This is a genomic window from Mucilaginibacter sp. P25, assembly GCF_050859465.1.
Lineage (GTDB): Bacteria > Bacteroidota > Bacteroidia > Sphingobacteriales > Sphingobacteriaceae > Mucilaginibacter > Mucilaginibacter gossypii.
In genome coordinates this window covers 57672-113624 of the sequence record NZ_CP193937.1, presented here as the reverse complement: position 1 = coordinate 113624, position 55953 = coordinate 57672, and the positions used below count along the sequence as shown (strand labels likewise).

Here is a 55953-nt window from a genome sequence, read left to right as displayed (position 1 = left end):
AAATAATATGTTGCTTACGGCAAGACCAGTAAAGGCCATTATGGGTACAACATAAATAAACACGTTATCGCGCTGCCCAGTAGTGGTTTTGTTAGTTATCATGAAAGTTACTGCGGCAAACATAATTTGTCCGGCTATCAGAGCGAGGTGGATTATTGATATAGTTTTCAGGAAGGTATTGGGGCTTTGAACTACCGGCTGTTTATTGATCATGTTAAGGTTGGTTATCTTGAGGCAATATAAATAATAGAAATGATTTGAAGGTTATTTGCAATGGAATAATATCAATTGAAGAATTGTACTTTTTGAATCATATAAGTCATATAGCACCCCGATAATGGCATTTTTGCCCCTCTTCGCCAGGCCATATTAGGCTTAACTTTATCTTAAACAAAATCAAACTATCATGGCAACTAAAGAAATTGTACAGCATGTTATCGACGCGTTTGATAATAATGACGTTGAAAAGATCCTAAGTTTTTTTGCCGATGACGTAAAATGGACTATGAAAGGCTCATCCGTAACTATTATGAACGGGAAGAATGAAGTGGAGCAATTTTTAGGCGGAATGGAAGATGTAAAAATGGTTTCATCAACCAAAGATCATATTGTAGTAGAGGGTAATACAGCTGCTGTTGACGGTCTTGTTCAATGCAAAGACAAAGATGGCAAAGACATGGCTATGTACTATGCCGATTTTTATGAGCTGGAAAATGATAAGGTGAAAAGGGTTACTTCGTACATTGTTGATAAAAAGGAATAGATTTTTTTGAGGCGAAAGGGAAAAGGTTAAAGGAGAAAGGTTTTAACCGTTGCTATCTAAACTTCTTCGAGCGTCAGCAGGTTATCGATACCGGCCCTGTCAATTAGAGATTGGAGATGTTTTTTGCCACCGTTTTCGGGTTTTACTACGGTAAGATAGGTTTTGCCTCTTTCGGTGCTTACATAAAAAGCCTGGCTGTTGACTTCGATACGGGCTATGGCTTCGGCAACGGAAATCACTACCCTTGGCCGGTCTAATGATTCATAATAACCGATGTGGGTTATTTGCTCGTGTGTGCTTGATGCTTTGGGTTTGTCAATACAGTTTACCTGGTAGCTTGCCATAAAATATTAGTGTGGTATGGGTAAAGATAGGGTTTAATAAGTAATAAGAAGGTTAGAAGAAAGTCATTAAAAGCGTTATGCTTGGGGTGTCAGCGTGCGTCTTTCGAAGGTCACATGCGAAAAGATTAAAATTGGGTGTCATGGGTAGCCTGTCGAAGCATGGTGGGCAAGGCCTCTGCGCACGAGTCTTCGACAGGCTCAGACTGACAGCCCTTCCTTTGTTATATCGCCTTCAACGTTCACCCTGTTTCAAACTCAGGATGACGGTTTATTTTAAAAACCTTACTTTTGCCCCTCACCAATCCCGGTAAATTGTACTCAAAAGAACAGGCAACTCAACTAAAACAGGCGTTCTGGACAGCGTTTGGGCAATACCTCAAGCCCCAGCTTTCGGCCGATGGCCTGCGCACTAACTGGGTTAACTATAAAACAGGTATCAAGTATCTGTATTTTAAAATGGAGGCTGATAAAAAATCTGCTTTTATAGCCATTGAAATGAACCATCCCGATGCTGATATCCAGCAATTGATGTTTGATCAGTTTGTTGAGCTAAAGAATGTCCTGAGCAGCCAGCTTGAGGAGGAATGGGACTGGGATTTGCATACTACCGATGAGTATGGTAAAACAGTGAGCCGCGTTATTAAAACCCTACCCCATGTAAGCGTATTTAAGCAGGAAGACTGGCCTGCATTGATTTCTTTTTTAAACCCCGCATCATTGCGCTTGATGAGTTTTGGAGCGTAGCGCAGTATAGTTTTGATTTGTTTAGATAAAGTATGAAATAGAGCGGAGAGGAAAACTTACGAAGTTTTCAAAACTTCGTAAGTTTAAAATCCTCAAGCAGAAAATCTCAGGCCATATGAGCCACATCATCGCCGGCCGTTAAAAAGCAATGGTTAACCGTGTCAATAACGTCGCTCAGGTTAAAAGGCTTGGCAATAAAAGCATCGGAGCCATAATTGCCTAAGGATTCCAGCACACGCGGATAAGCCGATACCATCACCACCGGGATGTGCGCAGTCGCAGGGTTGGTTTTTAGCATATGGCAAAGTTCACCACCGTTTATACCGAATAAAATGTAATCCAAAATCACAAGGTCGGCATTGGCTGATAGCGCCGCCTTGCATATGTCATCAGTATAATTCAGTACCTCAACTTCATAGTGCTCCATTTCCAGAGCATCTTTCATCACTTCCAAAATATCCTCGCTATCATCAAGGATCAAGATCTTTTTCGACATAATTAATAATTGGTAAAGAAGATAACACGGGGAGCGTTTCTTTTGTTTTCAAAGTTATATCCAATTATTGTAACAATCAAGTAACAACCTGTAGCTCTAAGATATAGTTATTATTTACAGCTTCAGGTTATCTACGAGGTTATGAACAGATGCCAAAATGATATCCAAATTTGCAGGAGAATCTGTCACTTTTGAGATCATGATACCGCCCTCAATAAGCGCTATCATGCTTAAGGCCGTTTCTGTAGTATTAATATCAGGCTTCAGTTCCCCTGCTTCAATGCCTGCCTTAATGAGGTTTTCAATACCCGTTTTCCAGCGGATCACTGCCCTGGCAGCTTTATCTTTCAATAATGGGTTAGTATCGTCGGCATCAACAGCGGTATTCAGGATAGGGCAACCACCGGGAATAAAATCACCCCGGGTAAAACTGTGGTATACCTGGGCATAAACCAATAATTTATCATGATAGCTGGTGGCCCGCTGAATCCGTTCCTGGATCTGCTTGCGCACCTTGCCCGAGTTGTATTCAAATACTTCGGCAGCTACTTCTTCCTTGTTTTTAAAATTACCGTAAATACTGCCTTTGGTTAGTCCGGTAGCTTCGGTAAGGTCGGAAAGGGATGTGCCGGCATACCCCTTTTATTGAACACGGGTGAGGTACGCTCAATAATGAATTGACGTGTACGTTCGGCTTTTGACAATTCGTTTTCCATATTACAAATATACCAATTGGTATTTAATTAGTGGTCATTTATGATAACAACAGCCCGGGCTTGTTTTTTACGGTTGATAACAAGGAATAAGAGCGGCATAGCCAGTAAAAATATCAAACCCGAAAGTAGGTAGGCATCCAGGTAACTTAATAAAAATGATTGCCTGTTAATGGTATTATCAATAACCGCAATGGCCTTTTTATGAGCGTCAAATGATGAAAAACCCCGGCTGCTGAAATAGTTGCTAAGCTTGGCGATCCTTGCTGTAGTTTGATCATTGAAAATATTGATATTGGATAACAGGTCATTGCGGTGTAATCCGAAACGTTGGGCTACATATGTATTAATTACGGCGATACCAAATGAACCACCTAACTGCCGCATCATATTATTTAAAGCAGTTCCCTGTGGAATGTCTTTAGGTTCGAGCCCCGATACTGCTAAAGCGGTAAGGGGTACGGTTAATAAGGCAATACCCATGGCACGGTAAATTAGTGGGCCAACCAAATCACCAGGCGCTGCCTCCAGATTCATGTGCGACATTTGCCAGGTAAAGCTGATGAAGATAACGAACCCCGCAGTAATGATGATCAACGGAGATACACCTTTTTTTAACAATGTGGCCGAAAATAACAAGCCCACAATGGCCAGTACCGCGCCTGGCAACAGAATAAGCCCCGTAATAGTTGGCGGGAACAGGAGCACTCTTTGGGCAAGCACAGGTGTGAGGAATACAGACGTAAACAAGCCAAACCCGGTTACAAATGTCAGTATAGCCGCTACAGCGAGCGACTTGCTTCTCAGTACCCGTAGATCAATAACCGGGTTAGGGGTTGTAAGCTCCCACCAAATGAAAGTACTAAGACTTATAATGGCTATTATAGTAAGCACTATAATGTAACCGGCGGCAAACCAGTCGTCAGTTTCACCGCGTTCTAATACAGTTTGAAGCGAGCCGATGCCTATAATCAGCAGAAGGATGCCCCACCAGTCCACACTTTTTACTTTGGCTTTGATCTCCGGTTCGGTAACCAGCAATAAACTTGATATGGTTACAGCAATACCGATTGGGATGTTGATGTAAAAGATCCATGGCCAGCTATAATTTTCGGTAATGAACCCACCCAGGGTAGGGCCGATGGTTGGACCTAGAAATACACCTACGCCAAATAGCGCGCTGGCTATACCTACGCGGTCTTTACCATAAACTTCAAACACAATGGCTTGAGATACTGATAACAGCGCGCCACCGCCAATGCCCTGTAAAAAGCGAAAAGCAACCAGTGTCCATATGTTTGACGATAGTCCACACATGGCCGAAAAGAAAGTAAACGCGATGATTGAACCGATATAATAATTACGACGGCCAAGCTTGGTGGTTAAAAAGCTGGTCATCGGGATTACGATGATATTCGCTATAGCGTAGGCGGTTATCACCCAGGAAGTATCTTCGAGCGTGGCGCCAAGGTTACCGCTCATATGCGAAAGGGCAACATTTACTATTGAGGTATCTATCAGTTCCATAATAGCGGCTGCTATAACGGTAATGATTAGGATGCTTTTTTCATTGAAGTATGAGTTAGAAACTAATAATTGTCATAAAAAATACCAATCGGTATTTTTTATGACAAAAAAACTAAACCAGAAATTATCTCTGGTGCAGAGCTTTTAAAGCTTCGGCTGGGTTTGACAGGAACAGACGGTAGAATGGTTCGGTACCACCAACGCGGATCTCAAAGTTGTCGGTTTCAAAGCCTGCTACAAATTCATCAGCAACCTGCGACGCCGGGATACCGTTATGTCCGCCAATTTCTGCCGAAAATTCGGTATCGACCAATGGAGGCATTAGCTCAAATACTTTAATGTTAGTGTCTTCTAAAGCAGCTCTCAATGAAATGGTGTAAGAGTGCAGAGCGGCTTTAGTTGCTGAGTAGGTAGCAGTTTGTTTGCCAGGCAAAAAGGCAACTATTGATGATACGTTTACGATAGCCGCTTCGCTTTGCTGCTGTAAAACCGGAAGCAGTTTTTCGTTAAGGCGGATTACTGAAATATAGTTGGTAAACATTTCAGTTTGTGCGTTTTCAAAAACGTTGGGCGTAGTAAGCAGATCGTTAATTGAAGCTGCACCGGCGTTATTGATCACCACATTTAGCTGAGGGAAATCTTTTTTCACTTTTGCGGTTAGTGCCTCTACATCATCTGCATTTGAGATATCGGCCTTAATAGCGGTTACATTTTGTAATTGGGCGGCTGCTTTGTCCAAGCGATCCTGGTTGCGGCCTATAATAATTACGTGGTTATTTTTAGCTGATAGTTGTTTAGCTATTTCAAAACCTATTCCGGCGCTGCCGCCGGTTATCAATACTGTATTTTGTGAAATTTTCATGTTGTTGAGTGTCATTTAGTTTTGACAGTACAAAAATATACCAATCGGTATATTTTTGTATCATTCATTTGTCATTGTTGTAAATTGTTGATTTTTAGGAATAGAAGAAATTTGCACTCATTTGTAACGAGCAGAAAAAATGTCATAGCGAGGAGGAACGACAGAAGCAATCGCATGCTATACAGGGCGGATATGCTTTCGTGCGATTGCCGCGCTGCGCTCGCAATGGCATGAACTTTTAAGTGGTTTTTACGAAAGTATAAAAACCGATAAACTCCTTGGCCCATGCGCACCAATCACTAATGACTGCTCAATATCCGCTGTTTTTGAAGGGCCGGAGATAAACGAGCCATAGCCATAATCAGCATCGACAATTACCTTGTAAGCTTGCGCCATGGTAGGTACAAAATCATCTTTACCGATCACTACCGCCAGATGCTGGGCAATAAATGGCAACACCCGGCTACCCATATCCTTTTCAGTAAGCCAGAGGGCCCCGTTTTCGGCAACACCAAGTTTAGTACTAAGTACGGTTAGCTCCACATCGGCAAAGTTGTGGCCGTCTTCGTGTTTCACGTTTTCTGCATAAATGTAATCGCTCCGTTCGTTAAGGGCAGATATGATTTTTACACCGGGTTTAAATTCATTGTTGATGATGGTTTTGATCTCATCAAAGCCGCTAACCTCATAAACAAAGCTGCCGCCTGCTGTAGCTATGGTTTTGTATTTTGACACAAGGTCTGTTCTAACATCGGTTAAGGTATTCAGCACTTCCATATCAGGCAGCGGGTTTGCTGCCGGCTGATTAAATTTTACAGCGGCTAATATCTTTTCGCGACTCATTAGTTTTTTGCTCCTTTCCTTTTGGCATACCATTCGCCAAACGATTCATCGGGTGCTTTTGGCATTTCGCGTTGGTTGTACCAGGGATTTAATTTATTATTTACCGCAAATGGGGCATATTTAAACACCAGTCGACCGGTTTTTCCCCCATACGGTATAAAGTTGGTGAGGCCAATGTTAAAGCCATAGCCTTCATAGCCATAGTTTTGGCTTTGGGCGAATAGCCTTCCTTAACAATTACCTGCCGCCATTTATACAGCTGGTCATGAATATCTATTTTAACCGGGCACACATTGCTGCACGAACCGCAAAGAGTAGAAGCAAAGGGCAGGTCGGCATATTTTTTCATGTCGAGGTTAGGGGCGAGGATTGAGCCTATCGGCCCTGCGACAGCAGTATGGTAGCTGTGCCCGCCGCTTTTGCGGTAAACGGGACAAGTGTTCATACAAGCCCCGCACCGGATACATTTTAATGAATTGCGAAACTCCTCGCGACCCAACTGAATGCTGCGCCCGTTATCAACAATAACAATATGAATTTCGGTACCATCCTGTGGTTTGCTGAAATGGCTTGAGTAAGTAGTAATTGGCTGGCCGGTAGCGCTGCGGGTAAGCAGGCGCAGAAACACACCAAGATGCTTCCTTTCGGGGATGATCTTTTCAATACCCATCGACGCAATATGGATCTCAGCCAGGTGCGCCCCCATGTCGGCGTTACCCTCGTTGGTACAAATCACAAACTCGCCGGTTTCTGCCACGGCAAAATTAACCCCCGTAAGCGCCGCGCGACGGGTTAAAAACACCTCGCGTAAATGTTGACGGGCAGTTTCAGTCAATATTTTAGGGTCTGATTCACCTTTGGCCGAACCTAAATGCTCGTGGAAAATATCGCCTATTTCTTCTTTCTTTTTATGGATACATGGCAGTACGATATGACTTGGCGGTTCATTGGCCAACTGTACGATGCGCTCTCCGAGATCGGAGTCAATTACGTCGATGCCCTGTTCTTTCAGGTATTCATTTAAATGGCATTCCTCGGTAAGCATCGACTTGCTTTTAACCATTTTAGTAATGCCCCTTTGCTCGAGCAGGTTGTGTACAATCTGGTTATGTTCAGCCGCGTCTGCAGCCCAGTGTACTATGATGCCATTTTTAATGGCGTTAGCCTCAAACTGTTCCAGGTAGGTGCTCAGGTTTGAGAGTACGTTAAATTTTATTTGTGATGCCGTTTCGCGCAGCAGTTCCCATTCGGGGAGTTTATGAGCGGCAATGTCCCGTTTGGCACGTACCCACCACAGGGTTTCGTCGTGCCAGTTTACACGTGGCTCGTCGCGGTTAAATTCGGCAGCTAAATGCGGGTGATCTTTGGTAGTTGCGGTGCTCATTACATGCTGTGGTTTAAAATTTCGGCTACGTGAATTACTTTAACATCGCTGTTTTGACGGCGCAGGATGCCTTCGAGGTGCATCAGGCACGAAAGATCGGCCGAGGTGATGTACTGTGCCCCGTGCGATATGTGATCGGCCACACGGTCTTTCCCCATTTTGGCCGACACTGCCTCCTCGACTACACAAAACGTTCCTCCAAAACCGCAGCAATCATCCTGGCGGCTAAGTGGTACCAGTTCCAGTCCATTCACCAGATCCAGTAACTGGGCCGGTTTGCTGAATGGTTCGGCAACAAGCTCACTCATTTGGGCTATGCGTAAACCACGCAAACCATGGCAGCTCTGGTGTAAACCAACCTTGTAAGGGAAACTGGCCGAAAGTTGTTTTACTTTTAAAACATCAACCAAAAACTCAGTAAGCTCATAAACTTTTTTGCGGATCTCGGTAGCCTGTTCTTCTTTCCCATCGGCATATAAATGCTCTTTGATATGCAGGGTGCAACTCCCCGAAGGGCAAACGATATAATCGTATCCCGAAAAATTATCGACAAATAAATTATTGCAGCCACTGGTTAAATGCTCATAGCCCGAATTGGCCATAGGCTGTCCGCAGCAGGTTTGATTTTTAGGGTAGTGGACTTCACAGCCAAGTTTCTCCAGTAACTCCAGCGTGGCAATAGCCGCTTTGGGGTAAAACTGGTCAACATAGCAAGGAACAAACAAGGCAACTCTCATCGTTTACACGTTTACTTTATTGGTTAAAGCAATATTAACGTTTATAATTTGCACAACTATCCTTTGGTATCCTGCCGGCAAATTAAACGGTTATATACTAACATCGAAAGTACAGCTAAGTGTGATACGAGTTTTCAATTTTATTTGCAAAATGCTGACGTTTATTTGCAAGTTGTCTGAACCTGGATTTGGGGGATTTTTTGGAAGACAGGATTTTTGAATGTGGAGTGAATTGAAAGGGCGCAATTAAAATCCAATAAATCTCTTAATCCTAAAAATCCCGGTTCAGAATTTAGGGCGTTGCATTCGGCCAGGCTTTCCGCTCATACTGCGCAGGCTTTAGTCACAGGCGGGTATCCGCTGCAATCCTTAACGCGAAATTTGTTTTCAATTATAAATTCGTTGCTAAACGCTCCCCCTTTAGGGGGCTGGGGAGCTACTGCACATATGCCAGCTTCACATCCCTATAAGCCGGTTTCTGCAATTGTTTTTTTAAACCTTTAAAACTTTCGGTAGGGCCTTGTGCGGCAAACATGTTAATAAGCCATGCAGGTACAGATCCTCCGGGATCAAGGTGCAGGGTGTACACAATACTTACATGGGAGCTATCAACAGGAGTAATAATCCACTTGCCGGTTGAATTTTCCACCCTTACAATGCCATCTTTCGCGGGTACCATGTTTGAGATAACCGGAGCGTCAATAGTGACAACTTTGGTTTTAGGGTCCTGTGTAACCTTTAAATGCGCTACGAAATCGCGGTTATGCACCGGCCATGGTATGTTTACTTCCGAGTAATAATAAATATCTGATGGCGACACCTGCTTAATAATGGTAGCCGATTTGGTGTGATAAACCCACTCGCTGCAGGTTTTAATATCCATAAGCACAGCTACCAACTGAGCAGCAGTGGCATTAAATGTGCATTCTACTTTAATGGCTTTGATTTTTGAATCGGGGATGTGGCGGGTATAAACCCTGATGCCTTCCTTATCGGTGTTTAATGACCATGGCTCTTCAGGGCCTGCCATGGCAAATTTGGCAACAAATAATAAAAATACGATAGTAAGTATCCTGCGCATGGTGTATCAGTGATTGTAAATAAGGTGTGACAAATTTATATACAAAAACAGGCCGGGGTTGCCCCGGCCTGTCAGTAAATGGTCATTTGATATGCGCAGATATTAAAATATGAAAATACTATGGCATTTGCGGTGATATTATTTTACCTCGAACACATAGCTGCCCGCATTTATTTTATACAACGCAGGGTTGTTGATTGCTTTGCCCGCAAGATAAACTTTACCAGCCGGGAAGCTAATTGTTGCACTTGAGTTTGCAGGCACGCTTACTTTATAAGTTACACTGTTACCGGTGCGTTGCCACGATGAAACAATGTTACCATAAGGCCCTTTATGGGTAGCCGTAAATTCATTTAGGTTTGGTACAAAATGAGGCTGAAGCAATACATTTTTAAAGCCGGGATGTTCAGGATCAGGGTGGATACCTGCAATACCTTTGTACAGCCATGCGCCGATTTCGCCAAACATGATGTGGTTAAGGGAGATATCGGATTTGGCATCTATTTGCCAGTTTTCATATAGTGTGGTAGCGCCGTTAACCATCCACCATCCCCATGATGGGAAGGTTTCCTGTGATGCTATTTTGTAAGCCACATCCGGGTAACCATTATCGCTTAGCGCACTTAAAATGGCTTTAGCACCTAATATCCCCACATCCAGATGGAAATTATCAGCTTCAACACGTTTGGCCAGGTTAGCTGCAACTTTGCTTTTCATGTTTTCGGGCACAACACCCCAGTAAAGCGGCACGCTTAGTTCTGTTTGCAAGCCGTTGCCGTAAAAGCCAGTTGTAGTATCTAAATATTTAGCATTGATGGCGTTCCTGATCTTATTGGCCAATGCCGAATATTTTACATAATCGGCTTGCTTGCCTAATATTTTAGCTGCTTTGGTCAATATACTTGCATCGGTATAGTAATAAACAGATGAAGTAAGTTCAACAGGCGAAACAGACTTTACCGGTACCCAATCGCCAAGGCCCCAGGTGGTAAGCCCGGTTGGGTAAAGCTCATCAATATGGTTCACGTATTTTTCAATGGCTGTATAGTTATCGGCCAGTAGTTTGCTATCGCCATAAAACAAATAAATATTATATGGGATGATGGCGATGGTACTGGTCCAGTCGGGCCCGTTACCCCATTCATAGCCCCAGCCACCGGTTGGGATAATGGACGGCAATACACCGTTTGGCTGCTGTTCGTCGCGATGATCGGCCAGCCATTTTTCGTAAACAGTTATTCCGTCAAAGTTGTACAAACCTGTCTCGCTGGCAATATGGGCATCGCCTGTCCAGCCGTTTTTTTCGCGTTGAGGACAATCAGTAGGATAGCCGAACAAGTTGCTGAGGTAGCTATTGTTGGTAGCCGTCCAGATTTGGTTAATGGTTTGGTTTGATGCTTTCACTGTACCAATGGGTTCCACATCGCTGTGCATAAAAAATGCCTTGATGTTTTCTTTGCTAATCTGGATAGGTTTACTGCTGCTTACCTCAATATATTGAAATCCCTTGTAATTAAAGCGGGGTGAAAATGTTTCTTCGCCCTTGCCGCCTAAAATGAAAATATCGGTCTGGAATGGATCTTTATCATCAGTTGGACGATAATGCAGATCGATGTTGGATTGATCAACATGCCCGTTTTTATTCAACCTTTCAGCATGTTTAAGACGGATCACTGTGCCCGAATCACCTTTAACAGTGATTTGGCTTACGCCCGAAATATTTCGGCCCATATCAAACACCCAAATATCGCTGTCAATTTTGGTAACGCTTTTGGTACTGATGGTATCAACCGCATGGATAGGCTGCATAGCCTGCGATACAATGTTCATGGACGGGGCCGAACGGTTAATGACTGGCTTCCATTTGCTGTCGTCAAAGTTGGCGGTGTTCCAACCCGGTTGTTCCAGCCTGCCATCGTAATGCTCGGCGGTATAAATGCTGTTAAAAACAATTGGACTAAGTGAAGTTTTCCAGTCGGTGCCGGATTTTATGGTTTCAACTGTGCCATCGGTATAGGTTATGCGTAGGTCCATGCAAAACGCCGGGCGAGCACGCCATGGCGCCTGGTGAAAAAACCAAACCGCAGTACTTTGGTGATTGTACCAACCATTACCTAACAACACACCCACAGCATTTTTGCCGCTTTGCAACTGAGCTGTAACATCGTACGAAACGTAGAGTGTGCGCCTGTCGAACCGGGTATACATAGGATCGAGGCGGTGGTTACCGATCTTTTTACCGTTGATATAAAGTTCATGCAGACCGGCAACCGCGATATAAGCCCTTGCTGAGCGGATTGGTTTAGCTACCTTAAATGTATTGCGAAAATAGGGGGCGGGATTTACTGCTATCCCTTTATTATCGCTGATCCATGAGCCTTTCCAGTTTTGCATGCCCATCATACCGGTTTCAAAACTATTTATAGCTGATGGGGCAAGTTTTTTACCTGCCCGGTCCCAAAGCTGGACCTTCCAGAAATACTTAGTAAAAGGTTTTAGTTGTTGACCACTATAAATAATAAGATTATTTGATGAAGCAATTTTGGATGTAGCCCATGCGCTGCCGTTGCTTGCTGAAACAGCAGCCGAATCAGTACCTACATAAAGCTGGTAGGCACTCTGAGCTGCCCCCTGGGCTTTATCATTCATCAACCAGGTTAAACGGGGATGGGCATTGTCGATCCCGATCGGGTTTACAAGATATTCCGATTTAAGACCTGCAGCCCCAGGCGTTTGGGCATGTGTTACCGAATAAAAGCAAAATGATAAGGCAATGCTAAGCAATGGCTTACATAAAGGGTGTTTCATGTGGTTAAGATAGCGGTTTGTACGTTATTGGCAAATGACTATGATATATTGTCACAATCAACAATATTAACCGGATAGATTGGGATTGGCATCCTGAACTGTCTGAACCGGGATTCTGACCGTTGATTTTTTTGATTACATTGATTTCGCTGATTTTTTGTCTGAACTCGAATTTATTGAATTAAGGTATTAACAGAATGATTAGCAAATTCAAAAAAATCATTAATTCAATAAATTCGAGTTCAGACAATCTGCGTTGCGCTTGTATCCACAAATTCCCCTAATCCAGGTTCAGACAAAAAATCCTACTAATCCTTAAATCCCATAAATCATGGTTCAGATAATTTATACATTTGCACCATGAGCAAGCTATGGCAAAAAACTACCAACGTTAACGAGCTGGTTGAAAACTTTACTGTTGGTCGCGACCGCGAATTTGATGAGCAAATGGCTGCGTTTGATGTTTTGGGGTCACTGGCCCATACCCGTATGCTGCAAAGCGTTGGGCTGATGGACAGCACCGACCTTGAGCTTGTTCAACGCGAGTTGAAAAATATTTACGCCGATATTGCCAAAGGCGGTTTCCGTATTGACGAGCATGTGGAAGATGTACACTCACAGGTTGAGTTGCTGCTTACCCAGCGTATTGGCGATGCCGGTAAAAAGATCCACAGCGGCCGTTCACGTAACGACCAGGTTTTGGTCGACCTAAAGCTTTTCTTCCGTCACCAGTTGCAGGAAGTTGTTGAAAGCACCGAAACCTTGTTCCGCCAGCTTATTGAATTGAGTGAAAAACATAAAGATGTTTTATTGCCGGGTTATACCCACCTGCAGGTGGCCATGCCATCATCATTTGGCTTATGGTTTGGCGCCTATGCCGAAAGCCTGGTTGATGACCTTGAACTGGTTTTGGCTGCTTACCGCATTACCAATAAAAATCCGCTGGGTTCGGCTGCCGGTTATGGCTCGTCGTTTCCGCTTAATCGTACTTTAACTACACAGCTTTTAGGTTTTGATAACCTGAATTACAATGTTGTTTACGCACAAATGGGCCGTGGTAAAACCGAGCGGATCATAGCACAGGCCATATCAACCATTGCGGCTACGCTGGCTAAAATGGCAATGGATCAAACGCTGTACTTGAGCCAGAATTTTTCATTTGTAAGCTATCCTGATGCATTAACTACCGGCAGCAGCATCATGCCTCACAAAAAAACCCTGATGTTTGGGAAATTATGCGCGGCAAATGTAATCGTCTGCAAGCGCTGCCTACCGATGTAGCCATGATGACCACCAACTTGCCATCGGGTTACCATCGCGAACTACAGCTATTAAAAGAATTACTGTTCCCTGCCTTTGCCGACCTGAAGCACTGCCTGCAAATGGCAACTTTCATGCTGCAAAATATCACTGTTAAAACGAATATTTTGGATGATGCCAAATACGCTTACCTGTTTAGTGTAGAGGAAGTGAACCGTTTAACGCTGAGCGGTACACCATTCCGCGATGCTTATAAACAGATTGGTTTGGCTATTGAAGCAGGCAATTTTAACCCTGATAAAACGGTGAACCATACTCATGAGGGTAGCATCGGTAATTTGGGCAATGAGCAGATCTCGGCTTCGTTTAATAAACTGATCGATAATTTTGATTTCGGAAAAGTAGAGCAGGCAATAAAAGGATTGGTTAAGTAGTTATCTTAGTATCAGGAATTTTTTAAACACCCTGATACTAAACCAATGAAAAAACCTTATTACATCATCCTGCTGATGCTTATCAGCCTGTTTTCCTGTAAACATGATAATACCGTAATTATTAAAGGCGATATAAAAGGCCTTAAAAGTAAATGGGTATATTACAAACCCGCTTATTCATTTTTTAGTAAAGCCACAGACTCTGCCAAAGTTGCTGATGGAAAGTTCGAAATTAGATTTAAACGGGATACCCCTTTTTTGCTGATCTTGTTCAGTTAAATTATCTCGACGAAAAAGGAAAACAGCAATTTATAGATGTTGCCAATCCGTATGAGCCTTCAAAAAATCATTCCAGGTATACTTTTTTTGTTATAAGTTCGGGAATAACCACAATAACCGGAGACCTCTCAAAAACTGAAGGAGCGATCTTAAAAGGTGGGCCACGATCCGAGTCGTTTTTGAAGAATATAACGCTGCCTTATATCCGTATAAGTAAAGATGGTATTAGGAGAACCGCGCAGGCAGAAAGGATAAAAAAATTATCAGTCAGAATCCCGACTCTTATTGGAGTTTACTTGCGTTGCATGGTTTTAGATTTTACTTAGATCATTCCCAATTGAAAGAATTATTCAACTCTTTTGGCGATGAAGCAAAAGCATCGTACTATGGGAAAAAACTGAAACGGTTTATTGATAATCAGCCTGCAGATAAAAATCAGTTTGCTAATAGCGTTTTCAATGATGCTGATGAAAAGCCGGTGAACCTGGTGGATAATACAAAAAAGTTAAATATGGTGATATTCTGGGCAAGCTGGTGCGGCCCATGTCGCCAGGAAATCCCTTCCTTAAAGCGGATAGCAGCCCAATTTAATAAAGATGATATCAGATTTGTTAGCGTATCAATAGATGCAAAGAAAGAGAACTGGTTACCAGTTATGAAAGCTGAAGATATGCCCTGGCAGCAACTCATCATACCTCAGCAGGTGTTTTCTAAAGCACAGGCACAGTACAATTTGGGGTTCATACCACAGGTATACCTGGTTAATAATAAAAATATAGTAGTAAAAAAATTGATGGTTTTGACAATGGCAACGAAGAACGCGTTAAAACTTTTATAGCCGATTATCTTGCGAAAAATTGATATTTGCCTGGTTTTTGTGATAAGATTATTGTCGATCTATTCAATCGGTGAAATCATATCAATCAAAAAAATCAAAAAATAAAATCAGCGAAATCAACGTAATCAAATAAATCAACGGTCATGAATGGACAAAACAGAAGCGATATATACCCCGGCCTTGAGGTTGACATCATACTAAAAAAAGACCAGCGTACAGGTACGCTGACCAGGGGTTTCGTAAAACGGCTGTTAACCAGCGCGGCGTATCATTCACGCGGTATCAAAGTACAACTGGATGACGGGCAGGTAGGCCGTGTGGCCTGGATTGTTGAGGAAGACGATTTTTAGTATCTTCATTTAATCTACATCAAACATTATAATATTTATGGTGTAGCTTAAATTGTATGCCTCAAAAAACAAAAACCAAAGTCTTTTTTAGTCTTGATGCTCATCACCGCCTCCTGATCTCGTTAGGGGCCGCAGCAATAACACTGTTTTTCTCCTGGGCTCATTTTTCGGTGCCAACGGTTGCTTTGGTAACCTGGATAGCATTTGGTTTATGCATCATTATTATGGATTGGATCATTATTCTGACGGCCAACCCCGCCGAAATCCGTAAAATAGCCAGTATCGAAGACTCAAGCCGCACGCTGATATTTTTGTTTGTGATAGTATCATCAATGATGAGTTTGCTGGCAATAGTATTTCTATTGTTATCCACAAAAAACCAATCGGATGCGGTTGTGACGGCGCGGGTTTTATTGGCCATGGCATCGGTTATTGTTTCATGGTGGCTGGTACACACTATATTCGCCTTGCGTTATGCCCATATGTATTATACTACAGATCCCGATGATGATAAAAAACTCAAACATCTCGGCGGTCTTGAATTTCCGGGTGATGAAAAAGAGCCGGATTACCTCGATTTTGTATATTTCTCATTTGTTGTAGGCATGACGTTCCAGGTATCTGATGTGGAGATTTCCGCCCGGTCTATCCGCAGGCTGGCCTGGCTGCACGGGTTGATTTCTTTTGCATTTAATACAGCTATTGTCGCCTTGAGTATTAATGTGATATCGGGGATGATATCGAAATAAGGGTAAATAAATAAAAATAGGGTGTCATGCTGAGCTTGTCGAAGCATGGCGGATGGGGCCTCTGCGCGCGACCCTTCGACAAGCTCAGGGTGGCAGGGTTCTCTCCGTACATGATAATCTACCACCCCAATGTAACATTTAACTATCTGCGTCTCCCGCACCTTTCAAAGTAGTTAAATATTTTGTTATTTGTAATGCCTTTATTTAAACAGTTATGCACAGAAGAAATTTCCTCAAAACCGGTTCATTAGTCGGGTTAACGATATCTACTTTAGTAGCGGCATCCTGCAATCAGCCATCTGCCGAAAATAAAGCTGATGAAACTGCCGCTGCCGATAACAGTAAGGACGATATATTTGAACTGAGCGAAATAACCATTACCGATCTGCAGCAAAAAATGCAGAGCAAGCAGTTTACTGCAAGGCTGATTACTGAGCTGTACCTGAAACGCATTGATCAGATAGATAAAAAAGGAATTATGCTTAACTCGGTTATCGAGCTTAATAAAGATGCCCTGAACATGGCCGATGCTATGGACAGAGAGCGGGAAAAGGGTAAAGTGCGGGGACTCCTGCATGGTATACCGGTGCTGATCAAGGATAATATTAACACCGGCGATAATATGCATACCACAGCGGGTTCATTGGCATTAGCCGATAATTTTGCTAAACAGGACGCCTTCATTGTACATAAGCTCCGCGAGGCGGGAGCGGTGATATTGGGCAAGACCAATTTAAGCGAGTGGGCAAACTTTCGTTCAACGCATTCAACCAGTGCCTGGAGCAGCAGGGGAGGGCAAACCAAATGTCCTTATATTTTAGACAGGAACCCCAGCGGTTCAAGTGCCGGTACCGGAACCGCCGTCGCAGCCAATCTTTGCGTTATTGGCATCGGTACCGAAACCAATGGCTCGATAGTTTCACCGGCATCGGTTAACGGGTTAGTAGGCATCAAGCCTACTGTGGGCTTGTGGAGCCGGTCGGGTATAATCCCCATTTCCAAAACGCAGGACACGGCCGGACCAATGGCGCGTACAGTTAAGGACGCCGCCATATTACTCGGAGCGCTTACCGGTATTGATACGCTCGACCTGGCAACACTTGGTAGTAAAGGCAGGATCGAGGCGGATTATACCAAATTTTTAGACGCTAATGGTTTACAGGGTAAGCGCCTGGGGATTGAGAAATCTGCGCTTAATGATAACCCAACCGTTGTGGCATTATTACAGGATGCCATCAAAACCCTGAAAAGTAAAGGTGCCGAAGTGGTGGAGATAGAATTAAACAAGGAGCTGAAAACCATAGGCAAAAATGAATTTACCGTGCTGCTTTATGAATTTAAAGACGGCCTTAATCAATACTTTGGCAACGCCAACAGCAAAATAAAAACCTTGGCCGATGTAATTGCCTTTAACAAGCAAAATGAGGTTAAAGCAATGCCTTTCTTTAAACAGGAAACGATGGAGTTAGCTCAAGCCAAAGGTGACCTGAACAGTAAGGAGTATCTTGACGCAGTTAAGCAAACCAATACAGGTACCCGTAAAGTTATTGACGATATGCTGGCCAAATATAAACTTGATGCCATCATAGGTACCACTAATGGCCCGGCTGTATGTATCGACCTGGTAAATGGCGACTATGATAATGGTTTTAGCTTTTCAGGTCCTGCAGCTATGGCGGGGTATCCGCATATTACAGTGCCCATGGGGTTGGCCCATGGCCTGCCGGTTGGGTTATCGTTTTTTAGTACAGCCTACAAAGAGGGCGACATCATAAAATTGGGATATGCTTATGAGCAGGCATCTAAAAAGCGGGTAGCACCGCTGTTTAAGCCCGATCTGTTTGCTTAATTTTGTATGATGGAAGCAACGCTTACTGTTCCGAAAAAGATACTGGCCCGTCAGCATGAAATTACCGCCGACTATCTGAAGGCCATTGACAAACACCTTGAGGATGTGCTGAACAACCGCGTATTGGACATGTACGAGATCCGTGATTTTGCTGATGAAATGCATATCCATCCTACCCATTTGAGCAATACTATTAAACTCACCACAGGCAAACATCCCTGTTCCTTTTTCGAGGAAAAAATCATGGGGATTGCCAAAACCATGCTGCAGGAAAACAAGGTCAGTGTAGCCGAAATAGCTAACCGGCTTACTTTTGATCCATCAAACTTTACCAAGTTTTTTAAGCGTTTTGAGGGAATTACACCAAAACAGTATCGTGAACAATGGTTGGTAAGGAACCTTGATTTATAGGATTGGAGGATTACAGGATAAATAGTTAAAGAGTTATGCCGTTTGCAGACAATTCCCAGCGTGATAATATTAAAAATATATTTTTGCAATGCTGCGCGGGGGCCGCGTTAGTGATAGGAGCGGATACCGGCCAAGTGGCTAAGGCTTGCGTAGTATGAGCGGATAGCACGGGCCGCAGGCAACGCCAATATTTAAAAAAACGATCAAAAAAATATACTTAATAAATCAGTAACTTATAATCACGTCATTATAAGGAACGTAGCAACCGCACGGAAGCATGGCCACTCTGTAAAGTATGCGATTGCCGCGCTACGCTCGCAATGACACATCTTCTTTATTCTACAATAACTTTTTAGACAGGAGATAAAGCCGGCTAATAACAAATGTTAACATATAAAGTACCAGGCAGGACGTATTAACGCCTGTTATTATCCCTGAAATTTTGAGTGCGCACGGCAATTTGTTCCAAAGTAAGTTCGCCGTATTTTTTAGCGCGATCGGCCCATTCGGGGGCGTTGTCAACCAGGTTATCGATAATTGATTTACCGTCGGGTCCTTTTTTGGTTACGTAATTTATTCCGTAAGCAACTGCAGCACCTATCGCAAGAGTTTTGATAAAGCCCATAATTTATTTTTCTTTTCTGATATATGACAATGATAATGCCAGTTTGTTACTTCGCCCAATAAAAGCTTCTATATTTGAAGTACTTAAACACCATAACCGCCATATGTTTTTTATTTTTTCAAAAGTTCTTTCGTTTTTAATGAATTTGCTTCTATGGGTATTCGCATTTTTATTGATCGCCCTTTTTTCAAAGAACGTAAAACGTAAACGGAAATTTTTGCTTGCAGGTATTATTGTGCTTTATATTTTCTCTAATTCATTGTTACTTAACCTGGTTAGCTGGTGTTGGGATATCAGGGAGATTACTGTACCAGCCGATAAAAAGTATACCTGTGCTATAGTGCTGGGTGGTTTTAGCTCGGATGATGGCAATGGCGGCGGTTTCTTTAACTCTGCTGCCGATAGGTTTATCCAGGGTGTTCGTTTGCAAAAAACAGGTAAAGTCAGCCATCTTCTTATCACAGGAGGAAACGGGCTTTTGAGGCCATCGGGTTTTAGGGAGGCTGATTGGGTAAGGGAGCAACTCAGGGAAATGCAGGTTGCGGACAGTTGCGTACTAAGCGAACCGAAATCTCGGAATACCATTGAAAATGCCGCTTTTTCAAAAGAACTCTTGCAGCAGCATAAACTTAAAGCACCATATTTACTGGTTACCTCGGCATTTCATATGCGCCGTTCCCTGATGATATTTAAAAAACAGGGAGTTGACGTGGTTGCATACCCCTGCAATTTTTCCAGCCGCAGGTTTTCGGTATCTGCCGATGATTTCCTACCTAATGCAGGTGCTTTAGCAGGTTGGGGGACCTATATAAAAGAAGCCATCGGCTATGTGGTAACTCGTTATTTTAAGTGATCAGCCTTGTTTAAGATGCCCTATATTTGGGGTAAAACCAGGCTCCCGGCGGTTATGTTTATTCCAATTGGCTATATCCACCATTCCGGGCGGCGTTTGATAATGATTTGGGTTGGCGCCGCATCTTACAATAAATTTACCTTTAGCCTGTGCAATTACAGGCCTGCTGCCGCAGATAATGCAAGGCTCGCAAAAGATGGATACCTGAATTTTAATGGGTTCGCTCATAATTAAACTAAGGTGCTATCTATCGCGTGAAAATTCAATACCAAGTAGTTGGTATTTTTAGCGGTATATTACCGTTGTTCTTTAACAGGCTGGTGCATCATCAATTGTTCAATATCCTTTGCAATATCCCCGGGCTGCATGGCAAATTGAAGATATAAAAACCGCTCTCCCGGTACCACTACATCGGTGCCGTTGTCCTTTATTTCTATGTTAAGTTTGCGATAGGTAAAATAAGGTTTGGGCCCCCTGATGGCTGTTAGTACGGCGGTTCTCGTCCCAACTGTTTCGGCCGGTTGTGTTGTTGTCTTTGGTAAGCGCTATCTGGAAGGCGTCTTTTACCGGGCTATTTTTTATTGATATATTGTTGATCAGGCGGATTCCGGTCAGGATTTTTTCACCTATTTCAAAACCGCTAAGGGTAATAGGTGTAGGCCAGTCTTTAAATACTTTTTGCGCAGAGGCTGCGTCCACATTTACATTGTATTCGCTAAAGGTTTTACCGTCGGTACCTATTCCCGTAGCCATGGATACCAGTTGTTTTACTTTCTTTTTCACCAGTTGTTCTCCATCCAGTTTGCTGTATTTATCAGCTCCCGACCGGAGCAGATCGGCCAGGTTGGTGAAAAATCCTACCGAAATAATAGTTACGCTGCCATCGGCTTGCTTTGCCAGCACCTTGCGGTAAAGTGCTACCGCTTCAACTGCCTGGCTGTTTGATTTTATGTTATGCGGATATTTGGCAATAATAGCCTGGGCCCATTGCTGTGCACAGTCTTTATTGGGTTTGTCTTTTTTACAATACCTATGGGGATATTGGGCTTGCCAAAATAGGTGTTGATCACACTTATGGTTGGTGCGGTAGTTTCGAAGGCATTGCAGGATATGGTTGCTAATATTTTGGCCTCACCCTTATCTGCAAAGGCATACAGCATAGCCATCGCACCAACATCGTCATAATCTCCGGCGATATCCGTGTCGAAAATAACAGGGACAGGGCTGTGTTTTTGCGCTTTGACAAAGTTGAGGTTAAAAATAAATGCCAGGATGAGTAATGCTGATTTGAATTTCATTGTATGCTATAAAATAAAAGGTAGTTAGGCCCGAAAAAGATGTATCGGCAAATAAATGGTTTATGAATAACCGGTAAATAAATCTCGCATTATTTAATTACTTTGGCAAGTATTAATTTATAACGAACGACGCTAATCAAATGACTTATTGCCTGGGAATTAAAGTTAAAGAGGGCTTATTGGCCATTGCCGATACCCGTATAACTTCGGGGACGGATACCACTGTAAAAAAGAAGATCACTATAGAACAAAAGGATCATTTTTCGCTGTTTATCATGACCAGCGGTTTGCGCTCGGTGCGTGATAAGGCCGTGATATATTTTAATGAATTATTGGAGACAGCCGAGTTTAATAAGATGTACAAGGCTGTGAATGCATTTGGCGAACAGGTAAAGCGTGCAGCACAAGAAGATAAAGTGTCGCTTGATGCCGCCGGGTTACGATTTGACCTGAATACCATTATTGGCGGACAATTGCGCGATGACGATGAACACAAGCTTTTTTTGCTATATCCCGAAGGGAATTGGGTGGAATTAGGGCAAGGGGCGCCATACGTGGTTATCGGTAATTCGGGGCATGGTAAAGCTATCCTTAATCGCATCCTTAATGAAGATTCGAGCCTGAAACTGGCGCTTAAAACAGGTTTTCTTTCCTTCGATTCAACAAGGGTAAGCTCGAACAATGTCGATTTTCCGATAGATGTGGCTGTTTATAAAAAGGATAGTTTCAATATTGTTGAGCAGCGTTATAACAAACAGGACCTTGAACATATCTCAATCCAATGGGCCGAGGAACTGAAACTGGCACTTGACCATATTTCGGAGGATTGGATGGATGCCACATTTAACAAATTAGAAGAATTAAAAACAGGAAGCTGATAACATGAAGTTCGATGTGTTTACCCAAATGGAATATGTAGTACGGTCGCCGGGCACATTGATTTTAAACATACACGCATTACGCAGCCCAAATCAAACGGTAATAAGTGAAGAATTTGGCCTGGAACCCTATATCAAGTTTGAAGAACTGCAAACTCTGCAGGGCGAAAATCGTTTGGTGCGCTTTGATGTAAGTGCCGATACGCCCAATGTTAAAGTTACCTACAAAGCTACGGTTGATAATTGTTATGAAATAACCGATTTCGGTAATTTACAGGAAACCCACGTTTCTGAGCTGCCCTCGCCGGTGCTGCCATATTTAAATCCAAGCCGCTATTGTCAGTCGGACAAATTATACCGCCTTGCACATAATATGTTCGGGCATGTTACCAACCCTTTTGAGCAGGTGGTTGAATTGACCAACTGGATCAATAAAAACGTACAATATTTAAGCGGATCAACCAATTCACAAACATCAGCTTTTGATACCGTTACCGAACAGGCCGGCGTTTGCCGCGATTTTGCACACTTAGGCATAGCCCTTTGCCGTGCGCTTACCATACCTGCCCGCTATTTTACAGGTTATGCCTATCACCTTAAGCCAGCCGATTTCCACGCCTGCTTTGAGGCTTATCTTGGTGGTAAGTGGATACTGTTTGATGCAACACGGCTGGTACCTTTAAACGGCCTTATTAAAATAGCTACCGGCCATGATGCTGCCGACTCGGCCATAGCCAATATTTTTGGCGATGTTACTTTTACCACCATGCAGGTAAGTTGTGAACTTGCCGAAGACGGTTTTGTGCCCTTTTATTATATTGATGGGGAATTTAAGGGATTGTCATATTTGTAGCTTAGCCTGACCTTAACCCCTATGAAAAAGATATTTTTACAAGTCTCCCTTTCCCGGGGGAGATTTAGAGGGGGCTTATCGTCTCCGCTTTTTTACCGGTACTTTTTTGTTTTCTCTTATAGCATAGATCCAGTTAATCGCCAGTACTGCTACACAGATCAGTAACCCGAAAAACTCACGCACTTCTTCAATCCAGGGCTTTTCGGCTTTCATGGTTTGCACAAGACTTTCGGCATGATGGAACTTAAACCAGTCGATCAGGCCGTTGTTATCAAATATCTTATAAATGGCATAACCTGTAAAAATGATTATGCCGGTTGCATAGCCAATGGGGTAAAATTCTTTTTTGCTGCCAGGTAGCAAAACCAGGCACAATAAAGGTAAATGGGCATCCAAAGGTAAGGATCTGGATCGTTATACTGTAAACCTGCAAATGTGACAAAAAGTACAACCCATATGATATTGAAGATCTTCATAAGTAAAAAGCAATTGCAATAATTTATACTGGTTATGGTGCTTAATATACAGGTTAAGCAATGTTAAATATATGAAAATATGTTTCAGTACTTAAATAAGGAAATAACAATTATTGGTACCCAGTACCGCCCAATGCATTATCAAAATTATATCCGCCTTAACATTAATTAAATATTGCTCAAACATTTTTTAACCTAATTCACTTCATCCTTTATAACTTTCGTAGCTGTATCTTTTAAATTGTTAGTGTATATGACTTTAACGCTTTACCATTTTACCAGAAAATACTCCGGAAGGTTAAGGATTATACTGCCGCTTTTACTGTTCATACTTTTCTGCAGCCAGCAAGTAGGGGCCCAGGTTAATATTTTTGACCTGCGTAAGCAAAAAGATACCATAACACGATTTTCAGATCCGCCGGTAAAACAGAAACGTTTTGGAAGGGCTGCTTTAGAGCTTGGCCTCGCCGAGATTGCGCCCTGGACATATGATCGCTATATAGTCAACGTTGATTACGCCCGGATTTCCTGGAAAACAACAGGTCATAACCTGAACCCGGGCAGTTGGACCTGGGACAATGATCCGTTTCAAACCAACCAGTTTGGACATCCATATCACGGCAGCATGTTTTACAGCGCCTTCAGGAGTAATGGTTATAGTTTTTGGCAATCAGTACCGGCTACTATGGTGGGCAGTTACCTGTGGGAAACATTTGCCGAAAACCAGGCACCCGCCCCTAACGATTTTATCAACACCAGCTTTGGCGGCATAGTATTGGGCGAAATGACCTATCGACTATCAAATAAGATTATTAATAACCACCGCCGCGGTTTTAAACGGCAAGCCAGTGAGGTGCTGGGTTTTTTGGTTAACCCGATGAATGGCCTTAACCGCATTATTGATGGAAAATGGGGAAAGGTTGTTGGGCCGGCAAATAGGTCGCAGGATGATTCATCAAAAGTGAGTGCAGAATTTGATCTGGGCGCGCGTAAGTTTAACAGCGGCAACCAGGGACTGTTGACCCACGGACGGTTTGGTTGGTTTGGCAGGGCGAAGCTGCTTTACGGCGCTTCAAACGAAAATTTGCACACACCTTTCAGCAATATTTCCATCACAGCCGAGTTTGGGAAAGACGATAGCAGTGCGGTTAATGTGATCAGTGTTTATGGATCTCTTGCAGGATGGGACGTTTCGTTATCGGATAGCGTGGAGAACCTGATCATCATATCAGCTAATTATGATTACATACGCAATGCTGCGTTCTTTTACGGAGGGCAAAGCGTAAAGGCTAATCTACTATCTGAATTTAAATTATTGAATGGCTTTAAAGTGAATACCGCGGTGGGTGCGGGGCTTATCATTTTAGGAGCCGCTCCCGATCCCTACCTGTATAGAGGGCGCAATTATGATTACGGCTCGGGTTTTGCCATAAACGGCAGAGCTGGTTTTAATATAGGTAACAGATTTTATTATAGCATTAATTATCGCGGTAGCTGGCTCATGACTATTAATGGTAATAAGTCGCATTATTTTTTACATACCATAACCAATGAGATAAGTTACCGCGTGTTAAAAGATCTCTCGATAAGTGCCGAACCCGGATATTTCAGGCTGGAAGGAAACTATAAAAATCACCCGGATGTAGACAAAACTTACCCGTACCTGCGGATCTCAACAAGGTACAGAGTTAACCTGTAAGCTAAAAAAAAGGATTGGAAAAATTTGATGTCGCGGGCAGATTCGAACTGCCGTTTAGGGTATTGCGGACCCCCACCTATCCTCTCGGTCACGCGACTTGAAAACCATAAAAATTCACTTAATCAGATCGGTTGTGGGGTGTAGATATAATTATCTCTCTCCCGTTTTGCACAGGAGCAGGAATTAGCACCTTTTACATTATGCGGATGTACAGGTTGCTAAGACGTCTTTGGGCCTTTCCCTCAGTCTTTCTTGATAAGTTATTAAAAGAACACTTTGTCGTTGTTGACAATGCAAATATAACAATAAATTATATAATTCCTATAGTTTTAGTAGTTTAATTGATATTTATTTCTTTTCCGTTCATTTTGAGGTAGATAAATTTATTAATGCTGTCTCAGTCCATACTTTCTGGGAGTTTTCCGATAGAAATATTTTGAAAAAAAACTGAAATGGTCACCATTTAATCTGAAGTAGTCACCATAATTTTCATTCCTAACTATTGCACCTTTGTATTGTTAAAACATTAAAAAAACATCACAATGGGAACAAATAAAATTGCACTGATAACCGGTGGAAGCCGCGGGCTGGGTAAAAATGCTGCATTGCACCTGGCTAAAAAAGGTATTGATGTAATAGTTACTTATCGCAGTAAAAAAGAGGAAGCTGAAGCTGTAGTTGCAGAAATTGAATCGGCAGGACAAAAGGCTGCTGCTTTACAACTGGATACAGGTATCGTATCCACCTTTGATGCTTTTATTACAAAACTGAAAGCAACCCTAAACGAAAAATGGAACCGTGATACCTTTGATTTTCTGATCAATAATGCAGGTATCGACGCTGCCTCGCCATTTGCACAAACCACCGAAGAAGATTTTGACAGCCTGTTTAATGTTCATTTTAAAGGTGTTTACTTTTTAACCCAAAAAAGCTTACCGGTAATTGCCGACGGCGGCCGGATCATTAATTTTTCGACCGGGCTGGCCCGTTTCTCAACTCCGGGGTATGCCGTTTATGCATCCATGAAAGGCGCTATCGAGGTATTCACCAAATACCTGGCGAAAGAATTGGGCAGCCGTGGTATAGCCGCAAATGTGGTGGCTCCGGGTATTATTCAAACCGATTTTACCAAAGCGGCATTTGATTCGCACCCTGGTTTGGAAGAAATGATGTCGAAGTCAACAGCTTTGGGCAGGGTAGGCCAGCCGGATGATATTGGTGGCATAGTAGCTTTTCTATGCACTGAGGATGCCCGCTGGATCAATGCTCAGCGTATTGAAGCTTCGGGCGGGATGTTCTTGTAGTTGATTGTCTGAATCAGAATTTTTAAATTAACAGAATGTAATGCAAATAAATTATTTATTCTGAAAATTCATTAATCCTGTAAATTCTGATTCAGACAATTTCCTATCTTTCGCACAAAAAAGCACATGGAATTTGGTAGAGTAACGGACGAAGAATTATCCCGGGTTGATTTTACCTTGCCGGCCGACCCGCAGATAACTGTTGAAACCCTTGCCGCTGCAAAAAATGATGTGCCTTTGCAGGTACATGTTGGCTGCGCAAAATGGGGGCGCAAAGAATGGATTGGCAAAATTTATCCGCCAAAAACCAAGGACGCCAATTTTTTAGATGAATACGTTAAGCATTTTGATTGCATTGAGCTTAACGCTACCTTTTACCAGGTTTACGGTCCGGATACCATTTCCAAATGGAAACAAAAAGCCGATAGCAATCCCGGTTTTAAATTTTGCCCTAAATTTTCTCAAAGCATTAGTCACATTCGCCGGTTAAAAAACGCGGAGGATATCACGACCACGTATTATGAAGGTATTTTGGCTTTCGGCGATAAGCTTGGTCCGCTGTTTTTGCAGTTGAGCGATAATTACACACCAAAGAGTTTTCCGGAGCTTAAGGCCTATCTTGAACAACTACCAAAAGATATTCCCGTATTTGTTGAGCTGCGCCATAAAGACTGGTTTGCCGTTGCCGAAAACCGCGACAAGGTATTTAATCTTTTCCGAGATCTGAATATTGGCTCTATCATAACTGATGCCAGCGGCCGCCGCGATGTGGTGCATATGGCATTGCCTACACCACACGCCTTTATCCGCTTTGTAGGCAACAGTCTGCACCCAACAGATTATGCCCGCGTTGATGAATGGGTTGAGCGGATCAAAAACTGGAAAGATCAAGGCCTTAAATCGGTATGGTTTTTTATGCACCAGCATGATGAGCGTTACTCACCAGAGCTTGCTGATTATGTGGTTGAAAAACTAAATGACGCTTTGGGCACCCAATTAATGCGCCCTCAATTTATCCAGAGAGACAATAATAAGCCAACCGCCCAAACCTCGCTGTTATTGTAATGGCTCTGTAGTAGCCGGCGGAATTTTCATAGCCGGGTTAAAGTTGGGGATCAGTTGCCTTACCTTATCCGCGGTTGAATTGTTCATATCCAGGAACGACCAGTTTTTGCCACCATCGCCGCTAACCGCCAATAAGTTGCTGTGCATGGCCATACGGCCTTTTGGGCTTGCCATAATGATAGTTTCGGGCAGCAGGCAATGGATTTCCTTCCCGGCTTTATAAAATTTACCAGGGGTGCCAACTGTAATGTTTTCAAAGCTGATGCCCGCAGTTTTCATTTGCTGCATAGCTGTACCAATCATATCGGCCATTTTTTCTTTGCCCCCGGCCATTTGCACCGCTTTGGGATAAGTATAACTAATAATAGTCTTATAATCTCCTTTGGTCATGCTTTGGGCCATCAGGATTGCCTGTTGTTTTACAACTACCGGATTTTGAGCATGTAATGCCAGCGGCGATAATATGATGATCAGGAGCCTGAATATATTTTTCATGGGATGTTTCTGTTTTTTTATGAGGATCTCATCGGCAAGTTGATCGGTACCATCAACCTTGCTGCTGCATTTAAGCCCCAATATGCAATTTACTAAATTAAAAACACCAACATTTTTAAAAGAAGGTATTTGCTTACCGGTTTTAAAGGTGTGTCCTCAGGCCATGTTGTATAAGGCAGACTTGCGAAGTGTTTAAAACTTCGCAAGTCTGTCCCTGCTTATCATCGTACCTCGAAAGTCCGCCGGATTTCAAAATTCTGCAACATCTGCTAAAGTTTATCTGGCCTACTTCCTCTTCAACGCTTCCGCAATACCCTTTTCAACCAATGGCTCCATTAACCTGTATCCTTCAACAGTAGGGTGCACACCATCAGCGGCTAAATTTTTCGGCAAACCTTTGCGCTCGTCGGCCATGGCGCTATGGTAATCTACATAAACCATTTTATTGGCATCGGCAAAAGCTTTGATCATGGCGTTAAGCTGCACCACTTTTTGCGCAGGTTCCATACCCGGGCGCCATGGAAAGGCATAGGCGGGCAGTACTGAACATAATACTACTTTAATATTGGCGGCCTTAGCCAGCAATGCCATGGATTGAATATTGCCAAAAATATCTTCAATAGCTATCGGGCCGTTATTTTGGGCGATATCATTTATTCCTGCCAGGATCACCACGGCACCAGGTTTCAGATCTATCACATCATCACGAAAACGCACCAGCATTTGGGTGGTGGTTTGTCCGCTGATGCCGCGGTCAAAATATGGTTTATCGCTCCAGAAGGTTGAATCCCTGCTGATCCAGAAATCGGTAATGGAATCGCCCATATAAACTACACTTTTAGGGTTTGGGGCTGATGCTTTTACCTTTTCATTATCGGCCTGGTAACGGGTCATGTTTGCCCAGTCTTTATGAAATGCATCTTCCCATTGCTTATGGTAGGCTTCCCATTGATCGGCTCTCTCTTTAACTGTTTTTACTTTAGGGTCTATGGGTTTTAAAAAACCTTTCAGATCGAGCCACTCGTTAAAGCGGTCTATCCAGTTGTCGGTAGGCAGGTTTTGTTTGCGCATGCCAAAACCGTGGCCTCCTTTAGCGTACATATGCAGCTCGGCGCTGTGTTTTGATGCCAGCCATTTGCTATAAAGCTCAATGCTGTGCGGAGCAAGGCCAAGCTGATCATCAGTAGCTGCAGCTATAAACATCGGCGGCGCGTCGTCAGGGATTTTTGAGATCAGTTCTGGAGGCACGTATGCATAAATAGGCGCGTCAAAATCGGGTTTGTTAGCTGCTGTGTAATTGAAAGCTGCGGCACCGGCCAGTGTGCCGCCTGCCGAAAAGCCCATGATCCCGATTCGTTGCGGCGAAACATGGTATTCGGAGGCATGTTCACGCACATAAGTCAGCGCTGCACGCGCGTCAGCGATAGCTAAGGGAATGATAGGCGCTACCTGTTTAGGGAAATCCTTCTGACTCATTTTGGCTACCAATTCTTTTACCGGGTCGTTAGTTAAACTGTGAGCCAACCTGTATTTCAGTACGAAGCAGGCTACCCCCTGTTTGTTGAGCCATTTAGCTACGTCATACCCCTCGCTGTTGATTGACAGGGTATGGAAGCCGCCGCCGGGACAAATAACCACCGCGGTGCCGGTAGCGATGGATGAATCGGGCAGGAAAACACCCAGGGAAGGGCGCGTAACGTTGTAAACAACTTTGGTATTAAAAGCGTTGTTGTCGCTTTCGCCCTCGTTCCAGATCCAGTTTTCGGAACCGGGAGCCGCGCCGGGGTAAAGTGGGATAACTTTTTGCTGGGCCTGTACGCAAAGGGCCGACAATAGGAGTAAGGTGCCTATCAGTTTTAATTTCATGGGAGGTTAATTCAGGTTAAATGTTGATGTACAAAAATAACAGCATAAAGCTAAACTACAAGGTGCCTAAACGTTTTAGCAAAGACAAATTCCATTTTTATTATAACATCTGTAACCTCGCTGTAAAATATCTGTTATCAGGATTATTGACAGATATTTTCACTATCTTAATCACTCCTGATTTGAATGACCGTGGTATTTATCCATATCAAAAATTTGCTCCGGATTTTGCCGCTGTTGGTTTTGCTTGGTGCGTGTGCCAAACAAAAAAAGTTTTCCAAAGCGATTGCAATAGTTCAAAAGATTATAAAAAGATTTCATTTACAGAGCTGACCAGTCATATTGAAAAATATGATAAACAATATGTTGAAGTGAGCGGTAAATACAAGGAAGGGAACGAGCAATCCGCGCTTTTTAATGACAGCCTGTTCTCGAGCCACGCATTACATAATGCCATTTGGGTTGATTTTAGTCAGGATTGCCCCCTTTATCTGCCGGGTACTCATATAGGTTTGTTTACCTATAATGATGGTCAGTTTATCCGTATGAATAAACGTAAAGTAACTATTCGGGGCGTGGTTGATGCCAGCGATAAAGGCCATTTAAAACAATACAGAGGTACCATCGACAGGGTGAGTTTTATCGAACTGTGATCTTCAATGCTTTTGAAAATAAAAACAATGCGCCCCGGTATCAGTTGTAATTATAAAAACAATAGTTATGGCTATCAACCCCAATGATGCACCAGACAATGGCTTTTTCGATGAATCAGATGATGAGGAGATCATCAATCAAAATCAAATAAAAGGTTCAAATATGGTAAAAGACCCTGATGAATGGTCAACAGGTGATGAACCCATGACCGGCGCACAGCATTCCTACCTCAAAACATTATCTGACGAGGCCGGTGAAGAGTTTGACGGATCGCTTACCAAAGCCGAAGCATCAAAACGGATAGACGAGCTGCAGCATAAAACAGGCAGGGGATTGAATAATTAATTAAAATAAGCAATATTAAAACCCGTTGCTTGCAGTAAAGGCTCGAGTTCTTTGTAAATGTATGCTTGCCGTTTAAAACCGTGGATTGATATCGATATTAAATAGTCAGTTTCAGGCCGTCATACGCCAGTTCAATGCCTGCAGGCAGCTCTTTGGAAACGTCAGCATGTTTGCCCAGCCTGTGGCTTATATGTGTAAAGTAGGTGGTTTCGGCCCCAATGTCGTTAGCAAAAGCTATGGCTTCTTCAAGCGTAAAATGGGAAATATGGGTTTCCTTTTGCAGGGCGTTGATCACTAATATTTTTGTGCCTTTTATTTTTTTCCTTTCTGCATCCGGAATTGTTTTGGCATCGGTGAGGTAGGTAAAATCTTTAATCCTGAAACCTTTTATAGGCAATCTGTAATGAAACACCTCGATAGGGACGAACTCAACATTACCGATCATAAAGGGATCAAGCGCAATAATGTGCATGTTTACCTGCGGAATGCCCGGGTAACCCGTGCCATCAAAAATATAGGGAAATTCACGCACCAGGGCTTTTTGCACCCTTTCATCAGCGTAAATATCAATCGGGGCGTTTTGTTTGTAATTAAACGCGCGGATATCATCCATACCGGCAATATGGTCTTTATGCTCATGTGTAAAAACGATAGCATCAAGGTGCTGTACTTTTGCACGAAGCATCTGGTACCTGAAATCGGGGCCCGAATCAATGGCAATTACCTTTTCCTCGGTTTCAATTAAAACAGAGCTGCGCAGCCGCTTATCGTGCTTATCTGTTGAGAGGCATACCTCGCAGTTACATGCTATAACAGGTACCCCCTGCGATGTTCCGGTTCCTAAAAATGTTATGGTCACAGCTGCAGTTTAGTTTGTTTAATTTCCTGCAAAAATGTAATCTGTTTATCATCAAGCAGCTTGTAATCTACCTCAAGTTCGCGCAATAGCTCAACCAAAGCAAGGATCTTACTTTCCAGATTAGAGAAACGGTTTACCACAATCATTTTACTGTTAAGCAGCAGGCAGGCACCGGTTTTAAAGTTTCCCTTTTCATAACGCACTTTATAACCGGCTGTTTTTAACAGCAGTTCCAGTTTCTCGAGTGTATGGTTAGTTGCGGGAAGCATTAATTTCAAAAGTAGTAAAAATGGGTGTATTTGCAGGGCTTAAATTGGCATTTGCATGTCACATTTGGTAATTAAATTTCTATTTTTATTTACCTTTTATAACCTAAAACCATCCGGATGAAGAACTTACTGCTCATAGCAACAGGCATTGTTTTTAGCATTGCCGTTTATGCACAGCAAACCAAAACCTATGCCGAAAAGCTTGGCTGGCCTAAAGGCGCACGTGTAATTATCCTGCATGTTGACGATGCCGGTATGTCGCACGAATCAAACGAAGGGGTGGAGAAAGCCATTGGTGAGGGTATAGCCACTTCAACCAGTGTGATGATGCCCTGCCCCTGGGTACCAGATTTTAAGCATTATATGGATCAGCACCCGGGAATTGATGCAGGGCTGCACTTAACCTTAACTTCCGAATGGAAAAATTACCGATGGGGGCCGCTTGCGGGTAAGGCAACAGTTCCGGGACTGATTGATAAAGAAGGCGCTTTCTGGCCCGGAGTAGTCGCCGTTTATTTCCATGCTACTGCCGATGAGATTGATAAGGAGATCCGCGCCCAGCTTGACCGTGCCTTAACCATGGGCTTTATACCAACCCATCTCGACTCGCATATGGGTACTTTATTTGCCAAGCCGGCTTTTCTCGAAAAATATATTAACCTCGGCATTGAAAAAAGATACCGGTAATGCTGCCCGGAGGCGAGGATCTTTTTTACCGCGAGGAAGCAAAGAATGCTACGATAGCACAGCTTAAAAAAGATGGTAAATATACTGAAGGAATGACGATACCCGAACCTGCCGAACTGGCAAAAGCGCGTGAGCTTGGCGACGTAGTCTGGAAAGGAGGTTTGCCGGTACTGGACGATCTCGATAATTCAAGCTATGACTGGGTAATGCCCGATATTGACAAGGCTACTGATAAGGAACTGCAAAAATGGTACACAGACCACTATATCGAAAACTTCGACCGTTTTTCGCCGGGATTAACGATGGTACTGATGCACTGCACACAACCGTCGCCGCAATTTAAAAATATCTGTAACGAAGGCCAGAAACGGAAAGGCGACCTGCTGGCCATGACCGATCCTCGCCTGAAAGCTTATCTTAAACAAAAAGGCTTTATTTTAACCACCTGGAAAGAGGTAATGGAGCGGAGGGTTAAGGTCGGAAAAGAGTAAGTTTGAACTTAAATATAACAACCCGTGCATATCAACATCTTCGGCGCGTCTGGCTCAGGGGTAACTACGCTGGGCAAAACTTTGAGCGAGAGACTTGATTACCCGTATTTCGACAGCGATCATTATTTCTGGTTCCCTTCCGATCCTCCTTTTACTAACCGGCGACCGCCTGAAGAACGAAATGCTATGATTAACAGTGAAATGGCCGGTAATGAAAACTGGATCCTTGGCGGGTCCGTCATCAACTGGAACAATAACTGGCGATTTGATCTGTCGGTATTTTTATATATCCCGCCAGCCATCAGGATTTGGCGTTTGCAGCAAAGAGAGCTTGAACGTTATGGCGATATTATCTATACCGGTAGGGAGCGAAATAAGCTTTATAATGAATTTATTGACTGGGCACGCGGTTATGATGAGCTCATCACCAACAGCCGAAGCCTGCATTCGCATAAGAATTGGATGAACAAGCTCACAACTCCTTTGCTGATTATAGAAGGTGATACAACTGTTGAGGAAAGGGTAGAGGCTGTTTTAGGGAAAATTAAGGAGTTAATTTTGTAATAAAAACAACTCTTCGCCGCCGCTCGGCTCCTGCCGAGTGGCAACCATCCTGCGGCGTCCCGCCGCCGGGATCAAATAAATCAGGTGTTTAACGCAGGCCAGAGGCCTGGTAATAGTTGCCACTCGCCAAGAGGCGAGCGGCGGCAAAATAATTAAAATAAAAAAAACGGGAGGTAACCCCCCGCTTCAAAATATCTCAAATCGCACATCTAAGAAAGATTACCTCAAGTCCACCAGTTCAACACCCGGGTGACCTTTGGCATCCCATGCAAAAGTAGCGTCAGGAGCAGGTACGTTGGGGGTAAAGGTACGCACGGTATAAGTATACCTGTTGCCGTTTTTATCAAACAGCAAAGCACTGTAGAGCTGTTTTTTTACTTTATCGATAGTAAGCTTCACTTTAAAAATAGCTTTTTTATCATCTTCGGGTGTAAGCTCAATATTTTGGTAAGTTTTACCTGATATCTTTTGCTCGCCGGTGTACAGGTATTTAAACCCTTTTTCATACATGGTAAAAATCTGGGCAGGGTTGCTCAATCCGTCGCCGCTTTTGTCAGCGTCACTTACCTGTACTTCTTTATCTTTTTTAAGGTATGTCCACTGGTTTTTGCCGTCGCTCAAAATTTCTTTGTCTACTTCGGGTTTTGCGGCTGCGCTGTAAAGGGTAACGCGGTATTTACCGGTTTTCGCCCTTGATATCAGGGTGCCGGTTTGTGTTTCTTTAATATTGGCCTGTTGGTTATTCAGGCTAAAGGTAAAATCACTTTTAATAACATCGTACGACCGGTATTTTTGGCTTACCTGGTTTAAAATCGCTTTTGCCTGGCTGTCTTTTTGTGCAAAGGCAGTGCTGTATGTACTTATTGCTAAAATGGTATATGCTATGATCCTTTTCATTCAGTTTTATTCAACAACAACTATTGTTATTAATAGTTATTGGATTAGAGTAATTAAATTTTGCTTGGTTTAATCTTTAATTGGTTTTTGCAGTGTTTCGAGGTAGCGCTCAAGGCTGTATTCGTCGGGATAGAGTACATCACGGGCCTTGCTGCCTTCAAACGGCCCTACAATTCCGGCTGCTTCCAACTGGTCAATAATGCGGCCGGCGCGGTTATAGCCCAGTTTCATTTTGCGTTGGATAAGCGATGTTGAGCCTTGTTGGTGCAGTACAATTAAACGGGCAGCTTCTTCAAACATCGGGTCGCGGTCGTCCGGGTCATATTCTTTGGCGCCGCTGCTGGCTTCACCTTCTCCCACATATTCGGGCAGGTACATGGCCGATGGATAACCTTTCTGGTTGCCGATAAAATCAGATATAGCTTCAACCTCCGGAGTATCCACAAATGCACACTGTAAACGGATCAGGTCGCTACCTGTTGAAAATAGCATATCCCCACGACCGATCAACTGATCAGCGCCGCCGGCATCCAGAATGGTGCGCGAATCGATCTTAGAAAGTACCCTGAAGGCCAGCCTTGACGGGAAGTTGGCTTTGATAGTACCGGTAATGATGTTAACAGAAGGGCGCTGCGTTGCAATAACCAAATGGATACCCACCGCACGTGCCAGCTGCGCAATACGGGCAATAGGCATTTCTACTTCTTTACCGGCAGTCATCATCAAATCGGCAAACTCATCAATCACCAAAACTATAAACGGCAGGTAACGATGTTTTTCAGGGTCGCTGATCTTACGGTTTACAAATTTGGCGTTGTACTCTTTCAGGTTGCGTACCTGCGCGTCTTTCAGCAAGTCATAACGCTGGTCCATTTCAATACAAAGCGAATTGAGCGTGTTTACTACCTTTTTGGTATCGGTGATGATGGCATCGCCATCATCAGGCAGCTTAGCCAAAAAGTGCCTTTCTATCTTACGGAAAAGCGTAAGTTCCACCTTTTTAGGGTCAACCAGTACAAATTTGAGCTCGGCAGGGTGTTTTTTATACAGCAGCGATACCAGAATGGCGTTAATACCAACCGATTTACCCTGGCCGGTGGCTCCGGCAACCAGTAAATGTGGCATCTTGGCCAAATCGGCAATAAAAACTTCGTTAGATATGGTTTTACCTAAAGCGATAGGCAGGTCCATCGTGGTATTCTGGTATTTTTCCGTGGATAGAATAGAGCGCATCGAAACCATCTCGGGATTTTGATTAGGCACTTCAATACCGATGGTTCCCTTGCCAGGCATAGGGGCAATGATACGGATGCCTAATGCAGCTAAACTTAGTGCGATATCATCTTCCAGGTTCTTGATCTTGCTGATCCTTACACCTGGGGCAGGGATGATCTCGTATAAGGTAACCGTTGGGCCAATGGTTGCCTTGATCTTATCAATCTCGATGTTGTAATGGTTCAGCGTTTCAACAATTTTATTCTTGTTGGCTTCCAGCTCTTCGGCATTAACCGAAATCTTGTTTGAACCGTGGTTTTCTAATAACTCCAGGTGCGGAAGTTTGTATGAAGCCAGATCGAGCTTGTGGTCATATATACCAAATTTGCTTAGCAGGTCATCCTGTTTGGCTCCATCAGCCTGTTCAACACTTAATTCGGGCAGAGGCCTGTTGGTATCAATGGTGAGTGGGATTTCTTCTTCCTCTTCGGGTTCGTGTTTAATTGTATTTTCAGGACGCAACACCACAGGTTCATGATATCCGGGCATTTGCTCCATAGGAGGGTGCCTAAGCGGTGATGGAGGTATAAGCGGTTCCTGTACCATGGGCTCGGGCATGATGCTGCTTACATGGGTTTCGCGGATGTTGTTATTGCCCCGGGGCCATTCAAGCGGCATTGACGGCTCTTCATCAATCAGTTCAACAGGTTCAGGTGCTATCTCATCAACACTCATTGCTGCAACCGGGCGGTTTTTACGCTGGGGTATTTTAAAGTCGATGTTATAGGCTATTACCAATACGGTAAGTGCCAAAAACACCAGCAATCCGCCGGTACCCGCTTCACCTATCTGAGCCGCAAGTAAGCGGTTGGTCCAAAAACCGAAACCGCCTTCAAGGTAGTGGGGATAATCAATCACAAATGAATGAAAATAAGCTATCGCCACAGAAATAAAAACAATGCTGAATAACGAATATGCAAGTGTTTTACGTATAGAAAATAGCCTCGCTTTAAAAAGCAGACGATATCCTACAACAAAAAAAACAAAAATAAAAAGGAATGAAGCTACGCCAAACCACTCATAAATAAACTGATTGGATAATAACGCGCCAAACTTGCCCAGCCAGTTTTGCGCCCTGATGGTTGGATCGCTCAGGTCGGCAATTTCATGAACGGTAGTGCCTGTTGAAAGGTTATGCCAGCCGCCGTTTGTTTTGGAAATATAGCTTTGGTCTTCCTGCCAGGTAAACAGGTATGATGTAAAAGCAATGAGGAAAAAATGGATAATAGCAGTGAAAACAAACCTGCTATTTTAACAGCCTTGCCGTTTTCATAGTCATAGTCAAAGCTGGGCAGTTTAGGTAATTTCCTGCCTTTCGCCCGTTCCTGTTCGGCCTTGCCGCTTTGGCGAGGCTGATTTTCTCCCTTGAAATTATTTGATCTAAACTGGTTTCCTTTTGCCGGCATCCTGATGTAACAATCGTTTATGTGCAAACTTACGTAAAATTTCACCTATGTGAACTTTGCAGTTACACCCGGTAAATATTTTATATAAGATTCAGTAACCTGCAAAAAATTACAGGCCGAATCAATATAAAGTTAACAGATTATATAACTTATTGGCAACATTTTTAATTTTTTAGTATAATTGAAAAACAACATTTACCCGTAACATAAACGTAAATTTAACAAAGTGAATATAGTAGCGCCGTTAATAGTAAACGCTTTACTTAACTAAGTAATGAGCATAGAAAGACTAGAAGAATATATCGCCTCAGCTGATTTAGATAGTATCAATACCCTGCTTGGCCGAGATCCTGCGCTGGCTACTCAAAAAACAAGCCTCAGGGTATCGCCGCTTATGCTTTCGTGCTATTATAAAAAGCCGGAGGTTACCGGTTTACTGTTAAACTATGTAAACGATATTAGTTTGTTTGAAGCGGCTGCGGCCGGCAAATTTGATACGGTTGCCCACCTGGTTACTACTAACCCAAATACTCTTGATGATTACGCCGAAGATGGCTTTACTGCTTTAGGGCTTGCCTGTTATTTTGGGCAGTTTGATGTTGCGCGCTACCTGGTGCTCAAAGGCGCAAATGTTAACCTGCAATCAAATAATGGTTTCAACGTGTTTCCAATTCATTCGGCGGCGGCAGGTAATTATACTGAGATTGCCCGTATGCTGATTGAAAACGGTGCGAAGGTAAATGTGATACAGCAGGCCGGTGCCACACCGCTGCATTCGGCTGCACAAAATGGCAACCTGGAACTCATTATCCTGTTGCTGGAAAATGGTGCCGAGCTTTTTATACGCATGGAAGGCGGCAAACTCCCCGCCGACCTGGCCCGCGAAAAAGGTTTTGAAGAGATAGCTGAAATTTTGAGTTGATGTTTAAACGCTTAATTTTAAACTGGTTAAGTGATAGCTTTTTACTAAAGATGAGCGTTTTTTAAGGCTTATCGCATGTTTTCGTACCGGGGGCTTTTATATATTTGTAATAACCTGAATTATAACAAATGAAAGAAATAGCGCTGCTTATTCACGAAGACATTAATCTTTCAACCATATCGGGCGTATTGGATATGGTGAGGCATACTAACCGTTTTTTGGTAGAAAGCGGCAAAACCGAGGCCTTTAGTGTAATGCTTGTAGGCGAAAAAATAAACAATAACCTGCTTTATTTCCCTGCCCAGTTTACCGGTTTTAAAACCATTGATGAGATCAAAGATATCGATCTGGTAATAGCCCCGGCGTTTTATGGTCCGCCTGATTTGGTGATGCGTAAAAACAAAAACCTGATTGATTTTATAAGGGACATGTACAATAAGGGCGCGGAAGTGGCCAGCCTGTGTTTCGGTAGTTATTTTTTGGCCGAAGCGGGTGTGCTTAACGGCAAACCCTGTACTACACATTGGGTTGCTGTTGATGATATGAAACGCCGCTATCCGGATGTGAATATTTTACCCGATATGGTAACCACCGATAAAGACGGGACTTATACCAGTGGCGGTGCTTTTTCAAGCATGAACCTGATCCTGTACCTGATTGAAAAATATTGTGGCAGGGATACCGGTATTTGGGCAAGTAAAATGTTTTCGCTGGATATTGACCGTACCAGCCAGGCGCACTTTAAAGTATTTGAAGGGCAGCATCAGCATGAAGACCAGGAAATAATGCGTTCGCAGTTGTTTATCGAAAATAATTACCACCTGCCTATTTCGGTAGAGGAGATTGCCGGACAAACCAATATGAGTAAGCGTAATTTCATTCGCCGGTTTAAAAGTGCCACGCAGAATACGCCAATGGAATACCTGCAAAAGGTAAAGATCGAATCTGTAAAAAAAGGCCTCGAGAAAACCAATTTCAATATCAGCGAGCTGATGTACAAAGTTGGTTATAACGACCTGAAAACGTTCAGGAAGATCTTTAAACGGATAACAGGCTTAACTCCGCAGGATTACAGGAGTAAATATTGCCGCAGGGCAGTGCTGGAGAATTGAATGCCCCCTGTAAATCTCCCCCGGGAGGGGAGACTTGAAAAACTCTTAAGCCCTCTCCTTTGGAGAGGGTTGGGTGAGGCTCGTTGTTTCGTACCTCAATGACACTTTTATAGTATGGGTTTTAAACAACTTCAGCTTTACTTTCTTTTACCTTATCAGTTTTTTCTTGCTCCCCAAGCGATTCAAAATAGGTCTTTTTAACCACTGTTGTCATTTTATGATCGCCCGTATGGCTCCAGCCGGGTGGCATTATAACGTACAGAAACTTGTTTTTAATACCGGGCGCCTTGCGTACATCTTTGGCCAGCGCTATTATCTCGCCAAAATAAGCATCCAAAAAGCTGTTTTTAATCATGGGGCGACTGATGCCATATTCAATAGGGATCTTGCGGTCTTCATTTTGGAAGGTGCCGAAAACTTTATCCCATATCGGTAACAAGTTACAGAAATTGGTATCCATATATAATGGATTACGCGCATGATGTACCCTGTGATGCGATGGTGTAAGTACGATTCTGTTGAGGAAGCCAAGTCGTCCATCTTCAATAAGGTTTTCACCAATGTGGATCATAGATCCCCAAAATCCATCAATAAACATAATTACAAACAGCATAGGCGGGTTTACACCTAATAAAATACAAATGCTGGTGCGGATGAGATCTGCATAAGGCGCTTCAAGAAAGAAATGGGCAAAGGTAACTGAAAGGTTCATGCTTTCGGGCGCGTGATGGGTTGAGTGGAGGCACCACAGGATCCTCACCTTGTGCGCAAGGTAGTGATACCAAAAATGAGCAAACTCCCATACTATATAGCCGTAAATAAACCAGTACCAGGTAAACGTGGTTTTGAAAATAGCAAACCGCGAAAAAAAACCGATACAAAAACCTACCATGGCAATGGAAAGTACGCTGCCTATAAAAGCATTTAGTACATATGTCCAAAAAGAGATCTTGTAATGGATCACCTTGAATTTTTTATAAAAGGCTCCCCTGATGATCTCAAACACCAAAAGTACAGGCAGCATAGGGCCCAATAAAGCCGTAATGCCATCATAGGTAAGCAGTTTGCCATAATCGCCCGATTTGATGATGGTATACAATCCGCCGAGGCCAAAAAATCCTGTAATATGCTCGTATATCGTTTTTAAAAAATCCATATCGAAAATTAGGTTTACCGGTAAAAGGTTTTATTCAAATTTAGGAAAATTAATTTGTATATATGTAGGTACATGTAAATTCTTTGAAAGGATATCAACATCACACATCAGGGCTGACCTGCCTGTGCTCTTCGGTCCTTTTTATTATCAATGATAAATTAGCTTATTAAATAAAGTGAAAAGAAATGAGGGAGCATCAAATAAAAAGGGTAACGAGTGTAGTGATGCCAGGAGTGAGTAACTCTGCATCAATCCCGAAACAATCTATTAACAGCAAGGTTATTTCTCTAAATTTACCTCAAAAAATCATCTGATATGAAATTATTTAACCGTGCTTTTATATTATTTTTAGTGTGTATGATCCGGTACAGTTTAGTTAACGCACAATCAACACCTTTGCCCCAAACTTCTGCCAACAGTCCGCTACAAAACAACCGCATCAAAATTGATTCCCTCGATAAAAAATTGATAGCCTTATTGGGCGAACGCGAGAGGGTAGTAAAAGAGATAGGCATTTACAAAGCAAAAAACAATATACCGGCCCTCCAAGCCGACCGTTTTAAACAGGTACTGGAGAAAACTGTCGAAGCCGGAAAACAGGAGGGGCTCTCCGCCACATTCATTACAGAACTTATGAACGCTATCCATAAAGAAAGTCTGCGCATTGAGGAAGAAATTAAGGCTCAAAAACAATAGCCGGTGTAAAAAATACACTATAATTTAAAAAGCATTTTAGCGCATCAAATTTGTAAGCTATTTCTATACGAGTTATCGTTCAATGTATTTATTATCAATTGATTAAACTAAGATAAAATTTGGTATTAAGGCGTATCAATTTGCCCGGCACGACCTTTTGAGGTGATAATTTATATCGTGATTTTTGCTTTTTTTAATTAAGTTTAATAAATTTGACAACTCCGGTTAGCCACAGTCCAGGCTTGTAACCAAGCCGGTAAGCCTATTAATTAAACTCATGCAAAAAAAGTATTTAATTGCCTGTTTCATCGCGGGCGGATTATTAAAGATTGGCTTTGTCAGCGCCCAGGGTAAAGCGCCTTATTCGGTAATGGGTAAATCGGTCAAGGTGATTGTCTCTGAGCAAAAGGCCGGGTATAAATTTAAAGAAACCGAAACCCTGAAGTTTGCAGATAAGCCTCAACCTGCAGAAACAGAGGTGGCAGTTTTTATTGATCCGTCCAAAACATTCCAAACGATGATAGGAATTGGCGGTGCGCTTACAGATGCGGCAGCCGAAACTTATGCCAAACTGCCAAAAGATAAACAAAAGGAATTTTTAACTGCTTACTATAATAAAGCCAAAGGCATTGGTTACTCCTTTGGCCGCACCAATATTCAAAGCTGTGATTTTTCGAGCGATAGCTACAGTTATGTAAAAGATGGTGATAAGGAATTAAAAACCTTTGATATTAGTCATGATAAAACCTACCGGATTCCTTTTATTAAAGCGGCCGCAGCGGCTGCGGGAGGTAAACTGACCATGTTTGTATCACCCTGGAGCCCTCCTGCTTTTATGAAAGATAATAACGATGTACTGCATGGAGGTAAGCTCAAAAAGGAATTTGATCAAAGCTGGGCCAACTTTTACGTTAAGTTTATTAAAGCTTATGAAAAAGAAGGGGTTCCTATATGGGGCCTTTCGGTACAAAACGAACCGATGGCTAAGCAAACATGGGAATCATGCATGTATACTGCCGAAGAGGAGCGTGATTTTGTAAAGAACTTTTTAGGCCCAACCTTGCAAAAACGAGGCCTGGCCGATAAAAAACTGATAGTTTGGGACCATAACCGAGATTTGCTTTACCAACGTGCCAGCACTATCCTGGAAGATCCTGCAGCGGCCAAATATATCTGGGGTATCGGTTTCCATTGGTATGAAACCTGGACCGGGGCGGGCCAAAATTTTGAAGCTACCCGCCGTACCCATGAAGCATTCCCCGGCAAAAACCTGGTATTTACCGAAGGTTGTATCGAAAAATTTGATTTCAACAAGATCAATGACTGGTCGCTTGGCGAACGTTACGGCCTTTCAATGATCAATGACTTTAACGCCGGTACCGTTGCCTGGACCGACTGGAACGTTTTGCTTGACGAAAACGGCGGGCCAAATCACGTAGGTAACTTTTGCTTTGCCCCGGTACATGCCGACCTGCGCAACGGAAGCCTCATCTACACCAGTTCATACTATTACATAGGCCATTTCTCTAAATATATTCACCCCGGTGCAAAACGCATTAGCGCGGTGGCCAGCAGGGATAAGCTATTAACAACCGCTTACCAAAACCCCGATGGCTCAATTGCGGTGGTGGTAATGAACAAAACCGACGAAAAAATAGATTACAGCCTTTGGATAAAAGGAAAAGCGGCAGGCACTACTGCCCTGCCGCACTCAATTGCTACACTTATAGTGAAGTGATTTTTATAAAAATCTTTAGTTCAATCAATCAACTAAATCTCTGGTATGGTGGGTCATTTATGATCCACCATTATCATTACCGGGAAATGGTCGCTGGGCTCCTTAGCCTCATATTTATCCGATCCTTTAGCCTTTGCCCTGTAGGTATCCGTTAAGATCCCGTATCTCTTTACCGTAAAATCTTTGGTTACAAAAATATGATCGATACGGCCGCTGGTTTTACCATTAGCATCGAAGTCATTAAAAGTACCATTGGTAGCATATTTTATGGGCGATAGCCCATAGCTATCCTTCAACGTCCCCGAGTTATTGATTACCGCGTAGCTGTCAGACGTTTGATCAACATTAAAATCGCCCGATAAAATAGCAGGCGAGTTACCGCCTAACTCTTTCACTTTTTTCAATACCAGTTTTGCGCTCTCACGGCGGGCAATCACACCTATATGGTCCATATGCAGGTTAAAGTAGTAAAACTTGTAACCGGTTTTTTCTCCCGGAAATATCCCCATGAGCATATCCTTGGAAGTGCGGCATCCCAGCCTTTGTTGGGCTTGTTGGTAATCGGCGCCATCCAGAAATCGCCATGTTTCAACAGTTTAAATTTATCCTTTTTGTAAAAAATGGCCGAGAACTCGCCGGCAGTTTTACCATCATCCCGGCCTATGCCGGTAAAAACGTACTGGGGCATGGCCTGTTTTAAACCCTCAAGCTGGTGTACCAAGCCTTCCTGGGTGCCAAAAATATCCCAGTCATGAAAGCGGATGAGCTGCGTTATAACCGGCAGGCGCTGTTTCCAGCCATTGCCTCGTACAGAATCATCATTTGTGGCATTATCATTACGTAAATTATACGTGGCAATAGTAAGCTGATGTTGGCCATAACTTGCTGAAACAGAAAGTATAGCCATAAATAATAAAGAAAGTAGTTTTTTCATAGTAATATTTAGATAAGATGCCAACGGCACTTGAACAAAGTTAAAAGTAAATATTACGTTATAACATAAGTTATACACTGAAGAGTATTTAACCGGCGAAAACTTACGAGGGTTCAAAATTTTGTAAGCCAGGAGTAATTCTATTCAGAATTTAAAGAAACATGCAAGGACACCGATAACAAGCTTAGCCTGGCATTAGCTGGTATCGCTACTATCCCGAACATTGGCGGGTGAGTTTACTCAAACACTACCGTTTTGTTCTTATACACAAATACCCGGTCTTCAAAAACAAGCTTTAGGGCCTTGGCTAATACGGCAGTTTCCACTTCCTGGCCGGCTTTTACCATGTCTGTCCAGCTATATGAGTGGTTTACCGGAACAATTTGCTGGGCAATGATCGGCCCTTCGTCCAACTCATTTGATACGTAGTGCGCTGTTGCCCCTATGAGTTTCACACCCCGTTCAAACGCCTGCTTATAGGGATTGGCACCTATAAACGCGGGTAAAAACGAGTGATGGATATTAATGATCTTCATCGGAAATTCAGCCACAAATTGGGGTGAGAGGATCCGCATAAATTTAGCCAGTACCACGTAATCAGGAGTATATCGTTTAATGGTACCAATCACCTTTTGTTCAAATTCAGCCTTGCTTACCTGCTCATGGCTGATATGATAAAAAGGAATGTCAAATCGCTCGCATATGTTTTGCAGCTTGGCGTGATTACCGATAACGCATTGCACACTTGCGCCCAGGGTATTAAAGTGGTTACGCACCAGGATATCGCTCAGGCAATGATACTCTTTGGTAGCCAGTACAACCACTTTCTTCACGGGCTCAGGGTTTACTGAAATATAAGCCCCTTCGGGCAGTATCTTACGTAATGAATCTTCGAGGCTGGCGTCGTCGCCTTGTTCAACTTCCAGGCGCGTAAAAAAAACATTTTCGTTATGATCAACATGCTCTCGCATGGAAACTATATTGAGCAGGTGTTTGGCTAATGTTGCAGATATGGCCGCCACTAGGCCCACTTTGTCTTTACACTGTATTACAATAATCATGGTTTAATGATACAAAGAATTTTGCTGAATATATAACAAGCATTTCTCTTTAAATTATTCTACAACTTATTGTAGCAAAGCCATGTGCTGTACCGTAAGGTATCTTATAAACCCACAATTATGAAAATTATCCTGTTAGCAGTATCCATAATTTTATTAGGTAGTATAACCGCCTGTAATAAAGGCGATCTTCCCGGCCCGGGCAGCAGCAGTATTGTTGGCAAATGGCGCTGGATAAAATCAGTTGGCGGTATTGGCGGCTTTACCGTTACGCCACAAAGCAGCGGCTACAATATTCGAAATGAATTTTATGCTGATAGCAGTTTCAAAAGGTTCCAAAACAACGTGCTACAGATTAGCGGCAATTTTCGCACTACTCCAAACTATCAATATAGCCCAACAGAAAAGGCAGATATATTATTGATCTCCGGGCCTACGCTTGATACTCGCCCGGTTTCATACCTCATAAGGCACGATACGCTTTACCTGAATGAGATTTATATAGCCGATGGGTATAGTGAGGTATATGTACGGATGAAATAATTGCCGTTACTCCCCCGGCACCGCTATGCTCGTTACCTCCTCTCTAAATAAGCATAAAGAGAGGAGGTGTTTTTTGCCCGCTTTGCAACGCAGAGAAGAACACAGGAGGGGGTAAGTAAACTGTAAGCTACACTTACCTTATATAATAGTTATTTAGCGTAATGCCCTATCTTCATCATATCCCGTACGGCGCTTGCTAATGAGGACTTCTCATTATTATCGAGTTCTTTTTCTTTTCGCCATCATTAAACTGATAGGTAATACGCCCGTTATAATCGCTTTCGGCACTTATTTCAAAGTCATTATTTTTGTATTTTACCTTCCCATTAGGCGAGATCCTGCTGATGCCCGTGCTATCAGCGGTAAAATACACGTGCCCCCAGTATTCAATCCGTCTTACTCTACCATCAGCGTTTTCAGAAATCACTGTATGCCTTCCGCCTATGTGGCAGGCATCTAATAAGGCTATCAAACCTATGACAACCAATACATAACCTAATAATTTTTTCATGTTGTTGTTTTTTTAATGTTGATTATTTTAATTGACGCTGCTCTTTGATGTTGAGCAGTTTAATAAAGCAGGAGCCGAGCGATATAAACCAAACCGACCAACCCAGGTGGGCCAATCTTTGAATAAGCCCGGTATAATTGTTTTGAATAGTAGCCGAAGGAATGAAGCGGATAAAGATGAGCAGCATAATACCCAGGCTTAATAGCGAAAGCTTCCTGATCTGTCTAAACTCCTCTCCCCGCCATAAGATAGCAGAAAGCAGCGCACCTGCGTAAAGGAGTAAAAACACCGGCCCGGATGCCGAATGCAGCGGGTTGCCTGCATGAAATATAGCCGCCCAGCCAAACATGATAGGGAAACCTATCACCCCAAACACCGGCAGGATATTAAGCCCCAACTGGCTGCAAGCAATAAACAGGCCCGCCATAAAAAACACGCTGAGCACTGTATTGAGCAGCGTAAATGTTTCCATCAGCGTTTCAGATTTTGTGCCGATAGCGCCCAGCTCACTGATTGTATTGCTGAAATGATTGTAATTACCATGCACAAACCCGCAAACAATGGTTGAAAGCCAAAATACAATGGGAATAATGATGCCGGTATAGAGTAGCGGTTTAGTGTCCATTTTAATAATATTCAACTTGTTTTTCTTTCGACTAAAACAAAGTTAATATTAAACATGGTACTATACAATACATAGTACTATGTTTTTTATTTTATTTTTTCAAAACTCTTTAATGGCTTCGCCAAAATGTGTTAGTTTAAAAATGGATTGACGAGAACCTGAATTTGATTTAGATGCACTTCGCCCTTGTCAGGCAGGGAGGGGGCAACACAGCGTAATATCACAGAGATGAAACAGATACCGGTTATACCCATACATTTATTCACCATCACAAAAATGTGCTAACTTCGCGGCATGTATCAGTTGATAAAACCCATCCTGTTTAAGTTCGATCCGGAAAATGTGCATTACTTTGTTACCCGCAACCTGAAGCGCTTTAATCGTTTTCCGGGTGGTGCATCGTTAAGTAAAGCGATGTGGGATGTAAAAGATCCGAAGCTTGAACGCGAGGTTTTTGGTCTGAAGTTCAGGAACCCGGTTGGACTGGCTGCAGGTTTTGATAAAAACGCCGAAATGATGGGCGAAATGGCCAACCTTGGTTTTGGTTTTGTTGAGATTGGTACTGTTACACCGCTGCCGCAACCTGGTAACGAAAAGCCACGCATGTTCCGCCTGCCGGAAGATAGCGCGCTCATTAACCGCATGGGGTTTAATAATTTTGGTGTAGACATAGCTGCCGAACGAATCGCAGCTTTCAGGCGCGATCAGAAAAATATCAACAAACAACTGATCATTGGCGGCAACATTGGTAAAAACAAGGTTACCCCTAATGAGGATGCTGTTAACGACTACATTAAATGCTTTGACCGCCTGTTTGATGTAGTTGATTATTTTGTAGTAAACGTAAGTTCACCCAATACTCCGGGCTTGCGTGCCCTGCAGGAAAAGGGACCTTTGATGGAAATTTTGAATACATTACAGCAACGTAATAATAAAAACGGTATCAGCAGACCTATCCTGCTAAAAATAGCGCCTGATTTAACTGATTCCCAACTGGACGATATTGTTGATATTGTGCAGCAAACAGGCATAGCCGGGGTAATTGCCACCAATACCACTATCAGCCGTGAAAACCTTTCATCTCCATCGAAATTAAAAGGAGAAACCGGCGGTTTGAGTGGTAAGCCACTTACCCAACGCTCAACAGAAGTTATTGCTTATCTGCATAAAAAATCTAACGGATCATTCCCCATCATCGGAGTGGGGGGATTCACTCTGCCGAAGATGCCATTGAGAAGCTGAATGCAGGTGCATCTTTGGTACAGCTTTATACTGGCTTTATTTATGAAGGGCCTGGGCTGATTGGAAGGATTAACAGGAAGCTTCTGAACCGTGATTCTTAGTATTTGAGGATTGCCCTGAAATATACATTTTGATGCCGGATATCCCCGTTTCCTCGCGGAGACCTTATGCCTTTTAGTTTATTGAATGATATTTTTGTCTGAATCCGTAAGGACATGGGCTTCGGAAGAAAATATCAAGTCCATCCTCAAATCCTGACAATCATGGTTCAAAATCATAATGCAAAAAAGTCCCGCCGGAAACCGGCAGGACTTTAAATTTTTTTCCGAAGAAAGAGAGAATTATTTGCCTAATGCGATATCTAAAGCTGCATTGTTTTTAGCTATCTGGCTGTGTTTTGACTCAGCAGAACGGCTTCCGTATTCAAGGTTAGTAGCCAGTTTCAAGAACTGTACTTCCAAGCGTGAAAAAGTTTTATTTCTCCTGTCTTTTCTTTTTAAACGAGTAACGCCCATTGTCTTTTATTTTAAATTTTTTTAACCCTGAGGTCGGAAGCGGATTCGAACCGCTGTAAAAGGTTTTGCAGACCTCTGCCTAGCCACTCGGCCATCCGACCCTTTTTTAAGGACTGCAAAGATAGTAATTATTTTTAGCGGGCAAATTTATTTGAACGAATTTCTTTTTATTTCTGAACATAATATGGCCGTAGCTATAGCTACATTCAATGATTCGGCATAACCTATCCGGGGTATAGTTACTGTTTTATTTATTAACTGCTGTATTTCAGGGCGTAAGCCATTACCCTCGTTGCCCATAGCCAGTAAACCTTCATGGCCGAAATTGGTGCTGTAGATATTTTCGCCATCGAGCATGGCGCCAAATAAAGGAAGCTTTATTTCGGCGAGGATGGTCGTTAAATTGCCGTAATGCACGTTTACCCGAGCTAATGAGCCCATGGTAGCCTGTACCACTTTGGGGTTATAAACATCAACGGTATCGTCAGAACAGATAATATCGGTAATGCCAAACCAGTCGGCCGTGCGGATAATGGTGCCCATATTGCCGGGGTCCTGCACCCCATCAAGTATCAGCGAGAACTTGTTTTTCAGTAAGTTATAATTTAATCGGGGCCATTTTGGTATTTTAATCAAACCAATTACATCCTGCGGGGTTTTCAAACTGCTGATCTTTTCCAGATCTGAAGATGAAATTTCCTGAAAATTTATTTTTCGGGATAAATTCATCATTTTTGGAGCAATTTCGGATGTATGGTATATAGCATCAACCTGGTATGCAGCGTTTACAAATTCAACAACTGATTTGTAACCCTCAACCAAAAACAAGCCATGCTCTTTACGGAATTTTTTATGTTGTAAGGATTTTAATAAACTGATCTGTGATTTTGAAAGCATATACTAAGCCTGCTGTTTACCGCCTTACAATATTAAGTATTTTACTGGTTATTATCGGTTCGGGCTGCAGCATTACCCGTGGCATCCGTAAAGATCAGGCGCTTATACGCAAAATTACTATAAAAGGTATTGATGAGCAATTTGCCGAGACCGCTATAAATTATGTGGATAAGGAGCAACAACCCAATAACTGGCTCAATCTGCAGTTGTACTATACTTTTAGCAATAAAGGTAAAAAAATATAGGCGAAGCCCCCGTTGTTGTTGATAGTAACCTGATCGAGTACTCGCGTGTACAGATGGAAAAATACATCCGCAGCCGTGGTTACCTCAAAGCAAAGGTCACCGACAGTGTAGTGATAAAAAAGCAAAAGGCTGAGCTGATTTTTACTGCTAATGAGGGACCTATGTTCCGCATCCGCAAATTTACTGATAGTATTGCCGATAATAATATTAAAGCATTGTATAATGGTAACCGCAACAGGATATCACACATACAGCCGGGCGGCAGGTTTGACACTGATAGTTTAGCTTACGACCGCGATCAGCTCTATTTGCTGATGAAGCATAACGGCTACTACGACTTTTACAGGCAGTATATCAATTTTACCTATGATTCTACCTTTAACAGCAGTGTGGTTGATGTAAAAATGATCATTGATAATCCGGCGGGGAAAACACAGCACCCGGTTTATACTATCAACAATACATTAATTACGATATCAAACAGCCAGGGGCGTACACCGGGCAAAGTTGATACGATACAGGTTGATTCACAATTCAGGTTTGTTGACTACTCAAAAAGGTTTAAACCAAGGGTAGTAACCGATTACGTTTTTCAGAAAAAAGGCGAAATATACGATATTGATAAGCAAACACGCACCACCACTCGCTTATCAGAATTAAATGTTTTCAGAAATGTGCCCAACCCCGTTTACGAAAAACTGAAGGATAGCTCTAACAGGCTTAATACCCGGATAGATATTGTGCCGCTTAAACGGATGAGTGACCGTGTAGAGGGTGAGGTGCTTTTTAGCGGCGGTCGTTTTGGTTATAACGTGGGTAATACTTTTACCGACAGGAATTTATTTAAACAGGCTGCTATATTGCAGCTAAAAGTTAACTGGAGCATCCTTTTTGATAACGGCAATACTGTTGGTAATGATCACAGCAGTATTCAAAACCAGGAGTTTAGGGTAGGGGCACAGCTTGTCTATCCGCGACTTTTGCTTCCGTTCAAATTTCCGTTTCTTGGTAAATTTGCGGTTCCGCATACCACGTTTTCATCAAACTATTCATTGTTTTACCAAAAAGATTTGGTTAAGCGCGAAAGTTTTATCAATTCCATCACTTACGACTTTTTTGATACGCCGTATAAAACGCATACTATTACGCCCATTAACATTGAGTTTTCGAGAGGTATAATTGATCCGGCTGCAAGGGCGGCGCTGCTTGCTCAAAACAGGTACTCCTATGTTTATTTAATCGGGCGTACGGTTTTTACATCCGGTAGCCAATACACTTACCAGGTTAATGCCATAAAGCTTAATGGTTATGAAAACTTTACCTATTTCCGGGGAGTTTAGATATTGGCGGAAATTTTCTTAACCTGGTAAGCAATCTCACCAATGCTCCTAAAGATACTCTTGGGCAACACAAGCTTTTTGGATATACCTTTGCGCAGTATACCAAAGTTGAGCTTGATACGCGCATCTACCGAAATTTTGGCGGCGAAAAACAATTTGTTTTCCGCATAAACCCGGGTATAGGCATCGCTTACGGTAATAGCAATCAGCTTATTTTTGAAAAGAATTTTTATGCAGGTGGAGCCAATGATATCAGGGCCTGGCTGCCGCGCACATTAGGCCCGGGACAATTTAACCGCGCTTCATTTTATGGAACTGATGTTAATAACCGGGCACGCCTGAAATATCTTGATCAGTTTGGCGAGATTAAATTTATCACCAATGCCGAGTACCGGTACCTGTTGGCAAATAACTTTTTTGGTGCAAAACTCAAAGGTGCGGTTTTTGTTGATGCCGGTAATGTATGGCGCTTGCATGACGAGCCTGACAACCCCAACGGGCAGTTTAAACTGAACAATTTTTTAAGCTCAACGGCTTTAGGTATCGGCACTGGGTTGAGGTTTGATTTAAGTTTCTTCGTTTTTAGACTCGATGCAGCCTTTAAACTAAAAGACCCGCAATTTAGCGGAGCTAACCAATGGGTGCTGATTAACCATGCCGGCGAACTGTTTAGCAAAGGTTCATTCAAACAAGCTTACAAAGCAGCCAACGGAGAAGATTACAACTTTATGCAGTTGAACTTTGGTATTGGATTACCGTTTTAAGATTTTTAGGTAAAAGGATAAAGGTGAAAGGCAAAAGGTAGCTGCAGCTTTACGTTTGCATCTGTTTTTAAACCTTTTACTTTTCGTTTTGCTTTCACCTCTCCCTAAAAAAACTTTAACCTTTCGCCTTTGACCTTTTACCTTCCTTCTAAAACATATTCTTCAACCCGTCAATAATGCTTTCAAAAAAGGTTGGGATACTTAATCCGTTGTGGTAGTTGAAATACAGGAAGATACAAAATATTACTACAGCAATAATGATGAACCGTTTAAACATATAGGCCAGTAACACCAGTAAAAGAGGGATAGCTATCAGTAATACCCAGCTGATATGGAATGGACTTAGTTTACTGTCGTGCTTGTAAATGTAGTATAGTATGGCGTGTGTGCCGGAATCGTTCATGTGTTTGGCGTACAGGAAGGTTGAACGATCAAGCTTGTGGCGGTAAAAAGCAGTGCCTTTGTCAAACTTAAGTTCTTCGGTAAAACCATTCATTACAAAGGTGAAAACGCCGTTTACATTTTCCTGTATTACGCCTGCCGTATCGGTTGCAACTACAGCTACCTCGTCAACCGCAAAGGGGTTTTCTTTAACTACAAAGTTGTTGATAGCGGTTTTATCGGCAAAAGCAAAGCTGTGTGCCGCTGTAATAAGGCAAAAAATAAGTAAAAGTTTTTTCATGGCTTGATAGAGAGATTCTTTATCGATGCTGCAATTATCTGCAATAAAAATAGTGTTTTTTATGAGCTATCGGTTAAGGAAATAAATACTCATGTTAAGTATGCTGGCAAAGCTTACCCATAGTAAATAGGGCACAAGCAGCCACGAAGCAGTACGGCTAAATTTATTAAACCAGTTAATGTTTGCCACAATACTGAGCCACAGTAAAATGATTACAACCGCAGCTGCGGCTATTTGATGCATGCCAAAGAATACTATCGACCACGAAAAATTTAAAATAAGCTGAATAAAGTATATCGAACGGGCAATAATGTAAACCGGCTTACGGCTGCGGTGTTTCCATACAAGATAAGCGGCGGTCGCTATCATAATATAAATTGCAGTCCATACCGGTGCAAACAGCCAGGGTGGTGGGTTAAACGATGGCTTTTTGAGTGTGCTATACCAGCCGGCAATTTCGGGCCGGGTTACCAGTGAGGCAACAAAACCAATAAATAATACAATCAGCAAACTGATGAGGTATGGGAAAAATTGAAAACGTTTGGTAGATACAGCTACGGACATAATATTATCTGAACCCTTAAAGGAAGCCTAAGTTTTACTGTGAATGAATAATCTTTAAAACTAAATAAAATAAACATTAATGCTCAATAAAGCAACTGTTTTGCAATAAATACACAAGGGGCAGGTAGTATTAACAGTTAAATGTTAGTTTAGCCTGTATGATAAAAGCCTACAGGTTATATACCGGTGATGACGGTCATTCACATATACAAAAAGGGATGGTTGATTTAGGGACACTTAATGAAGCCCTTGCGCTTAGGTTTCAGGAATCGGAACCGCATGCATTTTATGATTACCATAATGCCCCTACAAATCAGTACGTGATAACCCTTACCGGTACGCTTGAATTTGAAACCTATCCCGGCGAAAAATTTATACTTGAGCCCGGCGAAATACTGATAGCGCAGGATACTACGGGAACTGCGCACAAATGGCGGTTGATGGATGATGAGCCCTGGAAACGGGTGTATGTTACCTTTGATCCGGCAAAGCCGATAAATTTTGTGGCTGATAAATAAGAACCGTTGCTGCAGTAGTGATGCACGTAATATTCCTTTTACAAATACTGATACAGAACCCAACAAAATTTTAATAGTTACACTAAATCAGTATTTTCGACAAATACCTTTATAATCCTCAAATGAAAGATACCAAACAAAACTACCGTCGTCATTTTTTAAAAACCACTGCTGTAGGCACGCTTGCAGCTATGGGCATACCATCAATTGTTTCATCGGCTTTAGCTGCCGAAAAACCTGCAAAAAAGCTAACTTTTAACCAGGGCGATGTAGTGCTTTTTCAGGGCGACTCCATTACCGACTGGGGGCGTGACCATAGCAAAACCGAACCGAATACTACCAGTGCTTTAGGTTCGGGCTATGCCTTGCTAACTGCTTCACAATTGCTGCTTAAACATGCTGATAAAGGTTTGAAGATTTACAATAAAGGTATCAGCGGCAATAAAGTATATCAGCTTGCCGAGCGCTGGGATACCGATTGTCTTGCCCTTAAACCAAACATATTGAGCATTCACATAGGCGTGAATGACTTTTGGCATACCCTTACCGGTGGTTATAAAGGCACAATAGATACTTATATTACTGATTACCGCGCACTGCTCACACGTACCAAACAGGCCCTGCCCGATATTAAACTGGTGATTTGCGAACCCTTTGCCGAAAAAAATGTGAAGGCCGTTGATGATAAATGGTACCCAACGTTTGATTCGTTTCGCAAAGCTGCTAAGGATATCGCTGCTGAGTTCGACGCGGTATTTGTGCCTTACCAATCGGCATTTGATAAAGCCGAGCAAAGAGCACCGGCAACTTACTGGAACCTTGATGGCGTACACCCCAGCGTAGCCGGCGAAGCCCTTATGGCACAAACATGGTTGAAAGCGGTTGGAGCTCTTTAGAAGGTAAAAGGATAAAGGTGAAAGGCAAAAGGTAGCTGCGGCTTTGCAAATAAAAGGTGAAGGGGTAAAGGCTAAAGGTGAAAGGTAGCTTCAGCTTTGCAAATAAAAGGTAAAAGGCTAAAGGTAGCTACAACTTTGCATACGGCTTGGTGTATCTTTGGCCTTTTTATTTGTCTGTCGCTTTTTAAAGACCTTTCGCCTTTAGCCTTTCACCTCAAAAAAGCGTATCTTTGCGCGTAAATGATTGCTATAAATAACCTTACGTTCGAGATTGGTGCGCGGGCCTTATATGATGAAGCCAACTGGCATATTAAACCCGGTGAAAAAATTGGTTTAATTGGTGCCAACGGTACTGGTAAAACTACCCTTTTAAAAATTATTGTAGGCGACTATAAGCCTACCTCCGGAACTGTTTCAATGGCTAAGGACCTTACCATGGGTTACCTTAACCAGGATCTACTTTCTTATTCATCTGATAAAAATATCGTACACGTGGCCATGGAAGCCTTTGAGCGCCAAAACCAGCTGCACGATGAGATCGAGAACCTGCTCAAAAAGCTGGAAACGGATTATAGCGAAGAACTATTAAATAAACTGAGCGACAAGCAGCACGAGTTTGAATTGCTCGATGGTTATAATATCGAATATAAAGCCCATGAGATTTTAGCCGGCTTGGGTTTTAGCGACGAGGATTGCAAACGCAAGCTGAGTACCTTTTCGGGCGGTTGGCGCATGCGTGTAATGCTGGCCAAGATCCTGTTACAAGCACCTGATATCCTGCTGCTGGATGAGCCTACCAACCACCTTGACTTACCGTCTATCCAATGGCTGGAGGATTACCTGAAATCATTCCCCGGTGCTATCATCATCGTATCGCACGACAGGTGGTTCCTGGATAAAGTGATCAATCGTACGGTTGAATCGAGGAAGGGCAAGTTGACCGTTTACGCAGGTAATTATTCTTTCTATCTCGAAGAAAAAGCCCTGCGTGAAGAAATTCAGCGTGGCGAGTTTAAAAATCAGCAATCAAAAATTAAACAGGAAGAGCGTTTGATCGAGCGTTTCCGTGCCAAAGCTTCTAAGGCTAAAATGGCGCAGTCCCGCATCAAAATGCTGGATAAAATGGAGCGTATTGACGATGTGGATGACGATAATCCATCCGTTAACTTCGCTTTCCGTTTCAGCAAACAGTCGGGTAGGCACGTGATCACTTTAGAGGATATCACCAAAAAATACCCTGCTATCGATATTCTTGACCACGCCGAAGCTGTAATTGAAAAAGGTGATAAAATTGCACTCATCGGTGCCAACGGTAAAGGTAAATCAACCCTGTTGCGCATTATTGCATCTGCCGATAAAGATTACACTGGTACGGTAACCACCGGCCATAACGTAACTACTACGTTTTTTGCCCAGCACCAGCTGGAATCTTTACACCTCGAAAATCAGATATTGCAGGAACTGCAATCATTTGCACCTAAGCATACAGATACCGAGCTGCGTACCATTTTAGGTTCGTTTTTGTTTACCGGGGATGATGTGTTCAAGAAGATCAAGGTATTATCGGGTGGTGAAAAATCACGTGTAGCATTGGCTAAGGCGCTTACCGCTGATGCTAATTTCCTGGTACTGGATGAGCCTACCAACCACCTGGATATGCA

Annotated in this window: 62 protein-coding genes, 1 tRNA gene, 4 pseudogenes and 1 riboswitch (2 of these 68 running past the window's edge); of the genes and pseudogenes, 32 read left to right on the top strand and 35 right to left on the bottom strand. The window is 42.8% G+C overall.

Going from position 1 to position 55953, the window contains the following annotated elements; genetic code table 11:
• Positions 1-213, bottom strand: the 5' end (the start) of a protein-coding gene (locus ACRQ5D_RS00535; RefSeq protein WP_091175004.1) for a hypothetical protein. The gene continues 279 nt to the left of window position 1, outside the view; the window shows 213 of its 492 coding nt (coding positions 1-213); its start codon is at positions 211-213; its stop codon lies off the left edge, out of view.
• 193 nt (positions 214-406) lie between these two features.
• On the opposite strand from ACRQ5D_RS00535, the gene ACRQ5D_RS00530 reads away from it, so the two are divergent.
• Complete coding sequence (locus ACRQ5D_RS00530; RefSeq protein ID WP_091175007.1) at positions 407-763, top strand: nuclear transport factor 2 family protein; 357 nt, start codon at positions 407-409, stop codon at positions 761-763.
• Between the two features lie 56 nt (positions 764-819).
• Here the strand turns inward: ACRQ5D_RS00530 and ACRQ5D_RS00525 are convergent, their stop codons facing one another.
• On the bottom strand, positions 820-1107 hold the full coding sequence (locus ACRQ5D_RS00525) for a DUF3892 domain-containing protein (RefSeq protein WP_091175009.1): 288 nt from the start codon (positions 1105-1107) through the stop codon (positions 820-822).
• A gap of 288 nt (positions 1108-1395) precedes the next feature.
• On the opposite strand from ACRQ5D_RS00525, the gene ACRQ5D_RS00520 reads away from it, so the two are divergent.
• Positions 1396-1851, top strand: coding sequence for a DUF4268 domain-containing protein (locus ACRQ5D_RS00520; protein WP_431198938.1), 456 nt, complete (start codon positions 1396-1398; stop codon positions 1849-1851).
• Positions 1852-1957: 106 nt separating this feature from the next.
• On the opposite strand, the gene ACRQ5D_RS00515 is transcribed toward ACRQ5D_RS00520, so the two are convergent.
• The 10 genes and pseudogenes from ACRQ5D_RS00515 to ACRQ5D_RS00470 form a co-directional block, all read right to left on the bottom strand.
• On the bottom strand, positions 1958-2347 hold the full coding sequence (locus tag ACRQ5D_RS00515; protein ID WP_091175012.1) for a response regulator: 390 nt from the start codon (positions 2345-2347) through the stop codon (positions 1958-1960).
• Between the two features lie 114 nt (positions 2348-2461).
• On the bottom strand, positions 2462-2860 hold the full coding sequence (locus tag ACRQ5D_RS00510) for a TetR family transcriptional regulator C-terminal domain-containing protein (RefSeq protein WP_432328303.1): 399 nt from the start codon (positions 2858-2860) through the stop codon (positions 2462-2464).
• A 77-nt stretch (positions 2861-2937) separates the two neighbouring features.
• Complete coding sequence (locus tag ACRQ5D_RS00505; protein ID WP_432328301.1) at positions 2938-3063, bottom strand: hypothetical protein; 126 nt, start codon at positions 3061-3063, stop codon at positions 2938-2940.
• A gap of 27 nt (positions 3064-3090) precedes the next feature.
• On the bottom strand, positions 3091-4611 hold the full coding sequence (locus tag ACRQ5D_RS00500) for an MDR family MFS transporter (RefSeq protein WP_431200921.1): 1521 nt from the start codon (positions 4609-4611) through the stop codon (positions 3091-3093).
• Positions 4612-4711: 100 nt separating this feature from the next.
• Positions 4712-5449, bottom strand: coding sequence for an SDR family oxidoreductase (locus ACRQ5D_RS00495; RefSeq protein ID WP_091175018.1), 738 nt, complete (start codon positions 5447-5449; stop codon positions 4712-4714).
• Between the two features lie 249 nt (positions 5450-5698).
• A complete protein-coding gene (locus tag ACRQ5D_RS00490; RefSeq protein ID WP_432328299.1) occupies positions 5699-6292 on the bottom strand; it encodes a LutC/YkgG family protein in 594 nt (197 codons plus the stop codon).
• Positions 6292-7676: pseudogene (locus ACRQ5D_RS00485) on the bottom strand (lactate utilization protein B). Before ACRQ5D_RS00485 ends, ACRQ5D_RS00490 begins: the two are co-directional and overlap by 1 nt.
• Positions 7676-8413 carry a (Fe-S)-binding protein gene (locus ACRQ5D_RS00480; protein ID WP_091175024.1) on the bottom strand — a complete coding sequence of 246 codons (738 nt, stop codon included), beginning with the start codon at positions 8411-8413 and terminating at the stop codon, positions 7676-7678. The pseudogene ACRQ5D_RS00485 and the gene ACRQ5D_RS00480 overlap by 1 nt, the downstream one beginning before the upstream one ends.
• A 436-nt stretch (positions 8414-8849) precedes the next feature.
• A complete protein-coding gene (locus ACRQ5D_RS00475; protein WP_432328297.1) occupies positions 8850-9494 on the bottom strand; it encodes an START domain-containing protein in 645 nt (214 codons plus the stop codon).
• A gap of 138 nt (positions 9495-9632) precedes the next feature.
• A complete protein-coding gene (locus ACRQ5D_RS00470) occupies positions 9633-12302 on the bottom strand; it encodes a family 78 glycoside hydrolase catalytic domain (protein WP_432328295.1) in 2670 nt (889 codons plus the stop codon).
• Between the two features lie 360 nt (positions 12303-12662).
• Here ACRQ5D_RS00470 and argH point away from each other — a divergent pair.
• From argH to ACRQ5D_RS00435, 7 genes and pseudogenes are all read left to right on the top strand, one after another.
• Positions 12663-13996, top strand: a pseudogene (gene argH, locus ACRQ5D_RS00465) (argininosuccinate lyase).
• 45 nt (positions 13997-14041) lie between these two features.
• Positions 14042-14275 carry a DUF4369 domain-containing protein gene (locus ACRQ5D_RS00460; RefSeq protein ID WP_432328293.1) on the top strand — a complete coding sequence of 78 codons (234 nt, stop codon included), beginning with the start codon at positions 14042-14044 and terminating at the stop codon, positions 14273-14275.
• A gap of 337 nt (positions 14276-14612) precedes the next feature.
• Positions 14613-15113, top strand: coding sequence for a TlpA family protein disulfide reductase (locus tag ACRQ5D_RS00455; protein WP_432328291.1), 501 nt, complete (start codon positions 14613-14615; stop codon positions 15111-15113).
• Between the two features lie 143 nt (positions 15114-15256).
• Positions 15257-15463, top strand: coding sequence for a YwbE family protein (locus ACRQ5D_RS00450; protein ID WP_091211944.1), 207 nt, complete (start codon positions 15257-15259; stop codon positions 15461-15463).
• A gap of 56 nt (positions 15464-15519) precedes the next feature.
• Positions 15520-16212 carry a DUF1345 domain-containing protein gene (locus ACRQ5D_RS00445; RefSeq protein WP_432328289.1) on the top strand — a complete coding sequence of 231 codons (693 nt, stop codon included), beginning with the start codon at positions 15520-15522 and terminating at the stop codon, positions 16210-16212.
• A 214-nt stretch (positions 16213-16426) separates the two neighbouring features.
• The gene (locus tag ACRQ5D_RS00440) at positions 16427-18061 is read left to right on the top strand and encodes an amidase (RefSeq protein ID WP_432328287.1); all 1635 of its coding nucleotides are present in this window, start codon (positions 16427-16429) and stop codon (positions 18059-18061) included.
• Positions 18062-18067: 6 nt separating this feature from the next.
• Positions 18068-18472: a helix-turn-helix domain-containing protein gene (locus ACRQ5D_RS00435; protein ID WP_354437220.1), complete on the top strand. Its 405-nt coding sequence runs from the start codon at positions 18068-18070 to the stop codon at positions 18470-18472.
• A 415-nt stretch (positions 18473-18887) separates the two neighbouring features.
• Here ACRQ5D_RS00435 and ACRQ5D_RS00430 read toward each other — a convergent pair whose 3' ends face one another.
• A complete protein-coding gene (locus ACRQ5D_RS00430) occupies positions 18888-19097 on the bottom strand; it encodes a hypothetical protein (RefSeq protein WP_090527874.1) in 210 nt (69 codons plus the stop codon).
• A 103-nt stretch (positions 19098-19200) separates the two neighbouring features.
• Between ACRQ5D_RS00430 and ACRQ5D_RS00425 the strand changes: the two genes are divergently transcribed.
• On the top strand, positions 19201-19950 hold the full coding sequence (locus ACRQ5D_RS00425) for a YdcF family protein (protein ID WP_432328285.1): 750 nt from the start codon (positions 19201-19203) through the stop codon (positions 19948-19950).
• On the opposite strand, the gene ACRQ5D_RS00420 is transcribed toward ACRQ5D_RS00425, so the two are convergent.
• The 3 genes from ACRQ5D_RS00420 to ACRQ5D_RS00410 all read right to left on the bottom strand — a co-directional run bounded on the left by ACRQ5D_RS00420 (position 19951) and on the right by ACRQ5D_RS00410 (position 21248).
• Complete coding sequence (locus ACRQ5D_RS00420) at positions 19951-20178, bottom strand: hypothetical protein (protein ID WP_176628549.1); 228 nt, start codon at positions 20176-20178, stop codon at positions 19951-19953.
• 210 nt (positions 20179-20388) lie between these two features.
• Positions 20389-20901, bottom strand: coding sequence for a nucleoside hydrolase (locus ACRQ5D_RS00415; RefSeq protein ID WP_432329674.1), 513 nt, complete (start codon positions 20899-20901; stop codon positions 20389-20391).
• Entirely contained in the window at positions 20898-21248 is a 351-nt protein-coding gene (locus tag ACRQ5D_RS00410) for a hypothetical protein (protein ID WP_432328283.1), read from the bottom strand. Before ACRQ5D_RS00410 ends, ACRQ5D_RS00415 begins: the two co-directional genes overlap by 4 nt.
• A gap of 140 nt (positions 21249-21388) precedes the next feature.
• Here ACRQ5D_RS00410 and ACRQ5D_RS00405 point away from each other — a divergent pair, with 140 nt between their 5' ends.
• Positions 21389-22126, top strand: a complete 738-nt coding sequence (locus tag ACRQ5D_RS00405; protein WP_091175057.1) for a peptidase — start codon at positions 21389-21391, stop codon at positions 22124-22126.
• A 4-nt stretch (positions 22127-22130) separates the two neighbouring features.
• Positions 22131-22979, top strand: a complete 849-nt coding sequence (locus tag ACRQ5D_RS00400) for a transglutaminase-like domain-containing protein (RefSeq protein ID WP_091175059.1) — start codon at positions 22131-22133, stop codon at positions 22977-22979.
• Positions 22980-23054: 75 nt separating this feature from the next.
• Here the strand turns inward: ACRQ5D_RS00400 and ACRQ5D_RS00395 are convergent, their stop codons facing one another.
• Together ACRQ5D_RS00395 and ACRQ5D_RS00390 are read right to left on the bottom strand one after the other, a co-directional pair.
• Positions 23055-23342: a transmembrane 220 family protein gene (locus ACRQ5D_RS00395; protein ID WP_431198933.1), complete on the bottom strand. Its 288-nt coding sequence runs from the start codon at positions 23340-23342 to the stop codon at positions 23055-23057.
• The gene (locus ACRQ5D_RS00390; RefSeq protein ID WP_431198932.1) at positions 23288-23455 is read right to left on the bottom strand and encodes a transmembrane 220 family protein; all 168 of its coding nucleotides are present in this window, start codon (positions 23453-23455) and stop codon (positions 23288-23290) included. The genes ACRQ5D_RS00395 and ACRQ5D_RS00390 overlap by 55 nt, the downstream gene beginning before the upstream one ends.
• A 253-nt stretch (positions 23456-23708) precedes the next feature.
• Between ACRQ5D_RS00390 and ACRQ5D_RS00385 the strand changes: the two genes are divergently transcribed.
• The 3 genes from ACRQ5D_RS00385 to ACRQ5D_RS00375 all read left to right on the top strand — a co-directional run bounded on the left by ACRQ5D_RS00385 (position 23709) and on the right by ACRQ5D_RS00375 (position 27523).
• Entirely contained in the window at positions 23709-25154 is a 1446-nt protein-coding gene (locus ACRQ5D_RS00385; protein WP_091175064.1) for a DUF3943 domain-containing protein, read from the top strand.
• A gap of 147 nt (positions 25155-25301) precedes the next feature.
• Positions 25302-25416: riboswitch (SAM riboswitch) on the bottom strand.
• Between the two features lie 280 nt (positions 25417-25696).
• Entirely contained in the window at positions 25697-26458 is a 762-nt protein-coding gene (locus tag ACRQ5D_RS00380) for an SDR family oxidoreductase (RefSeq protein WP_091175065.1), read from the top strand.
• 126 nt (positions 26459-26584) lie between these two features.
• Positions 26585-27523, top strand: coding sequence for a DUF72 domain-containing protein (locus ACRQ5D_RS00375; RefSeq protein ID WP_091175066.1), 939 nt, complete (start codon positions 26585-26587; stop codon positions 27521-27523).
• Here ACRQ5D_RS00375 and ACRQ5D_RS00370 read toward each other — a convergent pair.
• Together ACRQ5D_RS00370 and ACRQ5D_RS00365 are read right to left on the bottom strand one after the other, a co-directional pair.
• Positions 27515-28099 carry a hypothetical protein gene (locus ACRQ5D_RS00370; protein WP_431198931.1) on the bottom strand — a complete coding sequence of 195 codons (585 nt, stop codon included), beginning with the start codon at positions 28097-28099 and terminating at the stop codon, positions 27515-27517. The genes ACRQ5D_RS00375 and ACRQ5D_RS00370 overlap by 9 nt on opposite strands.
• A 204-nt stretch (positions 28100-28303) precedes the next feature.
• The gene (locus tag ACRQ5D_RS00365; protein WP_091175070.1) at positions 28304-29884 is read right to left on the bottom strand and encodes a GDSL-type esterase/lipase family protein; all 1581 of its coding nucleotides are present in this window, start codon (positions 29882-29884) and stop codon (positions 28304-28306) included.
• A 26-nt stretch (positions 29885-29910) separates the two neighbouring features.
• Between ACRQ5D_RS00365 and ACRQ5D_RS00360 the strand changes: the two genes are divergently transcribed.
• Entirely contained in the window at positions 29911-30537 is a 627-nt protein-coding gene (locus tag ACRQ5D_RS00360; RefSeq protein ID WP_431198930.1) for a hypothetical protein, read from the top strand.
• 67 nt (positions 30538-30604) lie between these two features.
• Positions 30605-30883 (top strand): DUF3072 domain-containing protein, encoded by a 279-nt coding sequence (locus ACRQ5D_RS00355; protein WP_091175073.1) that lies wholly within the window; start codon positions 30605-30607, stop codon positions 30881-30883.
• A gap of 97 nt (positions 30884-30980) precedes the next feature.
• On the opposite strand, the gene ACRQ5D_RS00350 is transcribed toward ACRQ5D_RS00355, so the two are convergent.
• Both ACRQ5D_RS00350 and ACRQ5D_RS00345 read right to left on the bottom strand, forming a co-directional pair.
• Positions 30981-31742 carry an MBL fold metallo-hydrolase gene (locus ACRQ5D_RS00350; RefSeq protein WP_091175076.1) on the bottom strand — a complete coding sequence of 254 codons (762 nt, stop codon included), beginning with the start codon at positions 31740-31742 and terminating at the stop codon, positions 30981-30983.
• A complete protein-coding gene (locus ACRQ5D_RS00345; RefSeq protein ID WP_091175078.1) occupies positions 31739-32011 on the bottom strand; it encodes a hypothetical protein in 273 nt (90 codons plus the stop codon). The genes ACRQ5D_RS00350 and ACRQ5D_RS00345 overlap by 4 nt, the downstream gene beginning before the upstream one ends.
• 117 nt (positions 32012-32128) lie before the next feature.
• On the opposite strand from ACRQ5D_RS00345, the gene ACRQ5D_RS00340 reads away from it, so the two are divergent.
• Genes ACRQ5D_RS00340 through ACRQ5D_RS00330 form a run of 3 tightly spaced genes read left to right on the top strand, consistent with a single transcriptional unit; the run spans position 32129 to position 33753 of the window.
• On the top strand, positions 32129-32698 hold the full coding sequence (locus ACRQ5D_RS00340; RefSeq protein ID WP_431198929.1) for a polysaccharide deacetylase family protein: 570 nt from the start codon (positions 32129-32131) through the stop codon (positions 32696-32698).
• Positions 32698-33189, top strand: a complete 492-nt coding sequence (locus ACRQ5D_RS00335) for a hypothetical protein (protein ID WP_431198928.1) — start codon at positions 32698-32700, stop codon at positions 33187-33189. Before ACRQ5D_RS00340 ends, ACRQ5D_RS00335 begins: the two co-directional genes overlap by 1 nt.
• A 24-nt stretch (positions 33190-33213) precedes the next feature.
• Positions 33214-33753, top strand: a complete 540-nt coding sequence (locus ACRQ5D_RS00330) for an AAA family ATPase (protein ID WP_091175083.1) — start codon at positions 33214-33216, stop codon at positions 33751-33753.
• Between the two features lie 219 nt (positions 33754-33972).
• Here the strand turns inward: ACRQ5D_RS00330 and ACRQ5D_RS00325 are convergent, their stop codons facing one another.
• Positions 33973-34650, bottom strand: a complete 678-nt coding sequence (locus tag ACRQ5D_RS00325; RefSeq protein WP_091175087.1) for a LolA family protein — start codon at positions 34648-34650, stop codon at positions 33973-33975.
• Positions 34651-34719: 69 nt separating this feature from the next.
• Positions 34720-37331, bottom strand: a pseudogene (locus tag ACRQ5D_RS00320) (DNA translocase FtsK 4TM domain-containing protein).
• A 274-nt stretch (positions 37332-37605) separates the two neighbouring features.
• Here ACRQ5D_RS00320 and ACRQ5D_RS00315 point away from each other — a divergent pair.
• Positions 37606-38253, top strand: a complete 648-nt coding sequence (locus ACRQ5D_RS00315; protein WP_090527806.1) for an ankyrin repeat domain-containing protein — start codon at positions 37606-37608, stop codon at positions 38251-38253.
• A gap of 128 nt (positions 38254-38381) precedes the next feature.
• On the top strand, positions 38382-39365 hold the full coding sequence (locus ACRQ5D_RS00310) for a GlxA family transcriptional regulator (protein ID WP_091175091.1): 984 nt from the start codon (positions 38382-38384) through the stop codon (positions 39363-39365).
• Positions 39366-39486: 121 nt separating this feature from the next.
• Here ACRQ5D_RS00310 and ACRQ5D_RS00305 read toward each other — a convergent pair whose 3' ends face one another.
• Positions 39487-40521 carry a sterol desaturase family protein gene (locus tag ACRQ5D_RS00305; protein ID WP_091175093.1) on the bottom strand — a complete coding sequence of 345 codons (1035 nt, stop codon included), beginning with the start codon at positions 40519-40521 and terminating at the stop codon, positions 39487-39489.
• Between the two features lie 315 nt (positions 40522-40836).
• Here ACRQ5D_RS00305 and ACRQ5D_RS00300 point away from each other — a divergent pair, with 315 nt between their 5' ends.
• Together ACRQ5D_RS00300 and ACRQ5D_RS00295 are read left to right on the top strand one after the other, a co-directional pair.
• Positions 40837-41217 carry a chorismate mutase gene (locus ACRQ5D_RS00300; protein ID WP_091175095.1) on the top strand — a complete coding sequence of 127 codons (381 nt, stop codon included), beginning with the start codon at positions 40837-40839 and terminating at the stop codon, positions 41215-41217.
• 277 nt (positions 41218-41494) lie between these two features.
• The gene (locus ACRQ5D_RS00295; protein ID WP_091175098.1) at positions 41495-42955 is read left to right on the top strand and encodes a glycoside hydrolase family 30 protein; all 1461 of its coding nucleotides are present in this window, start codon (positions 41495-41497) and stop codon (positions 42953-42955) included.
• A 53-nt stretch (positions 42956-43008) separates the two neighbouring features.
• Here ACRQ5D_RS00295 and ACRQ5D_RS00290 read toward each other — a convergent pair whose 3' ends face one another.
• The 3 genes from ACRQ5D_RS00290 to purU all read right to left on the bottom strand — a co-directional run bounded on the left by ACRQ5D_RS00290 (position 43009) and on the right by purU (position 44950).
• Complete coding sequence (locus ACRQ5D_RS00290; RefSeq protein WP_431198925.1) at positions 43009-43407, bottom strand: endonuclease/exonuclease/phosphatase family protein; 399 nt, start codon at positions 43405-43407, stop codon at positions 43009-43011.
• On the bottom strand, positions 43395-43889 hold the full coding sequence (locus tag ACRQ5D_RS00285) for a hypothetical protein (RefSeq protein WP_431198924.1): 495 nt from the start codon (positions 43887-43889) through the stop codon (positions 43395-43397). The genes ACRQ5D_RS00290 and ACRQ5D_RS00285 overlap by 13 nt, the downstream gene beginning before the upstream one ends.
• A 236-nt stretch (positions 43890-44125) precedes the next feature.
• Positions 44126-44950, bottom strand: a complete 825-nt coding sequence (gene purU / locus ACRQ5D_RS00280; protein ID WP_091175103.1) for a formyltetrahydrofolate deformylase — start codon at positions 44948-44950, stop codon at positions 44126-44128.
• A gap of 120 nt (positions 44951-45070) precedes the next feature.
• On the opposite strand from purU, the gene ACRQ5D_RS00275 reads away from it, so the two are divergent.
• Entirely contained in the window at positions 45071-45493 is a 423-nt protein-coding gene (locus tag ACRQ5D_RS00275) for a hypothetical protein (protein ID WP_129570539.1), read from the top strand.
• Positions 45494-45689: 196 nt separating this feature from the next.
• On the opposite strand, the gene ACRQ5D_RS00270 is transcribed toward ACRQ5D_RS00275, so the two are convergent.
• Together ACRQ5D_RS00270 and ACRQ5D_RS00265 are read right to left on the bottom strand one after the other, a co-directional pair.
• Positions 45690-46004 carry a hypothetical protein gene (locus ACRQ5D_RS00270; protein ID WP_432328276.1) on the bottom strand — a complete coding sequence of 105 codons (315 nt, stop codon included), beginning with the start codon at positions 46002-46004 and terminating at the stop codon, positions 45690-45692.
• 22 nt (positions 46005-46026) lie between these two features.
• Positions 46027-46629 carry a DUF998 domain-containing protein gene (locus ACRQ5D_RS00265; RefSeq protein ID WP_091175110.1) on the bottom strand — a complete coding sequence of 201 codons (603 nt, stop codon included), beginning with the start codon at positions 46627-46629 and terminating at the stop codon, positions 46027-46029.
• Positions 46630-46923: 294 nt separating this feature from the next.
• Between ACRQ5D_RS00265 and ACRQ5D_RS00260 the strand changes: the two are divergent.
• Positions 46924-47972: pseudogene (locus tag ACRQ5D_RS00260) on the top strand (quinone-dependent dihydroorotate dehydrogenase).
• Between the two features lie 240 nt (positions 47973-48212).
• On the opposite strand, the gene ACRQ5D_RS00255 reads toward ACRQ5D_RS00260, so the two are convergent.
• The 3 genes from ACRQ5D_RS00255 to ACRQ5D_RS00245 form a co-directional block, all read right to left on the bottom strand.
• Positions 48213-48386, bottom strand: a complete 174-nt coding sequence (locus tag ACRQ5D_RS00255; protein WP_090527770.1) for a spore protein — start codon at positions 48384-48386, stop codon at positions 48213-48215.
• 30 nt (positions 48387-48416) lie between these two features.
• Positions 48417-48487 (bottom strand) — tRNA-Cys (locus ACRQ5D_RS00250).
• Between the two features lie 46 nt (positions 48488-48533).
• Entirely contained in the window at positions 48534-49283 is a 750-nt protein-coding gene (locus ACRQ5D_RS00245; RefSeq protein WP_091175116.1) for a TrmH family RNA methyltransferase, read from the bottom strand.
• Here ACRQ5D_RS00245 and ACRQ5D_RS00240 point away from each other — a divergent pair.
• From ACRQ5D_RS00240 to ACRQ5D_RS00230, 3 genes are read left to right on the top strand one after another with little or no spacing between them, the layout of a single operon-like run.
• Complete coding sequence (locus ACRQ5D_RS00240; protein ID WP_431198921.1) at positions 49274-49528, top strand: hypothetical protein; 255 nt, start codon at positions 49274-49276, stop codon at positions 49526-49528. The genes ACRQ5D_RS00245 and ACRQ5D_RS00240 overlap by 10 nt on opposite strands.
• 53 nt (positions 49529-49581) lie before the next feature.
• Positions 49582-50868 (top strand): hypothetical protein, encoded by a 1287-nt coding sequence (locus tag ACRQ5D_RS00235; RefSeq protein WP_431198920.1) that lies wholly within the window; start codon positions 49582-49584, stop codon positions 50866-50868.
• A gap of 2 nt (positions 50869-50870) precedes the next feature.
• Positions 50871-51632 (top strand): BamA/TamA family outer membrane protein, encoded by a 762-nt coding sequence (locus ACRQ5D_RS00230; RefSeq protein ID WP_431200920.1) that lies wholly within the window; start codon positions 50871-50873, stop codon positions 51630-51632.
• Positions 51633-51780: 148 nt separating this feature from the next.
• Here the strand turns inward: ACRQ5D_RS00230 and ACRQ5D_RS00225 are convergent, their stop codons facing one another.
• Both ACRQ5D_RS00225 and ACRQ5D_RS00220 read right to left on the bottom strand, forming a co-directional pair.
• Positions 51781-52314 (bottom strand): hypothetical protein, encoded by a 534-nt coding sequence (locus tag ACRQ5D_RS00225; RefSeq protein WP_091175120.1) that lies wholly within the window; start codon positions 52312-52314, stop codon positions 51781-51783.
• 66 nt (positions 52315-52380) lie between these two features.
• Complete coding sequence (locus ACRQ5D_RS00220; RefSeq protein ID WP_091175123.1) at positions 52381-52878, bottom strand: TspO/MBR family protein; 498 nt, start codon at positions 52876-52878, stop codon at positions 52381-52383.
• Between the two features lie 158 nt (positions 52879-53036).
• On the opposite strand from ACRQ5D_RS00220, the gene ACRQ5D_RS00215 reads away from it, so the two are divergent.
• The 3 genes from ACRQ5D_RS00215 to ACRQ5D_RS00205 all read left to right on the top strand — a co-directional run.
• Entirely contained in the window at positions 53037-53396 is a 360-nt protein-coding gene (locus ACRQ5D_RS00215; RefSeq protein WP_091175125.1) for a hypothetical protein, read from the top strand.
• Positions 53397-53518: 122 nt separating this feature from the next.
• Positions 53519-54292, top strand: coding sequence for an SGNH/GDSL hydrolase family protein (locus tag ACRQ5D_RS00210; RefSeq protein WP_091175127.1), 774 nt, complete (start codon positions 53519-53521; stop codon positions 54290-54292).
• A gap of 240 nt (positions 54293-54532) precedes the next feature.
• On the top strand, positions 54533-55953 hold the 5' portion of the coding sequence (locus tag ACRQ5D_RS00205) for an ABC-F family ATP-binding cassette domain-containing protein (RefSeq protein ID WP_431198919.1). The gene runs 280 nt beyond the window's last position; the window shows 1421 of its 1701 coding nt (coding positions 1-1421); the start codon lies at positions 54533-54535; its stop codon lies off the right edge, out of view.

Coding starts and splice junctions, on each gene's coding strand:
- ACRQ5D_RS00530 (WP_091175007.1), top strand. CDS start 407: ATGGCAACTAAAGAAATTGTACAGCATGTTATCGACGCGTTTGATAAT.
- ACRQ5D_RS00525 (WP_091175009.1), bottom strand. CDS start 1,107: ATGGCAAGCTACCAGGTAAACTGTATTGACAAACCCAAAGCATCAAGC.
- ACRQ5D_RS00515 (WP_091175012.1), bottom strand. CDS start 2,347: ATGTCGAAAAAGATCTTGATCCTTGATGATAGCGAGGATATTTTGGAA.
- ACRQ5D_RS00505 (WP_432328301.1), bottom strand. CDS start 3,063: ATGGAAAACGAATTGTCAAAAGCCGAACGTACACGTCAATTCATTATT.
- ACRQ5D_RS00495 (WP_091175018.1), bottom strand. CDS start 5,449: ATGAAAATTTCACAAAATACAGTATTGATAACCGGCGGCAGCGCCGGA.
- ACRQ5D_RS00490 (WP_432328299.1), bottom strand. CDS start 6,292: ATGAGTCGCGAAAAGATATTAGCCGCTGTAAAATTTAATCAGCCGGCA.
- ACRQ5D_RS00480 (WP_091175024.1), bottom strand. CDS start 8,413: ATGAGAGTTGCCTTGTTTGTTCCTTGCTATGTTGACCAGTTTTACCCC.
- ACRQ5D_RS00475 (WP_432328297.1), bottom strand. CDS start 9,494: ATGCGCAGGATACTTACTATCGTATTTTTATTATTTGTTGCCAAATTT.
- ACRQ5D_RS00470 (WP_432328295.1), bottom strand. CDS start 12,302: ATGAAACACCCTTTATGTAAGCCATTGCTTAGCATTGCCTTATCATTT.
- ACRQ5D_RS00460 (WP_432328293.1), top strand. CDS start 14,042: ATGAAAAAACCTTATTACATCATCCTGCTGATGCTTATCAGCCTGTTT.
- ACRQ5D_RS00450 (WP_091211944.1), top strand. CDS start 15,257: ATGAATGGACAAAACAGAAGCGATATATACCCCGGCCTTGAGGTTGAC.
- ACRQ5D_RS00445 (WP_432328289.1), top strand. CDS start 15,520: ATGCCTCAAAAAACAAAAACCAAAGTCTTTTTTAGTCTTGATGCTCAT.
- ACRQ5D_RS00440 (WP_432328287.1), top strand. CDS start 16,427: ATGCACAGAAGAAATTTCCTCAAAACCGGTTCATTAGTCGGGTTAACG.
- ACRQ5D_RS00435 (WP_354437220.1), top strand. CDS start 18,068: ATGATGGAAGCAACGCTTACTGTTCCGAAAAAGATACTGGCCCGTCAG.
- ACRQ5D_RS00430 (WP_090527874.1), bottom strand. CDS start 19,097: ATGGGCTTTATCAAAACTCTTGCGATAGGTGCTGCAGTTGCTTACGGA.
- ACRQ5D_RS00425 (WP_432328285.1), top strand. CDS start 19,201: ATGTTTTTTATTTTTTCAAAAGTTCTTTCGTTTTTAATGAATTTGCTT.
- ACRQ5D_RS00420 (WP_176628549.1), bottom strand. CDS start 20,178: ATGAGCGAACCCATTAAAATTCAGGTATCCATCTTTTGCGAGCCTTGC.
- ACRQ5D_RS00410 (WP_432328283.1), bottom strand. CDS start 21,248: ATGAAATTCAAATCAGCATTACTCATCCTGGCATTTATTTTTAACCTC.
- ACRQ5D_RS00405 (WP_091175057.1), top strand. CDS start 21,389: ATGACTTATTGCCTGGGAATTAAAGTTAAAGAGGGCTTATTGGCCATT.
- ACRQ5D_RS00400 (WP_091175059.1), top strand. CDS start 22,131: ATGAAGTTCGATGTGTTTACCCAAATGGAATATGTAGTACGGTCGCCG.
- ACRQ5D_RS00390 (WP_431198932.1), bottom strand. CDS start 23,455: ATGAAGATCTTCAATATCATATGGGTTGTACTTTTTGTCACATTTGCA.
- ACRQ5D_RS00385 (WP_091175064.1), top strand. CDS start 23,709: ATGACTTTAACGCTTTACCATTTTACCAGAAAATACTCCGGAAGGTTA.
- ACRQ5D_RS00380 (WP_091175065.1), top strand. CDS start 25,697: ATGGGAACAAATAAAATTGCACTGATAACCGGTGGAAGCCGCGGGCTG.
- ACRQ5D_RS00375 (WP_091175066.1), top strand. CDS start 26,585: ATGGAATTTGGTAGAGTAACGGACGAAGAATTATCCCGGGTTGATTTT.
- ACRQ5D_RS00365 (WP_091175070.1), bottom strand. CDS start 29,884: ATGAAATTAAAACTGATAGGCACCTTACTCCTATTGTCGGCCCTTTGC.
- ACRQ5D_RS00360 (WP_431198930.1), top strand. CDS start 29,911: ATGTACAAAAATAACAGCATAAAGCTAAACTACAAGGTGCCTAAACGT.
- ACRQ5D_RS00355 (WP_091175073.1), top strand. CDS start 30,605: ATGGCTATCAACCCCAATGATGCACCAGACAATGGCTTTTTCGATGAA.
- ACRQ5D_RS00345 (WP_091175078.1), bottom strand. CDS start 32,011: ATGCTTCCCGCAACTAACCATACACTCGAGAAACTGGAACTGCTGTTA.
- ACRQ5D_RS00340 (WP_431198929.1), top strand. CDS start 32,129: ATGAAGAACTTACTGCTCATAGCAACAGGCATTGTTTTTAGCATTGCC.
- ACRQ5D_RS00335 (WP_431198928.1), top strand. CDS start 32,698: ATGCTGCCCGGAGGCGAGGATCTTTTTTACCGCGAGGAAGCAAAGAAT.
- ACRQ5D_RS00325 (WP_091175087.1), bottom strand. CDS start 34,650: ATGAAAAGGATCATAGCATATACCATTTTAGCAATAAGTACATACAGC.
- ACRQ5D_RS00315 (WP_090527806.1), top strand. CDS start 37,606: ATGAGCATAGAAAGACTAGAAGAATATATCGCCTCAGCTGATTTAGAT.
- ACRQ5D_RS00310 (WP_091175091.1), top strand. CDS start 38,382: ATGAAAGAAATAGCGCTGCTTATTCACGAAGACATTAATCTTTCAACC.
- ACRQ5D_RS00305 (WP_091175093.1), bottom strand. CDS start 40,521: ATGGATTTTTTAAAAACGATATACGAGCATATTACAGGATTTTTTGGC.
- ACRQ5D_RS00300 (WP_091175095.1), top strand. CDS start 40,837: ATGAAATTATTTAACCGTGCTTTTATATTATTTTTAGTGTGTATGATC.
- ACRQ5D_RS00295 (WP_091175098.1), top strand. CDS start 41,495: ATGCAAAAAAAGTATTTAATTGCCTGTTTCATCGCGGGCGGATTATTA.
- ACRQ5D_RS00290 (WP_431198925.1), bottom strand. CDS start 43,407: ATGGACCATATAGGTGTGATTGCCCGCCGTGAGAGCGCAAAACTGGTA.
- ACRQ5D_RS00285 (WP_431198924.1), bottom strand. CDS start 43,889: ATGAAAAAACTACTTTCTTTATTATTTATGGCTATACTTTCTGTTTCA.
- purU (WP_091175103.1), bottom strand. CDS start 44,950: ATGATTATTGTAATACAGTGTAAAGACAAAGTGGGCCTAGTGGCGGCC.
- ACRQ5D_RS00275 (WP_129570539.1), top strand. CDS start 45,071: ATGAAAATTATCCTGTTAGCAGTATCCATAATTTTATTAGGTAGTATA.
- ACRQ5D_RS00270 (WP_432328276.1), bottom strand. CDS start 46,004: ATGAAAAAATTATTAGGTTATGTATTGGTTGTCATAGGTTTGATAGCC.
- ACRQ5D_RS00265 (WP_091175110.1), bottom strand. CDS start 46,629: ATGGACACTAAACCGCTACTCTATACCGGCATCATTATTCCCATTGTA.
- ACRQ5D_RS00255 (WP_090527770.1), bottom strand. CDS start 48,386: ATGGGCGTTACTCGTTTAAAAAGAAAAGACAGGAGAAATAAAACTTTT.
- ACRQ5D_RS00245 (WP_091175116.1), bottom strand. CDS start 49,283: ATGCTTTCAAAATCACAGATCAGTTTATTAAAATCCTTACAACATAAA.
- ACRQ5D_RS00235 (WP_431198920.1), top strand. CDS start 49,582: ATGGAAAAATACATCCGCAGCCGTGGTTACCTCAAAGCAAAGGTCACC.
- ACRQ5D_RS00225 (WP_091175120.1), bottom strand. CDS start 52,314: ATGAAAAAACTTTTACTTATTTTTTGCCTTATTACAGCGGCACACAGC.
- ACRQ5D_RS00220 (WP_091175123.1), bottom strand. CDS start 52,878: ATGTCCGTAGCTGTATCTACCAAACGTTTTCAATTTTTCCCATACCTC.
- ACRQ5D_RS00215 (WP_091175125.1), top strand. CDS start 53,037: ATGATAAAAGCCTACAGGTTATATACCGGTGATGACGGTCATTCACAT.
- ACRQ5D_RS00210 (WP_091175127.1), top strand. CDS start 53,519: ATGAAAGATACCAAACAAAACTACCGTCGTCATTTTTTAAAAACCACT.